A 53,576-nucleotide genomic window follows, 5' to 3' on the forward strand; every position below is an offset into this window, starting at 1 on the left:
GCGTGAGGCCAACACCAGCCAGCAGGCGCTGGCCCTGTGCCGCGCCGAGGGCATCGCCCTCGGTGACGTCGTCTGCGCACGCGCGCTGGCCTTTGCCCGGCGCATCGTGCCCCTGGAAGTGACGCTGGAAGTCTTCGCCATCGACCGTCAGGGCAATCTGGTGGGCGAGGCGCTGGAGGGGCGATGAAACGGGTCCTCCTGCTGGGCGGTATTGGCGAGGCGCTGGCCATTGCGCGCCGTCTTGGGCCTCGGCACCTGTACAGCCTCGCCGGCCTCGGCAAGGTGCCGGACGACCTCGCCTGTGAGGTGCGGGTGGGTGGTTACGGCGGCGCCGAAGGCCTGGCGGACTTCATCCGCGAACGTGGTTTCGACCTGCTGCTCGACGCTACCCATCCCTACGCCGCGCAGATCAGTGCCAATGCCGCCCGCGCCGCACAACTGGCTGGCGTGCCCTGCTGGGCGCTGCGTCGCCCCGGTTGGCAGGCGGGCGCCGCTGACGACTGGCGCGAGGTGGCCGGCTGGTCGGCACTGATCTCGGTGCTGGAGGATTTTCGCCGCCCGCTTTTCACGATGGGCCGCGAGCCGCTGGAGCACCTTGAGGAAATTCCTGAGCATCAACACTGGACCGTGCGTTGCCTGCAAAGCCTGCCCGGCAACGCGCGCGCCGAAGTGCTCGGCGCGCGGGGGCCGTTCACCCTCGAGGGCGAGCGTGAGTTGTTCACCCGTCTTGGCACCGACGTACTGGTCAGCAAGAACAGTGGCAGCCAGGCCACCGAACCGAAGCTGCAGGTCGCCCGCGAGCGCGGTGTGCCGGTGCTGATCCTGGCGCGGCCGGAACTGCCGGAAGTGGACCGGCAGTTCGGCAGTGTCGAGGCGCTCTGGCTGGCGCTGGAGCCCCTCGCAGCCGATTGACGGAACGTCCTGCGCTGCGGGCGTTCACAGCTTCGTAGCGATTCGCGGGCAAGCTCGCGGTTGCGTCAAGACCGCGCTTCTCCGCCGCCCCGCCAGCCTCTATGCTGGGCCCCGGTTTTCACAGGGAGTGACACCATGCTGCGAATCCTCGGCCGCGCCTCATCGATCAACGTGCGCAAGGTGCTCTGGACCTGCGCCGAACTGAACCTGCCCTATGAACGCGAAGACTGGGGCACGGGCTTCCGCTCCACCGCCTCGGCGGAGTTCATCGCACTCAACCCCAACGCCATGGTGCCGGTTCTGGTCGACGGCGACTTCGTGCTCTGGGAATCCAACGCCATCTGCAGCTACCTCGCTACCCAGTACCCGCTCGACGAGTTGCTGCCGACCCGGCCGCGCGAGCGAGCCCTGGTGGAACAGTGGATGGGCTGGCAGGCCACCGAGCTGAACAACGCCTGGCGCTATGTGTTCATGGCTCGGGTGCGCAACAGTCCGAGCCATACCGACGAATCCTCCATCGCCCTGAGCGAGGCGCAGTGGAACCACGGCATGGTCCTGCTGGACCGCCAGTTGGCGCATACGGGAGCATTCGTCACCGGCGCCTGTTTCAGCCTCGCCGATGTCGTGCTCGGCCTGTCGGTGAACCGCTGGTACCTGACGCCCATGCAGCGCCCCGATCTACCCGCGGTGGCGGCCTACTACGAGCGATTGAGCGAGCGGCCGGGGTTCCTGTTGCATGGGCGCAATGGCGAGCCTTGAGCGAGTTGCGGCACTACTTGGCCCAGGGGCTGTTCTTCATTCGCGCGAAGTTCTTCCTGGCGCTCCACAGCACAACCACAGGTTCGCCGGCACGATTGGTCTCCGTGGCAGTGAGAAGCCCGTACTGTGTTTTCCAGACCACCAGGTTGTTGCCCGACGGGTCCAGGCCGAAATCGCCGAACCTGGATTCGGGCAGGCGCCTGGCGTTTTCCTGCCACCTGCCCAAGTAGTCTCGAAGAGGCTCGAATGAACTGGGCGGAAACAGAAAGCGCACATGGTTCAGGCGCTCCTTCTTGAAGAAGAACACCACCTGGCTGGCAGGTATTTCGGCGAAGGCCGAGCTGATCGGCGCCAGGCAAAGATAGTCGTCGTTACGAATGCGCTCCCGTGGTCCGAGATCGCCGTAGCATTTCAGGCGATAGCCCTGGCTCGTGTAGTGATTGATGATTTCGCTCTGGCTTTGCGAGGAAATCTGCCCGGGCGTTTCCATGAAGCCGGGGGCATCGGTCGGGACTACCACGGGCGCCAGAATCTGTGCGTCGGCTGTCGAAGCCTGGTGGCGGTCATACGCGAAGTAGGCGAGGGCCGTGGCCAGGCCTGCCAGCAGTAGTGCACGTGTCTGCATGAAGAGTTCTTTCCTTGAACGTGAGCGTGACCGATCCTTCGGCGGCCCACTTTATCCAGATCGGCTCACAGGTGACAGTGGCGCGCTTATCGATCTATGCCGGGTACCTCGGCGACTCTGCGGTATTCCGCTCCCAGCTCTTGTGCGAGTCCGTGTGCCCGCCCCAGCCGCACGGCTCCACCCTCGATATCCACCAGCACTGTCGGGCAGTTCAGCGGCTGCAGCGCCGGCCAGTCGCGCAGGCGGCCGTCAGTCAGCACCAGCAGGCGCTGACTCTCGCCCGGCTTCTGTCGCTGGCGCTGGTCCAGCCATTCGCTCGCTTGCTGCAGCGCCTCGATCAGCGGGGTGCCGCCGCCGGCACCGAGTTGCTCCAGCCATTCCTGCAATTGACTCGAAGCCTTCTGGCCCTGCCACAACCAGCGCGGTTGTGCGCCCGTGGCATGCAGCACGGCGAGGCGAGCGCGTTGCCGGTAGGCCTGTTCGAAGGTGTCGGCGAGCAGGCCCTTGGCCTGGGCGAGGGCGCCGTGGCGGCGGGTGCTGGCGGAGGCGTCGACTATCACCAGCCAGAGTTCGCCGGGCTGGCGGCTGCGGGCGCGCAGCACCAGGTCGGCGCGGCGTTGCGGGCGGCCGTTGCGCAGGCTGGCGGGCCAGTCGATGCGGGCGTGCGCGCCGGTGTGGCGGGCGCCGCTGCGGCCACCGGCGAGCTGGCCGGGTCGGGGGTTGGCATCCGCGCCTGGGGCCGGGCGCGGGCGGATGCTCAGGGCTTTTTTGGCCAGCCCGTCAGTTGCCGGCGTTCGCCCATGGCGACGCTCTGCGCGGGCAGCTCGCCCCATTGGCCTTCGCCGCTGGAGGCGTTGGATGGTGCCTGCGGTTGGCTCGAAGGTGACTGCGGTGGAGTGCTTGATTGCGGCGGCGCGTGGCGGCGGCGATGGGCGAGGGCGAAGTGCTCGACTGCATCGATGTCCTGCGCCTCGATGGCGCTGGCGCCGCGCCAGGCGGCGTGAGCGCGAGCCGCGCGCAGCCACACGAGGTCAGCACGCAAACCGTCGACGTCAGCGGCGTGGCAGCGCTCGGCGATGGTCTCCAGCGCGGCATCGTCCAGGGGAATCGCGGCCAACTGCTGGCGCGCGTCGCCGCAGCGTTGTTGCAGAGCCTGCTGCGCATCCAGCCAATGCGAGAGGAACGCTTGTGGGTCGGCGTCAAAGGCCAGCCGGCGGCGGACGATCTCGGCCCGCTCGCTCGGTGCGGGCGTTCCTTCCAGCTGCACCTTGAGGCCGAAGCGGTCCAGCAGTTGCGGGCGCAGCTCGCCTTCCTCGGGGTTCATCGTGCCGATCAGCACGAAGCGCGCCGGGTGGCTGTGGGACAGGCCGTCGCGTTCGATCAGGTTGACCCCGCTGGCGGCGACGTCGAGCAGCAGGTCGACGAGGTGGTCGGGCAGCAGGTTCACTTCATCCACATAAAGCACGCCGCCGTGGGCATGGGCCAGCACGCCGGGGGAGAACTGCGCGCGGCCTTGGCCGAGCGCCGCATCCAGGTCGAGGGTGCCGACGATGCGTTCCTCGCTGGCGCCCAGCGGCAGGGTGACGAAGCGCCCGCCGTCCAGCAGGTCGGCGACGCCGCGCGCCAGGGTGGACTTGGCCATGCCGCGCGGCCCTTCGATCAGCACGCCGCCGATGGCCGGGTCGATGGCTGCCAGGCACAGGGCCAGCTTCAGCTCATCGGCGCCGACGACGGCTGCCAGTGGGAAATGGGGAAGGGCGCTCATGGGGATTTCCTGCAGATTTCGTCCGTGCATGGTAGCGAACCGGGTGTAGGAGGTGCGACCAATGTCCATCGGAACGATAGATTCAAGTCATTGATCGGCGCTGCGCGATGCAGTACCTTGGCTCCACTTCCACGGAGAACATCATGCCGTCCAGCCTGTCCATCCAGTCCCTTGCCCGCCTCGGTGCCATCGGCTCCGCAGTTGCTCGCGCGCAGGTTCTGGCTGCTGCTGCCGGCTATTTCTTCTATGGGTATTGGTTTAGCCAAAGGCGCGCCTGATACCCCACAGGCGCCCTAGCAAGCAGGGTCGCCAACCAGACAGATTCATGAAACCCCGGTCGGCAACCCGACCGGGGTTTTTGTTTTTCAAAGCCCACAAGGCCCAACGCATTGAAACGAGCGCAAACGCTCAGACAGAGGATCGAGACATGACCGCCTACACCACCGATTACCGCTATTACCGCAACTCCGACTGGCGATTTAGCAGCGCGCTGCGTGCCACCCAACGAGCCTTGCCACGAACACTTAGATAGAGCGCCGAGCGCGGAAAGACCTCCGCGCCGGCCAAGGATGCCAGTCAGATGAACGCTTCCACCTCCACCCTGATCCGCCCCGAACACGCAGCACGCGCCGAAGTCCTCGACCTGCCGCTGCCCTCCGCCCGCCGCCGCGAACACCCGCTGCCGAGCCCCGCCGAACTGCGCCAGCGCCTGCCGCTGTCCGCCGCCATGGCCCACCGTGTCCGCGAAGGTCGCGATGCCATCCGCGCTGTCCTCGATGGCCGCGACCCGCGCCTGCTGGTCGTCATCGGCCCCTGTTCGCTGCACGACCCCATCTCCGCCCTCGAATACGCCGACCACCTCGCCGAACTGGCGCCGCAGGTCAGCGACCAGCTGCTGCTGGTGATGCGCGCGTACGTCGAGAAGCCGCGCACCACCATCGGCTGGAAAGGCCTGGTTTACGACCCGCAGCTGGACGGTACTGGTGACATGGCTGGCGGCCTGGAACTGTCGCGACGGCTGATGCTGGGCATGCTCGAGCGCGGTCTGCCGATCGCCACCGAACTGCTGCAACCCCTGGTGGCCGGCTACTTCGACGACCTGCTGGGCTGGGCCGCCATCGGTGCGCGCACCAGCGAATCCCAGGTGCATCGCGAGATGGTCAGCGGCCTCGACCTGCCGGTGGGCTTCAAGAACGGCACCGACGGCAGCATCGGCATCGCCACCGATGCCATGCGCTCGGCGGCACATCCGCACCAGCACTTCGGCATCGATGCGCTGGGGCGTCCGTCGCTGGTGCAGACCCAGGGCAACCCGGACACCCATCTGGTGCTGCGCGGCGGCCATGCCGGGCCGAACTTCGATGCCGCCAGCGTGCAGCAGATTCGCCAGGGGCTGGAAAAGCTCGGTCTCGAGCCGAGCATCATGGTCGACTGCAGCCACGCCAACAGCGGCAAGGACCCGCTGCGCCAGCCGGCCGTGCTGGACAGCGTGCTCGACCAGCGTCTGGCTGGTGACGTTTCGCTGCGTGGGGTGATGCTGGAGAGTCACCTGTTCGACGGCTGCCAGCCGCTGTCCGGCGAGCTGCGCTACGGTGTCTCGATCACCGACGGCTGCCTGGGCTGGAGCGGCACCGAGGCGCTGTTGCTGAATGCGGCGGAGCGGCTGCGTCGGGCCTGATCGCTTCGGGCGCGTTTGTGAACTTTCTCTTCTGAAAAGGCGAAATTTCCTCGGGCGGTGCCGGCTAATTTTACTGCCGGTCCCGCCGAGATTCGGCGGCTGAATCGTCCTTTCTGCTCCCGCTGCGGAGCGAGGTAACGCCGATGTACATGTTCCTGCCGTTTCTGATCGCGCTCTGCGCAGCCGTCAGTACTTTCATGGGGAAGGCTGGGGTCAGCTACGCGCTCTGGCTGGTTCTGCTACTGGTCACGCTGGGGTGGTTCGATCACCACGTCACCGACCCGCTGACGCTGTCGTTCTGAGGGCCCGCCATGAACTCACCCATCTTCCAGGCGGAAAGCCGCCTGCCGCTGTGGCTGAATGTCCTGGCCCTCTATGCGATTTGCGCCACGTTACTGGTCGCCTTCTATTACCAGTTGTGGAAAATCGAGCTGCCTTGTCCGCTTTGCCTGTTGCAGCGGGGCGGAATGCTGCTGATCGGCTTCGGCTTCCTGTTCAACGTCCGTTTCGGCATCCGCAACCGTCATTACGCCATGGCGCTGCTGGGGGCAATCACGGCAGGGGCCGTGGGCATGCGCCAGGTCTTTCTGCACATCACTCCCGGGGATGCCGGCTACGGCTCACCCTTCCTCGGCCTGCACTTTTACACCTGGACGGTGGTGGCCTCGCTGCTGGTGATTGTCGCCGTCGCCCTGATGATGACGCTGAAAGAGGGGGCCAGTCGGGAGGCGCCGCACTTCTCTCTGCTGGGCAAGGTGGGCGCGCTGCTGTTCACCGCGCTGATCGCGGCCAATCTTGTGTCCACCGTGCTGGAATGCGGCGGCGGGCAATGCGATGACAATCCCACGTTCTATCAACTGCTGCGCTGAACGACGTGCGGAAGTCCTGTAGGAGCGCCCGATGGGCGCGATTCGCGGGCATGGCCCGCTCCTGCAGGAGCCGTGCGGCTCACTGCTCCTCGCTGTCCACCAGCAGGTTCTCCAGCGTCTCGCGGTACTCCCCCGGCTCTTCCCACAACCCGCGCTGCTGCGCTTCCACCAGACGTTCGGCGATGTCGCGCAGGGCCTCGGGGTTGTGCTGGCGGATGAATTCGCGGGTGCCGTCGTCCAGCAGGTAGGCGTCGGCCAGCAGGCGGTACTGGTGGTCGTCCACCAGCTCGCTGGTGGCGTCGAAGGCGAACAGGTAGTCCACTGTCGCCGCCAGTTCGAAGGCGCCCTTGTAGCCGTGGCGTTTCATGCCGGCGATCCATTTCGGGTTCACCGCGCGGGCGCGCACCACACGGCCGAGTTCTTCCTTCAGGGTGCGGATGCGCGGGTTGTCCGGCTGGCTGTGGTCGCCGTGGTAGCTGGCCAGCGACTGGCCCTGGATGACCTCGGCGGCGGCGAGCATGCCGCCCTGGAACTGGTAGTAGTCGTTGGAATCGAGGATGTCGTGCTCGCGGTTGTCCTGGTTGTGCAGCACCGCCTGCAGGCCGGACAGGCGCTGGGCGAAACGCTCGCGCGCCGGGGTGCCGTCGTCACTGGCACCGTAGGCGTAGCCGCCCCAGTTCAGGTAGGCCTCGGCGAGGTCGGCGCGGCTGTCCCACTGGCGCGATTCGATCACGCCCTGCACGCCGGCACCGTAGGCGCCGGGCTGGGCGCCGAAGATGCGCCAGCCGGCCTGGCGACGGGCGTCATCACGCTCCAGTCCCTCGGATTGCAAGCTTGCCTGATCGGCCCGCACACGAGCGGCCAGCGGGTTCAGATCGTCCGGCTCGTCCAGCGCGGCGACGGCCTGCACGGCGGCGTCGAACAGGCGGATCAGGTTGGCGAAGGCATCGCGGAAGAAGCCCGAAACGCGCAGCGTCACGTCGACCCGCGGGCGGTCGAGCAGGGTGATCGGCAGGATCTCGAAATCCTCCACGCGCTGGCTGCCGGCCTGCCACACCGGGCGCACGCCGAGCAGTGCCAGCGCCTGGGCGATGTCGTCGCCGCCGGTGCGCATGGTCGCCGTGCCCCACACCGACAGGCCGAGCTGGCGCAGGTGGTCGCCATGGTCCTGCAGGTGGCGTTCGAGCAGGCGGCTGGCGGACTGGAAGCCAAGGCGGAAGGCGGTGGGCGTGGGCAGGTTGCGCACGTCCACGGTGAAGAAGTTGCGCCCGGTCGGCAGCACATCGACCCGCCCGCGACTGGGCGCGCCGCTGGGGCCGGGCGGGACGAAGCGACCGTCGAGACCGGCGAGCAGGTGGCCGATCTCGCTGGCGCCGCAGGCGTCCAGGGTCGGTGCGATCTGCTGGTGAAGTTGCGCGAGGACCGCCGCGCTGGCGCTTCCCGGCGCGCTGGTCGTGCCGTCGATCAGGCGCAGGGCGAACAGCTCCAGGCGCTCGCGGGTGTCGCCGTTGCTGCGCCAGGGCTCGTCGCTCACGCCGAGCAACGCGTCCGGGCGCGGGCCTTCCCAGGCTTCGGCGAAGGCTTCGTCCAGCGGGTCGCGTCCCAGTTGCAGGTCTTCGCTCAGCGCGCGCAGCAGGCTGGCATTGCCGCCGCGTCCATCACCGCGCGGGATGCGCACCAGCGACAGCAGCGTATCGCGGCGCAACTCGCCCACGGGCGATTCGCCGAACACATGCAGACCATCGCGAATCTGCGATTCCTTGAGGTCGCACAGGTAGGCATCCAGCTGCGGCAGCCAGTTTTCCGCATCGTCGCTCAGCTGCAGGCCCAGCTCGCGGTCCAGCGCGGTTTCGCGCACCAGCGTGAGGATGTCACCGCGCAGCTCGGTGGCGCGGCGCGGGTCGAGCAGGGAAGCGTCGTAGTACTCGTCGGCCAGGCGTTCGAGGTCGCGCAGCGGGCCGTAGTTTTCCGCGCGGGTCAGCGGCGGCATCAGGTGGTCGATGATCACCGCCTGGGCGCGGCGCTTGGCCTGCGCGCCTTCGCCGGGGTCGTTGACGATGAATGGGTAGAGGTTCGGCAGCGCGCCGAGGATCGCGTCCGGCCAGCATTCCTCGGAGAGTCCGACACCCTTGCCCGGCAGCCATTCGAGGTTGCCGTGCTTGCCGACGTGGACCACCGCGTCGGCGCCGAACACCTCGCGCAGCCAGAAGTAGAAGGCGAGGTAGCCGTGGGGCGGCACCAGCGACGGATCGTGGTAGATCGCCGCGGCGTCGAGCTGGTAGCCGCGTGCCGGCTGGATGCCGACGAAGCCGAGGCCGAAGCGCAGGCCGGCGACCATCAGGCGGCCGCTGCGGAACATCGGGTCCTGCTGTGGTTCGCCCCAGCGTTCGCGCACGGCTTGCTGGTTGGCTTCGGGCAGGCGTGCGAAGCAGGCGAGGTAGTCGTCCAGCGCCAGGCTCTGCGCGCAGGGGCGCAGGTCGAGGCTGTCGAGGTCATTGCTGACGCCGCCGAGCAACTGCTGGATCAGCGCGGTGCCAGAATCGGGCAGACCGGCGACCGGATAACCCTGGGCCTCCAGCGCGCGCAGGATGTTCAGCGCGGCAGCCGGCGTGTCGAGGCCGACCCCATTGCCGATGCGTCCGTCGCGGGTCGGGTAATTGGCCAGGATCAGCGCCACGCGCTTGTCGGCGTTGGCCTTGCGCGCCAGCAGCATCCAGCGCCGCGCCAGTTCGGCGACGAAGTCCATGCCAGGCAGGTGCGGCAGGTAGCAGACCACGTCGCTCTGGCTGCGCTCGCTGCGCCAGGCCAGGCCCTTGAAGCTGATCGGCCGGGTGATGATGCGACCGTCCAGCTCCGGCAGCGCGATGTGCATGGCCAGGTCACGCGGGCCGAGCCCCTGCGGGTTGGCGCGCCAGAGGTCGAGGTTGTCCAGCGAGCAGATGGCTTGCAGTACCGGCACGTCGCGGCGGAATGGCCGGTCCTGCGGAGCCTCCGGGTTCGACTGGGCGAAGCCGGTGGTGTTGATGATCAGCTCGGTGTCAGCGCTGTCCAGCAGGCTTTCCACCGCGTCCAGGCAGGCGGCTTCCTTGAGGCTGGCCACGGCGATGGGCAGCGGGTTGATGCCCTGGGCCTGCAGGCGTTCGCAGAAGGTGTCGATGAAGCCGGTGTTCGCCGCCTGCAGGTGGGTGCGATAGAACAGCAGCGCGGCGACCGGGTACTCAGGGTTCCAGTCCGCCTGCCAGCGGGCGAGGTCGCAACTGCCTACTTGCGGGTGATAGACCGCCACGCGCGGCAGCGTGCGGGGTTCGCTCCAGGCGTAGTCGCGTTGCAGGTGACGGCTGGCCAGGCAGGCGAAGAACTGCCGGGCATTGTCCATGCCGCCCTGGCGCAGGTACTGCCAGAGGCGCTCGGCATCCTGCGGCGGGACGCTGCACAGGGCGGCGAGTTCGGGGTCGGGTTTGTCGTCGCCGGGCACGGCGATCAGCGTGGCGCCGCGCTCGGCCAGCGCCGCCAGTTGCTCCATGCCGTAGCGCCAGTAGCCAACGCCGCCGTGCACCGAGATCAGGATGACCCTGGCGTGCTGCAGCACCTCGTCGACGTAGAGGTCCACCGAGGCGTGGTTCTGCAGTTGCATGGGGTTGGCCAGGCGCAGGCTCGGATAGTCTTCCGGCAGCTCTCGGGCGGCCTCGGCGAGCAGCGCCAGGTGCGAATCGCCGCTGCAGAGGATCACCAGCTCGGCGGGCGTCTGGGCCAGGTGGGCAATGCCGTCGTCGGGGACGAAACCGCCGGGTTGGGTGCGCAGCAGGTGCATGGATCGGGCCTTGTCGCTCGGTGGTAACACCCTCTCCCCAGCCCTCTCCCTGAAGGGAGAGGGGGTAGTTCGGCGTTTGCGGGTAGCGTTGTGTTACGCCAGGGCGGTACGCAGCTCGTTGGCGATGGTGGCCTGGTCCAGTTCCTGGCCGATCACCACGAGGCGGGTGCCACGGGTTTCGTCACTGCGCCAGGCGCGGTCGAAGTGCTTGTCGAAGCGCTTGCCGACGCCCTGCACCAGCAGGCGCATGGGCTTGCCGGGGATGGCGACGAAGCCCTTGATGCGCAGCACGGCGTGGCGCTCGACCAGCGCGTTCAGCGCATCAAGCAGGGCACGCTCTTCCACTTCCGGCAGGTCGACGTGGAAGGAGTCGAACTCGTCGTGGTCATGATCTTCATGGCCTTCGTGGTCATGGTGGGTCGGGCGGCTGTCGATGTGCAGCTCGGCTTCGGCGTTCAGCCCCAGCAGCACCGAGAGCGGCAGCTGGCCGGAGTTGGCTTCGACGATCTTCACTGCCGGCGGCAGCTCCTCGGCAACTTCGGCGCGCACGCGGGCCAGCGCCTCGGCGTCGAGCAGGTCGGCCTTGTTCAGTACCACCAGATCGGCGCTGGCCAGCTGGTCTTCGAAGAGTTCGTGCAGCGGCGATTCGTGGTCCAGGTTCGGGTCCTGCTTGCGCTGCTCGTCTACCTGCTTGGGGTAAGCGGCGAAGGTGCCGGCGGCCACTGCCGGGCTGTCGACCACGGTGATCACCGCATCCACGGTGCAGGCGTTGCGGATTTCCGGCCACTGGAAGGCCTGCACCAGCGGCTTGGGCAGGGCCAGGCCCGAGGTCTCGATGAGGATCTGGTCGAGGTCGCCACGGCGCGCCACCAGTTCGCGCATCACCGGGAAGAACTCTTCCTGCACGGTGCAGCACAGGCAGCCGTTGGCCAGTTCGAAGACGCGGCCGACCGCTTCTTCTTCGCTGCAACCGATGGAGCACTGCTTGAGGATTTCGCCGTCGATGCCCAGCTCGCCGAATTCGTTGACGATCACCGCGATGCGGCGGCCGGAGGCGTTATCGAGCATGTGGCGGAGCAGGGTGGTCTTACCGGCACCGAGGAAGCCGGTGACGATGGTGACGGGGAGTTTGGCCAGGGTTTTCATGCGCGCCTCGCAAGCGAAATTGGGAGGGCGGATGAAGGGCGCGCGCGCGGGTTCGCCGCGCAACGAAGGTCGCCACCGGATCACCCCGCCCGGTTGTCTGTTGATAACGAACCAGTTCTGGATCTCGCGAGCTGGAGCCAGGCAAGGCGGAGGGTCGCTGGGGACGCGGAGTTGACTGTAGTCAATGAGCAGTCCACGGCGATCCTCCAACGCAGCATGGCCGACGCGCAGCAGATCGAAAACCCGTCACGAGGCAGGTCTCCTGGCTCACAGCCCTTTGTTATCCCTTCGCCTTCCCGCCCGAATCGGCAGTGGCGCGTGAAGAGACAGGCTGTTCACAGTTGCGGGGGCAGCCGTGGCGCATCCGAAGATTTCCACGTTCCCTCTTAGCTCCGGCCAGTGCCGGAGAACCTCGAAGGGAGGAAGGCTACGCAGCGTGGCCGGGCCGGTCAATCGCCGAGGATCGGTTGCTGCGCAGTTGACGCTGCGGGACTGCCGTGGTCAGCTAGCGCGGTTTCAGGTGTCTCGCGCCGACGCGCGCGAGGTGAAACGGGAAGCCGGTGCGTCCGCAAGGACCAGTCCGGCGCTGCCCCCGCAACGGTAAGCGCATCGAGGGTCGTCAGTAGCCACTGTGCCAAGGCATGGGAAGGCTGACCCATCCGGCGAGAGTCTCTCGCTGGCGTCGCAAGCCCGGAGACCGGCCTGGAATCCTCACATTTTGGCAACCCGCGGTGGGCGGGCGCAGGCCGTGGCGCGACCGATCCGGCGCGTTCGAATGCGTTCAACCTCTGCGTTCTCACTCTTTTCAGAGGGAACGTTCATGTCCAGCAGTATCCTGACGCAACAGGCGTCGAGCACTTCCATCCCCCTTTCCAAGCGCATCAGCCTGGCCGTCGGCGCCAGCCTGCTCGGTGCGCTGCTGGTGTATTTCGCCGGTTTCTCGCATCTGGAAGCGGTACACAACGCCGCGCACGACACTCGCCATAGCGCGGGCTTCCCCTGCCATTGATGCGGTTCTGATTTCAATCGGCTGCGCGTCGGCCAGGCTGCGTTGGAGTATCGCCGTGGACTGCTCATTGACTGCAGTCAACTCCGCGTCCCCGGCGATCCTCCGCCTTGCCTGGCTCTAGCTCGCTCGATTCGAGAGTCCGAAAAGGAAAGGAAAAAATGATCAAACGTATCGCCCAGACCGCCGGTTTCGCCGGTCTGATCGCCGCGCTGGTGCTGACCGTAGTCCAGCTGCTGTGGGTATCCCCGCTGATCCTCAAGGCGGAAACCTATGAGAAATCCGAGCCGGCCGCCGCGCTGGTCGAGGAGCACGCCCACGAGCATGCCGACGGTGCTGCTGCGGGCCACCACCACGACGCGGAGGCCTGGGAGCCGGAAGACGGCTGGCAGCGCATTCTCTCCACCACCGGCGGCAATCTGGTGGTCGCGGTGGGCTTCGCCCTGATGCTGGCCGGCCTGTTCACCCTGCGCGCGCCGGGCAAAACCTCCGAAGGCCTGCTCTGGGGCCTGGCCGGCTTTGCCGTGTTCACCCTCGCACCGTCCCTCGGCCTGCCGCCGGAAGTCCCCGGCACCGCCGCCGCCGACCTGAGCCTGCGGCAGACCTGGTGGATCGGCACGGCCGCCGCCACCGCCGCCGGCCTCGCGCTCCTGGTGTTCGGTCGCCACTGGGCGCTGCGCATCGTCGGCCTGGCGTTGCTGGTGGTGCCGCACGTGATCGGCGCGCCGCAACCGGAAGTGCATTCCAGCCTCGCGCCGGAAAGCCTGGCCCATGAGTTCATCCTCGCCTCGCTGGTCACCAACGCAGTGTTCTGGCTGGCGCTCGGCCTGGTCGCCGCCTGCCTGTTCCGTCGCTTCGCGCCGTCGGCCTGATTCACGCGCTATGCTCGACCCCGCAGCCGGCCTGGCCGACTGCGGGGTTTTTATTTTGATCTGCAAGGAGAGCGACCATGACGCTGGTTGCCGGCCTCGGTTGCCGCCGGGGCTGCCCGCTCGACGAACTGCGTGCGCTGCTGCGAGAAACATTGGCCGAAGCGGGGCTCGACGAGTCGAACCTCACCGCGCTGGCCAGCGCCACGCTGAAGGCCGACGAGGAAGGGCTGACTGCCCTGGCTGCCGCACTTGACCTGCCGCTGGCGCTGTTCACGCCGCAACAGCTCGCGGCCTGCGAGAAGCGCCTGGGCGACCCTTCCGAAACCGTGCGCGCGGCCACCGGCAGTGTGAGCGTGGCCGAAGCGGCGGCATTGCTGCAGGCCGAGGCGCAAGGTGGTGCGCCGGCACGCCTGCTGGTGGGCAAGCGCCGCAGCGAGCAGGCCACCTGTGCGCTGGCCTTCATCCCCGTCGAATCCGCACAGGAGCAGCCATGACGGTCTACTTCATCGGCGCCGGCCCCGGCGATCCCGAACTCATCACGGTCAAGGGCCAGCGGCTGATCCGCACCTGTCCGGTAATCCTCTACGCAGGCTCCCTGGTGCCGCCGGCCGTGCTGGAAGGGCACAGCGCCGAGCGCGTGGTGAATACCGCCGAACTGAACCTGGAGGAGATCGTCGAGCTGCTGGCGCAGGCCCACGCGGAGGGCAAGGACGTCGCGCGGGTGCACTCCGGCGATCCCTCTCTGTACGGCGCCATCGGCGAGCAGATTCGTCACCTGCGCGAACGGGGCATCGCCTACGAGATCGTCCCCGGCGTCACCGCGACTTCCGCCTGCGCGGCGATTCTCGGTTGCGAGCTGACCCTGCCGGACATTTCCCAGACGCTGATCCTCACCCGCTACGCGAGCAGGACGCGCATGCCCGAGGGCGAGTCGCTGGCGGAACTGGCGCAGCACCGCGCGACCCTGGCCATTCACCTGGGCGTCGGTCAGCTGGCGAATATCGTCGCCGAGCTGCTGCCGCACTACGGTGCGGACTGCCCCATTGCAGTGATCCATCGCGCCAGCTGGCCGGACCAGGACCAGGTCACCGGCACCCTCGGCGACATCCTGCCCAAGGCGGCGGCCAAGGGCTTCCGGCGCACGGCGCTGATCCTGGTGGGCAAGGTGCTGGGGGCGGAGGGGTTTGCCGATTCGTCGCTGTACAGTGCGGGGCATGCGCATCTGTATCGCGGGGGCGCCTTGTAGGCGCGAGCTTGCTCGCGAGCAGGGATTCCCGGAGGCGCCAGGGCTGGGCGGTTCGCGCGCGATAACGATGGCGTCCCCCTCGCTCCTGCGGAAGAGCGGATAGGCACGAGGTTCAGGCCAGCCACTGATCCCCGCGCGGCAGCATCCCGCGCCGCAGGTACCAGCGAACCCACAGATGCACGCCGAGCGCGGCACTCACTGTGAGCAGGATCATCAGGCCTTCCGCTTCCATGGCAGCTTCCCTCGTCCGGGTTTCCTGCCTGACAGGGTAGGCCTGCGACAAAGCGCCGCACAGGTACAGATCGTTTCCGAATGTGCGGATCAGTCCGGCTGCCGCTCTACAGCGAGTGAATGATCCGCCCGAGGGTTTCCATGGCCTGTTCGCTGGCCGTGGTCCACGGGTGGCCATAGTTCAGGCGCAGGCAGTGGCCGAAGCGCCGCGTCGCCGAGAAGATCGGCCCCGGCGCGAGGCTGATGCCCTGAGCATGGGCGAGCTGGAACAGCTTGAGCGCGTCGATGTGCTCGGGCAGCTCCAGCCACAGGAAGTAGCCGCCGCTGGGCCGGGTGACACGGGTGGCGGCGGGGAAGTGCCGGGCCACGGCGGCGAGCATCGCATGCTGCTGGCTTTCCAGCGCATGGCGCAGCTTGCGCAGGTGGCGGTCGTAGCCGCCGTGCTGCAGGTAGTCGGCGATGGCTGCCTGGGCCGGCACCGAGGCCGACAGGCTGGTCATCAGCTTGAGCCGCTCGATCTGCTCGGCGTAGCGCCCGCCGGCGACCCAGCCGACCCGGTAGCCCGGCGCGAGGCTCTTGGAGAAGGAGCTGCAGTGCATCACCAGCCCTTCGCTGTCGAAGGCCTTCACCGGCTTGGGCGCCTGGGCGGCGAAGTACAGCTCGGCGTAGACGTCGTCCTCGATGAGCGGCACCTGGTGCTGGGCCAGCAGTGCGGCGAGGGCGCGCTTCTTGTCCTCGGCCATGCTGGCGCCCAGCGGGTTCTGGAAGTTGCTCATGAACCAGCAGGCCTTGATCGGCAGGCGCGCCAGGCTGTCGGCGAGCACGTCCAGATCGATGCCTTCGCGCGGGTGCACGGGGATTTCCACGGCCTTGAGTTTCAGGCGCTCGAGCACCTGCAGGCTGGCATAGAAGGCCGGCGCCTCGATGGCGACCAGGTCGCCCGGCTGGGTGACCACCTGCAGGCACAGGTTCAGCGCTTCCAGCGCGCCGTTGGTGACCACCAGCTCCTCCACCGGCAGCGGCATGCCACCGACCATGTAGCGCAGGGCAATCTGCCGGCGCAGCGCATGGCTGCCGGGGGCGAGGTCGGCGACCACCGAGCGCGGGTCCATGTCGCGCACGGCGTGGGCCATGGAGCGCGCCAGACGCGGCAGGGGGAACAGTTCCGGCGCCGGGAAGGCCGAGCCGAAGGGCACGGTGTCCGGGTCCTTGATCGAGCTGAGTACCGAGAACACCAGTTCGCTGACGTCCACCTCGGTGGTCTGCGCGTCGTGGCGGGCGATTTCCGGCTCGGCCAGGGCGCGCTGCACGTGTTCGCGGACGAAGTAGCCGGAGCGCGCGCGGGCGACGATCAGCCCGCGATCCTCCAGCAGGTAATAGGCCTGGAACACGGTGGATGCGCTGACCCCGTAGGTGCGGCTGGCGTGGCGCACCGAGGGGACTTTCTGGCCGGGGGCGAGCACGCCGCTGCGGATCAGGCCGGCGATCTCGTCGGCGAATTTCTCGTAGCGCTTCATCTTGTCCTGCACGGCGGCCTGAGGGGCGGAAGAATCCGCCCACTCTAGGCGCTGCGCCGAGGTCACGCCAAGCTCCCGAGCCATGCTCAGCGCCTCGGCGAGACGAAGGTGCTGGCGGCGTCGATGGACTCGTTGCCATCGCTGACCTTGAAGTGCAGCGGCACCGAGCCACCGGTGCTGCTCTGCGCCAGGCTTGCCACCGAGACGGCGAAGTCGCGGATCTCGCCCGGCTGCAGCATCAGTTCCGGCACGCCCTGCAGGCGGTAGCCGGCGCTATCGGCAAGGCTCAGCTGGTAATGCTGCGGCTGCTGGGTCTTGTTGATCAGCTTGAGGTTGTAGATGTTCTCGATCTCGCCGACGGCGTTCTCGCGGAACAGGCCGCGGTCGCGGGCCACGTCGAGGTTGATCAGTGGCCGTGCTTCCAGCGCCCAGACAAACGCGCCGATCATCACCAGCAGCACCGCCGCGTAGCCGATCAGGCGTGGGCGCAGCAGGTGGGTCTTGCCGCCTTCCAGCGCGCTTTCCGAGGTGTAGCGCACCAGGCCGCGGTCGTAGCCCATCTTGTCCATCACCGAGTCGCAGGCGTCGATGCAGGCGGCGCAGCCGATGCAGGCGATCTGCAGGCCGTCGCGGATATCGATGCCGGTGGGGCAGACCTGCACACACTGGAAGCAGTCGATGCAGTCGCCCAGGCCCAGGGCCTTGGGGTCGGCGTCCTTCTTGCGCGCACCACGGGACTCACCGCGCGCCGCGTCGTAGGAAATGATCAGGGTGTCCTTGTCGAACATCACGCTCTGGAAGCGCGAGTACGGGCACATGTGGATGCACACCTGCTCGCGCAGCCAGCCAGCGTTGGCGTAGGTGGCGGCGGCGAAGAAGGCGACCCAGAAGGTGCTTTCCAGGTCGAGCCTGAAGGTGAACAGGTCCGCCACCAGCGGCCGCACCGGCGTGAAGTAGCCGATGAAGGTGATCGCCGTAACCAGGCTGATCAGCAACCAGAGCCCGTGCTTGGCGCCCTTGCGCAGGACTTTCTCGGTACTCACCGGGCCCTGGTCGCGCTTGATGCGCTGGTTGCGGTCGCCTTCGGTGACCTGCTCCGCCCACATGAAGACCCACGTCCACACGCTCTGCGGGCAGGTGTAGCCGCACCAGACGCGGCCGGCGAACACCGTGATGAAGAACAGGCCGAAGGCGGCGATGATCAGGATCGCCGAGAGCAGGATGAAATCCTGCGGCCAGAAGGTCGCGCCGAAGATGTAGAACTTGCGCTCGGGCAGGTCCCAGAGCACCGCCTGGCGGCCGTTCCACTGCAGCCACAAGGTGCCGAAGAACAGCAGGAACAGCAGGCCGCCGCCGAGGCGCCGCAGGTCGTGGAAACGCCCGGCGAAGCGCTTGGTGTAGACCGTCGGGGTTACCGCCGACAGCGGTTTGGGCGGCGGGGTGAAACGTTGCGGTGCGTCGATCTCGATGACCTTCGCTTGGATTCTTTCGCTCATTGTCGTGGCCCATCAGGCAGAAGAGGCGCCGCGACTGTACGAATCGGTCTGCACCCGAAACAGATTCAGGTTCGCCGGAAAAAACCATATCAGATGGCGGAAAACGCTCCGCCCCGCGCTGCTGGCGGCCTGGCGTGCTGCGCGATGGGGCGGCTGATCGGGCCTGTTGCGGCAACCGGTCGCAGGCCCGCCGGGGCAGGCGCCGGGCGCATCTGATCCGGTTTTTCCCGCGCGATCTGCCGCTGTTTTGCACAGCAGGCGCCGGCCACTATTCGGTCAACCGCAAAGTAGCGCGCTCGACGACAGAAGCAGGCCGCTACGCAACGTCCTGAAGGTGGCCTGGCGATGTACCGATACGATGATTACGACCGCGCCCTGGTGCGCGAACGGGTGGCGCAGTTCCGCGACCAGGTGCAGCGGCGCCTGAGCGATGAGCTGAGCGAAGAGGAATTCCTGCCGCTGCGCCTGCAGAACGGCCTGTACCTGCAGAAGCACGCCTACATGCTGCGGGTGGCGATTCCCTACGGCACCCTGTCCAGCGAGCAGATGCGCACCCTGGCCTGGATCGCCCGCGAGCACGACCGCGGCTACGGCCACTTCACCACGCGGCAGAACATCCAGTTCAACTGGGTCGAGCTGGCGCGGGTGCCGGACATCCTCGAGCGCCTGGCGGATGTCGAGATGCACGCCATCCAGACCTCCGGCAACTGCGTGCGCAACATCACCACCGAGGCCTTCGCCGGTGTCGCCGCCGACGAACTCCTCGACCCGCGCCCGCTGGCGGAAATCCTCCGCCAGTGGTCGACGGTGAACCCCGAATTCCTGTTCCTGCCGCGCAAGTTCAAGATCGCCCTCTGCGCCGCCGAGGAAGACCGCGCGGCGGTGATGATGCACGACATCGGCCTCTACCTGCGCCGCGCCGAGGACGGCGAGCTGCGCCTTAAGGTGCTGGTGGGCGGCGGGCTGGGGCGCACGCCGATGCTGGGCCAGGTGATCCGCGACGACCTGCCCTGGTGGCACCTGTTGTCCTATGTCGAGGCGATCCTGCGTGTGTACAACCGGCACGGCCGGCGCGACAACAAGTACAAGGCACGGATCAAGATCCTGGTGAAGGCGCTGGGCATCGAGGCGTTTTCCCGCGAGGTGGAGGATGAGTGGCAGCATCTGCGCGATGGCGAGGCGCAGCTGACTCTCGATGAGTACCAGCGGGTTGCCGCGGCGTTCGATCCGCCTGTTTATGTAGCGGCCGACGAGCTGGCCTATGGCAGCGCGTTGGCCGCCGACGCGGCGTTCGCGCGCTGGGTTTCGCGCAATGTGCGCCCGCACCGCGTGCCCGGCTATGCCAGCGTGGTGCTGTCCACCAAACCGGGCGCCGAGGCGCCGCCGGGGGACGCGACCGCCGAGCAGATGGAGCAGGTGGCCGACTGGGCCGAGCGCTTCGGCTTCGGCGAGATCCGTGTCGCCCACGAACAGAACCTGGTGCTGCCGGACGTGCGCAAGTCCGACCTCCACGCACTCTGGTTGGAAGCCTGCGTGGCTGGCCTGGGCACGCCGAACCAGGGCCTGCTGACCGACATCATCGCCTGCCCCGGCGGCGATTTCTGTGCGCTGGCCAACGCCAAGTCGATCCCCATCGCCCAGGGCATCCAGCAGCGCTTCGAGGACCTCGACTACCTGCATGACCTGGGCGACCTCAGTCTGAACATCTCCGGCTGCATGAACGCCTGCGGCCATCACCACATCGGCAACATTGGCATCCTCGGTGTCGATAAGAACGGCAGCGAGTGGTACCAGATCACCCTCGGCGGCGCGCAGGGTGTGAAGAGCGCGCTGGGCAAGGTGATCGGCCCGTCGTTCAGCGCCGCCGAGGTGCCGGACGTGATCGAGGCGCTGGTGCACACCTATGTGGAGCAGCGCGGTGCCGGGGAGCGCTTCGTCGAAACGGTCGAGCGCATCGGCCTGGAGCCTTTCAAGGCGCGGGTCTACCGCCAGGCGGAGGTGCCGGCATGAGGAACCTGATTCATCTGCGGGACGGGGTGGCGGAAATGGCGCCGGGCGACCCCTGGGAATTGCTGCGCGAAGTGCCGGAGGTATTGCCCGGTGGGCGACTGATCCTGCCGTTGAAGCACTGGCTGGCGCTGGAGTCCGGGACGGGGTTCGGCGTCTGGCTGGCGCCGGAGGAGGATCCCGAGGACCTCATCTGGCGCCTGAAGGAACCGGCACTGATCGCCATCGACTTCCCCAGTTTCCGCGACGGTCGCGGTTACAGCCTGGCCTACCTGTTGCGCAGCCGCCTGGGCTGGCGCGGGGAGTTGCGCGCGGTGGGCGACGTGCTGCGTGACCAGTTGGCGCATATGCGCCAGTGCGGTTTCGATGCCTTTGCCGTGCGCGAGGACAAGTCCGTGGAAGACGCCCTGAAGGGCCTGGCGGGCCTGAGCGTGCTCTATGGCCGCTCGGTGATCGAGCCGCGTCCGCTGTTTCGTCGCCGCTCCTAGACAGGAGTCGCCGCGTGCGGCGAAGGCTGCAGCGGGTCGGCCAAGCTTGACGCTGTGCCGGGGCACAGGAAAAATGCGGGCATCATCCCCGGCGCCTTGCGCGCTGGCGGTAACCCACGGATTCGAGTGACCCCCAGAATATGCGCATGCGCCTGATGCTGTTGGGTGGCGGTAATGCCCTTGGACAGGCGCTGATCCGCCTTGGCGCCGAGGAGGACATCGGCTTCCTCGCCCCCCGGCCGCCCGAGCAGGGCTGGGATGCTTCCAGCCTCACCGTCCTGCTGGACGAGACCCGCCCCGACGCGGTGATCAACCTCGCCTACTACTACGACTGGTTCCAGGCCGAGGCCGTCGACGCCGCTCGCCTGGCCAGCCAGGAGCGCGCGGTGGAGCGTCTGTCCGAACTCTGCCAGCACCACGAGATCCTGCTGATCCAGCCGTCCAGCTACCGCGTGTTCGATGGCGCCCGCGCCACCGCCTACAGCGAGAAGGACGAGCCGCTGCCCCTGGGCCCGCGTGGCCAGGCGCTGTGGCGTATGGAACAGTGGGTGCGGGCGACCTGCCCGCGGCATGTGCTGCTGCGTTTCGGCTGGCTGCTGGATGACAGCGCCGACGGCGTGCTCGGCCGCTTCCTCGAGCGTGCCGAGAAGGAGCAGGTGCTGTTCCTCGCCGACGACCGGCGCGGCAACCCGACCCCGGTGGATGACGCCGCGCGGGTGATCCTCTCCGTGCTCAAGCAACTCGACTGCCAGGCACCGCTGTGGGGCACCTACCACTACGGCGGCCTGGAGGCCACGACCACCCTGTCCCTGGGCCAGGTGGTTCTCGGCGAGGCCCGCGCCTTCCATACCCTGGCTGTCCAGGAACCGAGCCCGCAGGCCCACGCCGCGCGCCCGGATGCCGGCGACGAACCGCAGCACGCGGTGCTCGCCTGCAAGAAAATCCTCCATACCTTCGGTATCAAGCCGCGCGCCTGGCGCGCCGGCCTGCCCGCCTTGCTGGATCGCTATTACCGCCATGTCTGATCGTCTTTCCCCCTCCGCGCAGCCCATCCTCATCACCGGCGGCGCGGGGTTCATCGGTTCCCATCTGGCTGACGCGCTGCTGGCGCAGGGCTTCGCCGTGCGCGTGCTGGACGACCTGTCCACCGGCCGGCGCGAGAACCTCGACAGCCGCGTCGACCTGCTAGTCGGCAACGTCGCCGATGAAGCCGCCCTGCGTGGTGCGCTGAGCGGCTGCCAGGGCGTCGTGCACCTGGCGGCCATCGCCTCGGTGCAGGCTTCGGTGGAAGACCCGGTGGGCACCCACCGCGCCAACTTCATCGGCACCCTGAACCTCTGCGAGGCCATGCGCCAGGAAGGCATCCGCCGGGTGCTGTTCGCTTCCAGCGCGGCGGTCTACGGGCAGAACGGCGAAGGCTCCGCCATCGACGAGGACGTGGTGAAGGCGCCGCTGACGCCCTATGCCGCGGACAAGCTGGCCAGCGAGTACTACCTGGACTTCTACCGTCGCGAACACGGCCTGGAGCCGGCGATCTTCCGCTTCTTCAATGTCTATGGCCCGCGCCAGGACCCGTCCTCGCCCTATTCCGGGGTGATCAGCATCTTCGCCCGGCGCGCCGAGCAGGGCCTGCCGATCACCGTGTTCGGCGACGGCGAGCAGACCCGTGATTTCATCTACGTCGGTGACCTGGTGAAGCTGCTTGTGACCGCGCTGCTGGCCGATGACGTGGCCGAGTCGGCGATCAACGTCGGCCTCGACCAGTCCACCAGCCTCAACCAGTTGCTGGCCGAGATCGGTAAGCTCACCGGCGGCCTGCCGGAGATTACCTACCTGCCGGCGCGCCACGGCGATATCCGCCATTCCCGCGCGGACAACCGCCGCCTGCTGCAGCGCTACAGCCTGGACGCACCCACGCCGCTGGCCGATGGCCTGGCCCAGTTGATCACCACCAGGGTTTGTTGACGGCCAGGTAGAAGATGCCGGCCAGCGAGCCTAGTGCCAGAGCGCTGAGCAGCGCCTTGACGGGCTTCGTCGCGCTGCGCAGGGCGAAGGCCGCCAGCACGATGTAGAGCACCAGCAGACCGAGCTTAACCTGCAGCCAGACCGGCAGCGGCCAGGGCATCGCCAGGTGCACCAGGCCCAGGGCGCTCAGCAGCAGCAGGGTGTCGATCAGATGGGGTAGCCCGCGCTGCCAGCCGGTTGGACGCTTGCCCCACCAGCTCAGGCCCAGGCGCAGGAGGAAAAGCAGGGTGCTGATGATCGCAAGGCTGACGTGCAGTGCTTTGAGTTCGAGGTACATACCGGTTCCCTGAAAGTGAAAAAGGCGCCCTTGGGCGCCTTTTTCATGTTTGCTCCGTCAGAAACGGTAGCCGAAACCGACCATGTAAACCCAGGGGTCGACGTCAACATCGACCTTGGTTTTCTGTACGCCCAGCGCGGACGGGCCGTCTACGCTCGCCTTGGTGTCGATGTCCATGTACCAGACAGCGGCGTTGACGAAGGCGTGCTCGTTGAGCATGTAGTCCATGCCCAGCTCGGCGGCCAGGCCCCAGGAGTCCTGCAGCTTCAGGTTGCTGAAGCCCTGGTCCTTGCGGTTGCTGGCCAGGTCTTCGTCGAAGAAGGTGGTGTAGTTGATGCCCAGGCCGCCGTACGGCTGGAAGGCAGAGTTGGTACCACCCATGGGGTAGTACTGCAGCAGCACGGTCGGCGGCAGCTGCTTGATGTCGGCCAGCTTGCCGTCCAGGCCGGTCAGGCCGGTGGCCTTGTTCAGGCCCTTGACGTCGACCTGGTGGTTGAACGGGGTGGCGGCGACCAGCTCGATGCCGATCTTGTCGGTGAGCAGGTAGGCGAAGGTCAGGCCCAGCTGGGTGTCGCTGTCGACAGTGGCCTTGGTGCCGCTGACCTTGGTGCCGTCGAGCTTGACGTTGGAGCTGCTGTCATCGGGCGCCACGGTGGCGAAACCACCACGTACCAGGAAGTCGCCGGCCTGGTGGCCGCGAATGTCGGCGGCCTGGGCTGCGACCGGCGCTGCGACGGCAAGTGAGAGAAGCGAAGTGGTGAGCCAGGACTTACGCATGATGAGCTCCAATATCTCTTTGGTATAAGTGTTGGTGCCCAGAATAGTAGACAGCGCTAAAAGCGCACTTTTGACCTGGCTCAATAAAGACCACAAGCTTTGTAGGAATCGAGGGTGCGGCAAAGCGCCGCGCCCTGTCACTGGCCGGTGTATTCGTAGGGTTCGATGCTGCTGGCCTGCATCTGGTAGCCGGCCTCGGCGAGGTCGCTTTCCATCGCCTTCACGCTCATCCTGCCGATGATCCAGAAGGGCTGATAAAGCTCGTCGACTTTTACGCCCTTGCCGCCTCGAACATAGACGATCTGGTTGGACGGCGGCGCCGGCACGTGGATGCAGGCTCCGTAGTAGGGCACCAGCAGGAAGTCGCGAACGGTCTGGCCGTCTTCCTCCACTTCCAGCGGCACGATGTAGCCGGGCATCTTCACTTCCTGGCCGTCCAGCTGCTGTACCACGGGAGCGTTGGGTATCTGCTGCTTCACCGCCGGTCCACTCTCCGAATTGAGTACATCGGAGAGCTTGGACATATCGTGCAGCGGCACTGGCGGCGGGGGCGGCGGTGCGCCCTCGGGGATCAGCTCCGGCCAGCTCAGCTCACGCGGCGCCGCCCAGACGGCGGCGCTGGTGAGCATCAGCAGGAGAAACAGCAGGCGACGCATGGGGCTTTCCTTCAGGGGGCTGGCTCGCAGGGGGCTGAATCAGAGGCGGATCGACAGGCCATCGGCCAGCGATTGCCGGTAGGCACGCCACGCCGGTACACAACCGATCAGCAGCGCCGCCAGGAGTATGCCGCCCAGCAGTGACCATTCATAGGCGCTGGGCAGCGCCAATGGCAGGAAGATGCCGTAGTTCGCCTGGACGTACGCCTGGCTGCCGGCGATGCCGGCGTAGAGCAGCCCGATGCCCAGTGCCACGCCCGCCAGCGCCAGAGCGAAGGCTTCCGCCACCAGCAGGCTGAATATGTGCCAGGGCCGCGCGCCCACCGAGCGCAGGATGGCCATCTCGCGGCGGCGTTCGTTGAGGCTGGTGAGGATGGCGGTGAGCATGCCGATCAGGCCAGTCAGCACCACGAACAGCGAGACCACGAACAGCGCCTTCTCCGCCGTGCCCATCAGCCCCCACAGCTCCTGCAGCGCCACGCCCGGGAGGATCGCCATCAACGGTTCGCCGTCGTATTCGTTGATCTGCCGCTGCAGAGTGAACGTTGCCACCTTGCTCTTGAGGCCCAGCAGGAAGGCGGTGATCGCCTTGGGCTGCAGGTCCATGCCGCGCGCCTGGTCTTCGCTGACGCGGTCGGCGCCGCGTGCCGGGACGCCGTTCTTCCAGTCGACGTGCAGCGCCTCCATGCCTTGCAGGGAGATGTGCAGGGTGCGGTCCACCGGCGTACCGGTGCGCTTGAGGATGCCGACCACGGTGAACGGCTTGTCGTCGTGCTGCACCAGGCTGATGGTGCTGACGCCGTGGGCCAGGACGATCTTGTCGCCCAGCTTGTAATGCAGGGCCTGCGCGACTTCCGCGCCGAGCACCACGTCGAACAGGTCCTGGCCGAACGGTTTGCCCTCTGCCAGCTCCAGCGTCTGCCTGCGGCCGAAACGGTAGTGCTCGAAGTAGCCGGTGTCGGTGCCCATGACGCGATAGCCGCGGTGCGAATCGCCCAGGGAGATCGGGATGGCCCACTTCACCAGCGGGCTGTGGGTCACCGTCTCGTAGCTTTCCCAGCGGATGTTGTTGGTGGCATTGCCGATGCGGAATACCGAGTAGAGCAGCAGGTTCACCGAGCCGGAGCGGGCGCCGACGATCAGGTCGGTGCCGGAGATGGTGCTGGCGAAGCTGGCCTTGGCCTCTGTGCGTACGCGCTCCACCGCCAGCAGCAGGCAGGCGGAGAGGGCGATGGCGAAGATGGTCAGCAGTGCGGTGAAGCGGCGGTTGGACAGGCTGGCGAGCGCCAGGCGCAACAGGTACATGCTCAGATTCCCGGAGCGCGGGCGGCGCGGTTGAGGTCGGTCAGCGACAGGCTGCGATCGAACAGGGTCGCCAGGCTCTGGTCGTGGCTGACGAACAGCAGGCTGGCGCCGGCCTCGCGGCATTCGGCGAACAGCAATTGGAGGAAGGCTTCGCGGGCGTCGGCGTCCAGCGCCGAGGTCGGTTCGTCGGCGATCACCAGTTCCGGCTGGCCGATCAGCGCGCGGGCGGCGGCGACGCGCTGCTGCTGGCCGATCGACAGGCTGTCGGCGCGGCGTTCGATCAGCGCCGCATCGCCCAGGCCCAGATGTTTGAGCAGCGCCTCGGCGGCCTTGGCCACGCTGCCGTGGCGCAGGGTCGCGCGCTCGGCGCGGCTGTGGGAGAAGTGGCAGGGCAGCTCGACGTTTTCCCGCACCGAAAGGAACGGCAGCAGGTTGAACTGCTGGAAGATGTAGCCGGTGTGATCGACGCGAAAATGATCGCGGCGCGAAGGCTTCATCTGCGCGATGTCTTCGCCGAGCAGCTTCACGCTGCCGCGCTGGGGGCGCTGCACGCCGCCGAGCAGGCCGAGCAGGGTGGTCTTGCCGCTGCCGGACGGGCCCTTGAGGAACAGGGTCTCGCCACGGGCCAGGGTGAAGGCGGGGATGTCCAGCAGCTCCGCCTGGCCGGGCCAGGCGAAGCCGAGGTTGTCGAGTTCGAGCAGTGCGGTCATTTCAGAGCGTCGTGATCAGAAGTTCAGGGTCGGGTTGGCGGCGGTCAATTCTGCACCTTGCTGGCCGCTCGGGCCGATCAGTTGTACCTGAATCTTCTGGGTCGCCGGGAAGCGTTTGAACAGCGGCGCGAAATCGAGGGTGGCGAGATCCTGCGGCTGGGCGCAGGTCAGCTGGTAGTGGGCGTCGATGTCGGCGTGCTGGTGACCTTCGTGTTCGTCGTGGTCGCCATCTGCATGTTCGTGGTCATGATCGTGGTCTTCCGCCTTGGGCGCATCGCCGAACAGCGGGCTGGAAAGCTCCACCGACTGCACGCTGCATTTTGCCGAGACGGGCAGGGCGAGCAGTTGCAGCGGCTGCTTGAGCTGGGCCTGCACGGCGGCAACCGTGGCCTTGTCGGCGTCGCTGGTGGCGGTGTGCTCGAAGCCGACGAAGTTCATCGCCGGGCTGTCCATCTCCAGTTCCAGGGTCTTGCCGTCGAGGGCGACGTTGAGCTGGGCGACGCCATGCTCGTGCTTGCCGAGGCTGCCGTGTTCATGTTCGTCGTGGGCCTGGGCGGCGAGGGGCAGCAGGGCGACAGCGAGGAGCAGGGGGCGCATGGGAAACTCCGGTCTGTTGAATGATTTTGTTACGTTATAACAGATTAATTATTAACGCCAGCTTAGCGTTCATTTGGCGCGACGCCTGCACCGTGGGAGCATGCGCGAAAGGCCGCGAGGAGAAGGGCGATGCTGAGAATCAAGGGCACCATCGGCGACTGGCCGGTGGACCTCACCGTGGAGATGGACGACGCCGACTGGGCGCGGCTGGCGCAGAACCTGCCGGCTGCCGCTGTGGCGCCGGTGGCCGCTGCCGTGCCGGCGCCCGCAGCGGGCGCGCCAGTGGATCAGCTGTGGCTGGCCGCGCAGGACCTGCTGCGCCGCAGTGGCAGCAGCGAGGGACCGCAACTGCTGGATGAGCTGGCGGCGCTGGCGGGGAGTTCAGGGGCGGCGAAGGGGCTGCTGGTGCGCCTGCGGCACAGTCCGAAGGTGAAGATCGAGGTGCACGAGGGTGTGCAGGTCTTCAACTGGATCGAGGAGTAGAAGCCTTCGCGGCCTGCTCTGGTAGGGCGAGTAACGCGCCAGCGTTATCCGCCGCGAATTTGATGGCGGATAACCTGTTCCAGGTTATCCGCCCTACGGTTCGGGAGGCCTCTGCGCTGGGGGAAAGCGCTGGCACGGACCGAGCCCATGCCGCCATGAAAAAGGGCGCCTCGCGGCGCCCTGTTTATCAGTACAACACGTTCGCCAGCTTGCGCCGGTAGGCGATCACCAGCGGATGGTCGTTGCCCAGCAGGTCGAACACCTGGACCAGCGTCTTGCGCGGCAGGTCCTCGCCGTAGCTGCGGTTGCGCACGAACAGCTTGAGCAGGGCGTCCAGCGCCGCCTCGTACTGCTGGCGGGCCAGTTGCTGGACGGCCAGTTGGTACGTGGCTTCGTCGTCGTTGGCGTCGGCGGCCAGGCGGGTCTTCAGTGTGGCGGCGTCGGGCAGGTCGGCAGCCTGGCGCAGGAAGGTCAGCTGGGCCTTGGCGGCGGCCAGCGCTTGCTTGTGCTCGTCGCTCTTCACTGCGTCGAGCACGGTCTCGGCTTCACCCAGCTCGCCGCGCTCGGCGAGGCAACGGGCGTAGAGGATCAGCGCGGCGGCGTTGGTGTTGTCTTCGCCCAACAGCACCTTGAGTTGTGCCTCGGCTTCGGCAAAGCGGCCTTCGTTGAAGGCGTTCTGCGCCAGTTCCAGTGGATTGTCGGCGGCCGGAGCGGGTGGCTGTACGTGCTGCTCGAGCATCTGGCGGATCGCCGATTCGGGCTGCGCGCCGGCGAAGCCATCCACCGGCTGGCCGTCCTTGAACAGCACCACGGTGGGCAGGCTGCGGATGCCGAAGCGCATCACGATGTCCTGCTCGACGTCGCAGTTGACCTTGGCCAGCAGCAACTCGCCCTGGTAGGACTCGGTGATCTGCGCCAGCAGCGGCATCAGCGCCTTGCACGGGGCGCACCAGTCGGCCCAGAAGTCCACCAGGACCGGCTTGTGGAAGGAGTTCTCGATGACGACCTGATCGAAGTTGGCGATGCTGGCGTCGAAGATGTAAGGCGTATCGCTCATGGGGAATCTCGAATCGAGTGGGGCGATGAAGGTGGTTGCCACTATAAGTGGGGGCGCTGCCTGACGGAAACAACCCACACGCTGGCGCCGGCATTCCCTGTAGGAGCGCCCCATGGGCGCGATCGCGGGCATGGCCCGCTCCTACAATGGCGCACCCGTCGCGCATTGAGCGTAGGACTGTATCCGAGATGGTTTGCCCCGCCGCGCCGGCGCTACCCGCGGCGCGCGTGATAGAGGCTGACGTGGCGGAATTCGGCCGGCTCGGCCAGGTCCGGCCAGGTGCAGCCGTCGAGAATACCCAGGCGCTGGTACAGCGGATGGCTGAAGTCGCGGACCCGCGAGTCGGCGACCAGGGCCTCGCGGCCACGGCTGAGGAATTCGTCCAGCAGCGGCAGGTTGGCGCGGTCGTAGAGTACGTCGGCGACGATGATCAGGTCGTAGCGGTCTTCCTCCTGGAAGAAGTCCGCCGAATAGCTCAGCTCCACACCGTTCAGCTCGGCGTTGGCGCGGCAGGCGTCCAGCGCCAGTGGGTCGAGGTCGCAGGCCACCACTTCGGCGGCACCGGCCTTGGCCGCGGCGATGGCGGCGATGCCTGAGCCTGCGCCGAAATCCAGTACGCGCTTGCCGCGCACCCACTCGGGTTTCTCGGCCAGCCAGTGCGCCAGCACCAGGCCGCTGGCCCAGCAGAAGCACCAGTAGGGCGGTTCTTCGAGGATGCGCCGGGTTTCGTCGGGGCTGAACTCGCGGTCCATGTTCTGCGCGTCGATCAGCCAGAGGCGGATGTCGGTGCCCGGCAAGGTTTCGGCGGACAGGCGCGCGTCGCCGAGCAGTTCACCGAGGGCTGTCTGCAGGGAAAGCGGTGGCGTCACGGCGCGCGCTCCAGGCGCAGCTCGCCGAGGGCGCGGGTTTCCGGCTGGGTGATGCGCACCGGCGGCAGGCGCCAGGCCAGCTGGCCGGACTGCGAGACGCGGCCATGCAGTTCGACGCGGGCGCCGGCCGGGAAGGATTCCGGGTTGAACACCACGCGGAACGGCAGGGCCTGGCCGGTGGCAATCATCTTCTCGCTGGAGAGCAACTGCTGCGGGCGGTCGCGCTGGTCGATCACCAGCAGCGCCAGTTCCACTTCGCTGCCGGCTGGCAGGAAGCCCTGGGAGCTGCTGAGCTGGCCGCTGAGGGCGCGCATGTTGGCCGGCACGGGCTCGTCCAGCGGGGAAGTCGATTTCTTCGTGACGGCGACTGGCTGGGTGACCGGTGCAGGCTTCTCGCTGGCGCAGGCGGCCAGCAGGACGGTAAGGGACAGGCAGAGCAGGCGGGCGAACATGGCGGGCTCCATCGCAACAGATTCCAGGCGGGCGCCTATATAGCCTAATGCCTGCGGCGTGTCTCGTGGGAGCGGGGTTTCTTCGGCCAGTCGATGCGCTACCATGAGCCTCTTACCTTTCCTGACTGCCCAAGACTCGCCATGCACTGTCCTTTCTGCGGCGCCCACGACACCAAAGTCATCGATTCGCGCCTGGTCGCCGAGGGCGACCAGGTCCGCCGGCGCCGTGAGTGCCTGAACTGCGGCGAGCGTTTCACCACCTTCGAGACCGCCGAGCTGGTCATGCCGCGCCTGATCAAGCAGGACGGCAGCCGCCAGCCCTTCGACGAGGACAAGCTGCGCGCCGGGATGCAGCGTGCGCTGGAGAAGCGTCCGGTGAGCATCGAGCGGCTCGAGGAGGCGATGGCGCACATCAAGCACAAGCTGCGCGCCACCGGCGAGCGCGAGATCAAGTCGCGGGTGCTGGGCGAGCTGGTGATGGCCGAACTGCAGAAGCTCGATGAGGTCGCCTATATCCGCTTCGCCTCGGTGTACCGCCGCTTCCAGGACCTCAACGAGTTCCGCGAGGAAATCGAGCGCCTGGCTCGCGAGCCGTCGAAGGAATGAGCGGCATGGATGAGTTCTGGATGGCCCGCGCCATCGAGCTGGCGCGCAAGGGCTGGTACACGACCCATCCCAACCCGCGCGTCGGCTGTGTCATCGTCCGCGATGGCGAGGTAGTCGGTGAAGGCTGGCACGTGCGCGCCGGCGAGCCCCACGCGGAAGTCCACGCCCTGCGCCAGGCCGGCGACAAGGCCCGTGGCGCCACCGCCTACGTCACCCTGGAGCCCTGCAGCCACTTCGGCCGCACGCCGCCGTGCGCCGATGCGCTGATCGGCGCCGGACTCGCTCGCGTAGTCGCGGCCATGCAGGACCCGAACCCGCAGGTCGCCGGCAGCGGCATGAAGCGCATTGCCGAAGCGGGCATCGAAGTGCGCTCCGGCGTGCTGGAAAACGAAGCCCGCGCGCTGAACCAGGGCTTCCTCAAGCGCATGGAAACCGGCTTGCCGTTCGTCCGCGTGAAGCTGGCGATGAGCCTGGACGGCCGCACCGCCATGGCCAGTGGCGAGAGCCAGTGGATCACCGGCCCAGCCGCGCGCCGCGCCGTGCAGCGCCTGCGCGCGCAAGCCAGCGTGGTGCTGTCTGGTGCCGATACGGTGCTGACCGATGACGCCCGCCTCACCGTGCGCCCGGACGAGCTGGGCCTGGACGCCGAACAGGCTGAATTGGCCTCCCGGCGCCAGCCGCTGCGCGTGCTGATCGACGGCCGCCTGCGCGTGCCGCTGACCGCCACCTTCTTCCAGGCCGGCCCGGCGCTGGTAGTGAGCACCCAGGACGATCCGAACTACGCCGTGGTCGGCCACGAACTGCTGAACCTCGCCGGCCTCGACGGCCAGGTCGACCTGATGGCGCTGCTGGCCGAACTCGGCCGCCGTGGCGTCAACGAGGTGCTGGTGGAAGCCGGTCCGCGCCTGGCTGGAGCCTTCGCCCGCCTCGGGCTGGTGGACGAGTACAGCATCTTCATGGCGCCCAAGCTGCTCGGCTCCTCCGCGCGCCCGCTGCTGGAGCTGCCGCTGGAGCGCATGAGTGAATCCCGCGAGCTGAAGATCGTCGACATCCGCGCAGTGGGAGACGACTGGCTGGTCACGGCCAGACCGCTGTGATGGCGCGCCGGCGCCACTGACTTGGGCTTGCCGCCGGGCGCGGAGCGATCAATAGGAAGCTTCCGACTTGCGCCGGCCTGTGGTAAAACGCCACACGCGGTCGACGCTGTAACGACCGCGATTGACGTTCTCAGGGCGGGGTGCAAGTCCCCACCGGCGGTAATGGCGCGCAATGCGTCTAGCCCGCGAGCGCCTGTCCAGACCGGTTCGCCGGATGGCCAGGGTCAGCAGACCCGGTGTGATTCCGGGGCCGACGGTAATAGTCCGGATGAAGAGAGAACGGGATGAGCCATCGGGGCGTGCCTGCGCGCGTCCGTGAAATCCCTTCGATCGATACGCCCTGTTTTTTAACCAAAACAGGAGTTCGCCACATGCATCATCTTTCCCAGTTGGCTACGCGGCCTTGCCGGCCAGCGGCCTTTGCCGTGCGGGAGGCCTCATGTTCACCGGCATAATCGAATCCATCGGCACCATCGCATCCATCACCCCGAAAGGCGGTGACGTGCGCCTGTACGTGAAGACCGGCAAGCTCGACCTCGCCGACGTCAAGCTCGGCGACAGCATCGCGGTCAACGGCATCTGCCTGACGGCGGTGGAACTGCCCGGCGACGGCTTCTGGGCCGACGTCAGCCGCGAGACCCTCGCGCGCACCGCCTTCGCGCAGCTCAAGATCGGCAGCCGGGTGAACCTGGAAAAAGCCCTGACGCCGACCACCCGCCTGGGCGGCCACCTGGTCAGCGGCCACGTCGACGGCGTCGGCGAGATCGTCAAGCGCGAGGAAAACGCCCGCGCCATCCAGTTCACCGTGCGCGCACCGCGTGAGCTGGCCAAGTACATCGCGCTCAAGGGCTCGATCACCGTGGACGGCACCAGCCTGACGGTGAACGCGGTCAACGGCGCCGAGTTCGAGCTGACCATCGTCCCGCACACCGTGCAGGAGACGATCATGGCGGACTACCGCGGTGGTCGCCTGGTCAACCTCGAAGTCGACCTTTTGGCGCGCTACCTGGAGCGCCTGCTGCTCGGCGACAAGGCGGCGGACCCCGCCGCCGGCGCTGGCGGCATCACCGAAGCATTCCTGGCCGAAAACGGCTTCATGAAACACTGATAAGGCTCTTCCCCGTATGGCACTCAACAGCATTGAAGAACTGCTCGACGACATGCGTCAGGGCAAGATGGTCATCCTCATGGATGACGAGGACCGCGAGAACGAAGGCGACCTGATCATCGCCTCCGAGTGTGTCCGCACCGAAGACATCAACTTCATGGCCCGCTTCGCCCGTGGCCTGATCTGCATGCCGATGACCCGCGAGCGCTGCGAGCGCCTGGGCATCCCGCTGATGGTGCAGCGCAACGGTTCCGGCTTCGGCACCAAGTTCACCGTCTCCATCGAGGCCGCTGAAGGCGTCACCACCGGCATCTCCGCCGCTGACCGCGCCCGCACCGTGCAGGCCGCCGCCGCGAAGAACGCGGTTGCCGCCGACATCGTCAGCCCCGGGCACATCTTCCCGCTGATGTCGCAGCCCGGCGGCGTACTGGCTCGCGCCGGTCACACCGAAGCGGCCTGCGACCTGGCGCGCATGGCCGGTTTCGAGCCGTCCGGCGTGATCTGCGAGATCATGAACGACGACGGCACCATGGCCCGTCGCCCGGAACTGGAAGAGTTCGCCCAGCAGCACGGCATCAAGATCGGCACCATCGCCGACCTGATCCACTACCGCCTGATCCACGAGCGCACCGTCGAGCGCCTCGCCGAGCAGCCGCTGGATACCGAACTGGGCCAGTTCAAGCTGATCACCTACCGCGATTCCGTGGAAGGCGACGTGCACCTGGCGCTGACCCTGGGCAACGTCTGCCCGGAAGAGCCGACCCTGGTGCGTGTGCATAACCCCGACCCGCTGCGCGACCTGCTGATGGTCAACCAGGCGGGCCGCTGGAGCCTGCGCGCGGCCATGGCCAAGGTGGCCGAGGCCGGCACCGGCGTGGTCCTGCTGCTGGGTCACCAGGTCGGCGGCGACGATCTGCTGGCGCATGTCCGCGAGATCACCAATACCCCGGCGCCCGTGCAGAAGCCGACCACCACCTACAGCACCGTGGGTGCCGGTTCGCAGATCCTGCGCGACCTGGGCGTTCGCAAGATGCGCCTGATGTCGGCACCGATGCGCTTCAACGCGATATCCGGTTTCGACCTGGAAGTTGTAGAATACCTGCCCGCTGAATGAACCTCGCCGCCGTGCCCTGGCACGGCGGTGCCGTTCTTCTACCCTATTTGCGGAGCGCCACAGTGACGCTCCGGCTCTTTAACAGTGAGACTTGCCCATGACCCTGAAGACCATCGAAGGTACCTTCATCGCCCCCAAAGGCCGCTTCGCCCTGGTGGTTGGCCGCTTCAACAGCTTCGTGGTGGAAAGCCTGGTGGAAGGCGCTATCGACGCGCTGGTGCGCCACGGCGTCGCCCAGAGCGAAATCACCGTGATCCGTGCTCCGGGCGCCTTCGAAATCCCGCTGGTAGCGCAGAAAGTCGCCCAGCGCGGCGAGTTCGACGCCATCATCGCCCTCGGCGCGGTGATCCGTGGCGGCACCCCGCACTTCGAATACGTTGCTGGTGAGTGCACCAAGGGTCTGGCGCAGGTTTCCCTGCAGTTCGGCGTGCCGGTCGCCTTCGGCGTGCTGACGGTCGACTCCATCGAACAAGCCATCGAGCGCTCCGGCACCAAGGCCGGCAACAAAGGCGCCGAAGCTGCCCTGTCCGCCCTGGAAATGGTGAGCCTGCTGTCGCAGCTGGAGGCCAAGTGAGCACCCAGGACGGCAACAACGCCCCGGCAAAGCCCGCCAAGCCGAACAAGATCGCCATGCGTCGCAAGGCCCGCAGCCTCGCGGTGCAGGCCCTGTACTCCTGGCAGATGGCTGGTCAGCCGCTCAACGAGATCGAGGCGACCTTCCGTACCGACAACGATTTCAGTGATGTCGACGGTGCCTACTTCCACGAGATCCTGCACGGCGTACCGCGCCTGAAGACCGATCTGGACGAGGCGTTCACTCCCTGCCTGGACCGTGCGCTGGAAGAGATCGACCCGGTGGAGCTGGCCATCCTGCGCCTGGCCACCTACGAGCTGCGCAATCGCCTGGACGTGCCGTACAAGGTCGTCATCAACGAAGGTATCGAGCTGGCCAAGACCTTCGGCGCCACCGACGGACACAAGTTCGTCAACGGCGTGCTGGACAAGCTCGCTCCGCGCCTGCGCGCCGCCGAACTGCGTGGCGCCAAGCGCTGAGGCATGGGTGAGTTCGAGCTGATCCGTCGCTACTTCGCCTCGGCCGCCTGTGCGGCCGGCGGCGAGGCAGTGGCATTGGGGATCGGTGACGACTGCGCGCTCCTCGCGCCCAAGGCCGGCGAACAGCTGGCGATCTCCACCGACACCCTGGTCGTCGGCGTGCATTTTCCCGCCGTCTGCGATCCCTTCCTGCTTGGCCAGCGTGCCCTGGCGGTGTCCGCCAGCGACCTGGCGGCCATGGGCGCCGCGCCCATCGGCTTCACCCTTGCCCTGACCCTGCCCGAGGCCGACCCGGCCTGGCTGGAAGGTTTCGCCCGTGGCCTGAACCAGAAGGCGCAGGAATGCGCGCTGGTGCTGATCGGCGGCGACACCACCCGTGGCCCGCTGGCGATGACCGTCACCGTATTCGGCGGGGTGCCCGCCGGGCAGGCGCTGACCCGCGCCGGTGCGCGGCCGGGCGACCTGCTCTGCGTCGGTGGCCCGCTCGGGGAAGCGGGCGGGGCGTTGCCGCTGGTGCTGGGCGAGATGACCGCCGAACCGTCCGTCGCCGAGCCGCTGCTGGCGCGCTACTGGTCTCCGCAGCCGCAGCTGGACTTCGGCCAGGCGCTGCGCGGCAAGGCCACCGCGGCGCTGGATATTTCCGACGGGCTGCTCGCCGACTGCGGACACATCGCCCGCGCCTCTGGCGTGGCGCTCATCGTCGAAGCCGACAAGCTGCCGGAAAGCCCGGCGCTGGAAACCCTGCTGGGCGCCGAGCGCGCGCAGCAGCTCAAGCTGGGCGCCGGTGACGACTACGTGCTCGCCTTCACCCTGCCTGCCGAGCATCTGCCTGCACTTTCGGCGAACTGGCCGGCCCTGCGCGTGGTCGGTAGGGTGGAAGCCGGTTCGGGCGTACGCGTGCTCGATGGCGCTGGTGCCGACATCACGCCGCATCAGGGCGGCTACCTGCATTTCATGGAGTGACCGTGACAGAACACCCCAACCAGGCCCCGGCCCAACCCGTACCCCATTCGGTATGGAGCAATCCCTGGCACTTCCTGGCCTTCGGCTTCGGCTCGGGCACCCTGCCCAAGGCGCCGGGCACCTGGGGTTCGCTGGTTGCGCTACCCTTCATACCACTCTGGCAGATGCTGCCGGACTGGGGTTACTGGCTGATGCTGGGCGTCACCATGCTGTTCGGCTTCTGGCTGTGCGGCAAGGTTGCCGACGACCTGCGCGTGCACGATCACGAAGGCATCGTCTGGGACGAGATGGTCGGCATGTGGATCACCCTCTGGCTGGTGCCGGAAGGCTGGTGGTGGCTGCTGGTCGGGTTCGTGGTGTTCCGCATCGTCGACATTTCCAAGCCCTGGCCGATCAGCTGGATCGACCGCAACGTCCATGGCGGCGTCGGCATCATGCTCGACGATGTGCTGGCCGGCGTTTTTGCCTGGCTGGTGATGCAAGGCCTGACATGGGGTTGGGCCCACTGGCTGATCTGAGGAAGATCGATGCGCCGACTGCTGTGCCTGCTCCTCTGCCTGTGCTGGCTGCCGGCGACTTCCCTGACGTCGGCCCTGGCCTCTGACAAGGCCGCCGAAGCGCCTGCCGGGCTGCCCGCGGAAGTCCGGGTGGTCAGCGAAGTCTGGGTCAACTACAGCCAGGCAGACGGGCGTGGCCTGGCCTGGGATCTGCTGCGGGCCATCTACGAACCCGAAGGTGTGCGCCTGAGCCTGCGCAGCGAGCCCTACGTGCGCTCGGTCGGGCTGGTGCAGCGCGGCGAGGCGGACGCCTGGGTCGGCTCCTACCGCAACGAAATCGATCACATCATCTATCCGCACTGGCCCTATGACGTCGATCCGATCGGCGCACTGGGCCTGAAGACTTCTCCCCAGCCGACCCTGGCCACGCTCGACCGCTACCGCCTGGCGTGGATGCGCGGCTATGCGTTCGACCGCTACCTGGACCACCTCAAGCAGCGCAACGAGCTGCAACGGCGCAGCTCGGCCCTGCCAATGCTCGACGGCCACCGCATCGACTACTTCATCGACGCGCGGCCCGAGCTGGAAGAGATGATCGAGGCCAGGGGCGTTGATGCCAGCGAGTACCACATCACCGATATCGGCACCATTGCGCTGTATCTTGGCTTCGCCAACAACGACCGTGGGCGGGCATTGGCGAAACTCTATGATTCACGCATGCAGGTGCTTTACCGCAGCGGCGAGCTGGAACGCATCTTCGCCCGCTGGCACTGGCCCTACGCCCCGCTGAAACCGCTGCTGCCGCCCAAGGAGTGATCGCCATGCGCCTGTCCGCCCTGATCTGCCTGTCTCTCTGCTCCTTCGCTGCCGTGGCGGCGCCTCAGGTGCAGGTGGTGGGGCTGTTCCCCGGTGCCGCGGTGCTCAGCATCGATGGCCAGCGCAAGCTGGTGAAGGTCGGCCAGACCGGCCCGGAAGGCGTGCAGGTGGTCAGTGCCGACAGCCACAAGGCGGTGCTGCGCGTGGGCGGCGTCGAGCAGACCTATGAGTTGAGTCGCGAGTACAACACGGCCGGCTATGCCACGCCGGCCGCGCACGCCGAGACCAGCATCGCCCGCGGAACCGGCGGCCATTACTGGGTGGCCGGCACGATCAACAACCAGAATGCGCAGTTCCTGGTGGACACCGGCGCGACCTCGATCGCCATGAACGAAGGTCAGGCCCGGCGCCTGGGGCTGGATTACCGCGCCGGCGGTACGCCGATGATGGCCTCCACCGCCAGCGGCACGGCCAAGGGCTGGCGGGTGACGCTCAATAGCGTGAAGCTCGGCGGCGTCGAGGTGCTGGGGGTCGAGGCGGTGGTGCTCGAAGGCGACTTCCCCACCGAAATCCTGCTGGGCATGAGCTACCTCAACCGCGTCGGCTGGCGCGAAGACCAGGGCATGATGTACATCCAGGCCAAGCACTGAGCCCGTAGTCTGCAGTCCCCGTGACTTCTATCAAAAGCATCGATGCTTATCTTGCAGAATTCGCAATGACGGTGCGGCCGGCGCAGCTGTTACAATCCCGGTCCTCCTTCCTTAGATAAATCTTTCAGGAGTTTCCGGTGTCTGTCGTTTTCGTCGCCGCCTCCAAGCTGCCCACCCCCTTCGGCGAATTCACCATGCATGGCTTCCTCGACGAGGAAACCGGCAAGGAACACGTCGCCCTGACCATGGGCAAGCTCGACGACGGCCAGCCGGCGCTGGGGCGTCTGCATTCCGAGTGCCTCACCGGCGATGCGCTGTTCAGCCTGCGTTGCGACTGCGGTTTCCAGCTCGAGGGCGCGCTGTCGGCCATCGCCAAGGAAGGTCGCGGCGTCCTGCTGTACCTGCGCCAGGAAGGCCGTGGCATCGGCCTGCTCAACAAGATCCGCGCCTACGCCCTGCAGGACGAAGGTGCCGATACCGTGGAAGCCAACCTGGCCCTGGGCTTCGGCGCCGACCAGCGTGACTACGCCATGTGCCTGCCGATGCTCAAGCACCTGGGCGTCTGCTCGCTGCGGCTGATGACCAACAACCCGCGCAAGGTGAAGGCGCTGGAAGGCTATGGCCTGACCGTTGCCGAGCGCGTGCCGCTGCAGAAGGGCCTGAACCCGCACAACAAGCGTTACCTGCAGACCAAGGCAGGCAAGCTGGGCCACATGCTGGGCAACATGCATCAGGGCGAAGCCGAGGCCGAGGCATCCGCTTCGTGAATCGCGCCGCTGCCCGGCGCCGGCTGAATCTGCTCTGGTGGTTGCTGCTGGCGCTCGCGCTGGCGCCGCAGCACCTGATGCTGGCGCTGGTGGGCGAAGCGCCTGGGCCGGAGTCGCTGGCCACGCCGGTGTTCGTCGTCGGCCTGCTGTCGATGTTCCTCACCCTGCCGCTGTTCCGCCGCTACAAGCATGCGCTGATTGCCACCGGCAAGGCCCGTGACGGCGCGGATGAACCTGCTGCCTGGCAGGCGCTGGGCACCGCGCAGCGCCGTGGCGCGCTGGTCGGCAGCCTGCCGGCCTGGATCGGCGCCCTGGCGGTGCTGGTCGACCTGCATGGCGTGCCCGTCCTGCTGCTGGGCTTCGCCAGCCTGGTCATCCTCTGGCTGTACCGCCTGCCGCGCCAACTGGCCTGATGCGCCGTTTCCTCTGCCTGCTCCTGCTGCTTGCCGGCCTGCCGGTCGTGGCGGCGGAGCGGGTAGTGAGCCTCGCGCCTTCCCTCACCGACATGGTCCTCGAGCTGGGCGCCGCCGACCGGCTGGTTGGCCTGCTCGATGGCGGGCCGCGCGCGGAATCCCTGAAAGACCTGCCGTCCGTCGGCCGCTACGGCCAGGTCAACCTCGAACAGATTCTTGCCCTGCAGCCTGACCTGCTTCTGGTCTGGCCTGGCGCCGTGCCCGAGGCGCAGCTGCAACGCCTGACGTCCGTGGGCATCCCGGTCTATGTGGCCGATCCGCACCGTCTGGAGGATATCGCCCGGCAGTTCCACGAGCTGGGCGAGCGACTGGGGAGGGCGGAAAAGGGCCGTGAACTGGCGGAAACCTTCGATTCGGGCATGGCGCAGCTGCGGGCGCAGTACCGCCGCGAGCAGCCGCTCAAGGTGTTCTATCAGGTGTGGGATCGCCCGCTCTATACCGTCGGTGGCCAGCAGATCATCAGCGAGGCGCTGGAGGTTTGCGGGGGCCGCAACCTGTTCGCCGATCTGGACCTGCCCGCGCCGCAGGTTGGCTTGGAAGCGGTATTGGCGCGCGATCCCCAGGTGATCCTGGCGGCCAGCGACGACCAGCTGCGCAGCTGGACCGGCATGCAGCAACTCAGCGCCACGCGGCTCAAGCAGCTCTGGGTGGTGCCGGATCGCAACCTGGAGAAACCGAGCTTCGCGATGCTCGACGCGACCGAGAAGCTCTGTCGGTTGCTGGCCGGGGCCAAGGCCAACGACTGAGCGGCCGGGGTTCGCGAGCAAGCTCGCTACGAAAAGCCACACCAGTGCGCCCGGCCGACTGTAGCGAGCTTGCTCGTGAACAGCCGTGCACAGGTAGTTCCCCTGACGCCACCCTCGTAGGGCGGATAACGCCTAAGGCGTTATCCGCCGCGGCGGCGGATAACCCGTTCCGGGTTATGCGCCCTACGAGGTGGTGGCTCAGAACCCTTCCAGCACGATCTTGCCCTTGGCCGTGTTGCTTTCCAGCAGCGCGTGGGCGCGGCGCAGGTTGGCGGCGTCGATCCTGCCGAAGTGCTCGCCCAGGGTGGTCTTCAGCACGCCGCTGTCGATCAGCCCGGCCACTCGCTGCAGCAGCTTGTGCTGCTCGATCATGTCGTCGGTCTGGAACATCGAGCGGGTGTACATGAACTCCCAGTGCAGCGACAGGCTCTTCTGCTTGAGCAGGCGCACGTCGAGGTTCAGCGGGTCGTCGATCAGCGCCAGGCGGCCCTGCGGGCGCAGGCTGGCGACGATCTCGGCGAGGTGTTCCTCGGTCTGGTTGAGGCTGGCCACGTGGGTGACTTCGCCGACGCCGATGCGCTTGAGTTCTTCGCTCAGCGGCTTGCGGTGATCAATCACGTGGTGCGCGCCGAGGTTGCGCACCCATTCCTGGGTTTCCGGACGCGAAGCGGTGCCGATCACGGTCATGCCGGTGAGCTGGCGCGCCAGCTGGGTGAGGATCGAGCCGACACCGCCGGCGGCGCCGACGATCAGCAGGCTCTGTCCGGCGCTGGCCTTGCCTTCGGCTACCTGCAGGCGGTCGAACAGCAGTTCCCAGGCGGTGATGGTGGTAAGCGGCAGGGCGGCTGCGTGGGCGAAATCCAGGCTCTGCGGCATCGGGCCGACGATACGCTCGTCCACCAGCTGCAGCTCGGCGTTGCTGCCGGGGCGGGTCAGGTCGCCGGCGTACCAGACCTTGTCGCCCGGCTTGAACAGGCTGACCTCGCTGCCCACCGCGCGAACCACGCCGGCGGCGTCCCAGCCCAGCACCTTGTACTGGCCTTCGGCGGGCTGGGCGCGCTGGCGCACCTTGGTGTCCACCGGGTTGACGGAGATGGCGCGTACTTCCACCAGCAGGTCGCGCGGGCCGGGCGTGGGCTCGGGCAGCTGGATGTCGAGCAGGGAATTGGCGTCGTTGCTGGGCAGGCTCTGGGTGTAGCCGATGGCTTTCATGGGAATTCCTATGCGTTCGAAGCGATCAGTCGATGCGGTTCATCAGGCGGATATCGAGTTCCGCCAGATCGGGTTCGGCGGCCTTCACGAAGGCCTGGAAGTGCGGGCTGGCTTCGTGCTCGGCCAGGGCTTCCTCATCGCGCCACTGCTCGATCATGTAGATCAGCTCGGCGTCCTTGATGTCGCGGTGCAGGTCGTACTGCAGGCAGCCGGCCTCGGCGCGGGACGGCGCGAGCATGCCGTGCAGGCGCTCCTGCAGGCTGTCGGCGCGGCCGGGCTTGGCGCGAATGATGGCGATCAGGGTCAGGCTCATCCGGGTATCTCCAGTGGGGCGGGGAAGGTGAGGGCATGCTGCTCTCTTTCGTTGGGAAGAAAAACCGCGTAAGTAGAGAGTCTCTTTCAAAGGATTTTTGAAAATGCTGCGTTTCGACGACCTGCAGATCTTCGTCCGCACCGCCGAGCGCGGCAGCCTTTCCGCCGCCGCCCGCGAGCTGGAACTGTCGCCGGCGGTGGCCAGCGCAGCGCTCAAGCGCCTGGAAAGCGAGCTGGATGTGCGCCTGTTCGCCCGCTCCACTCGCAGTTTGCGCCTGACCGCCGAGGGCGAGCTGTACCTGGCTCACGCCCGTGCCGCGCTGCAAAGCCTGGACGACGGCCGCCAGCTGCTGGCCGGCGGCAAGAGCGAGATTGCCGGCAACTTCCAGGTCTCGGCGCCGTCGGACTTCGGCCGCAACGTGCTGCTGCCCTGGCTCGACGAATTCCAGGCGCTGCACCCGAGGATGAACCTGCGCCTGCTGATCAGCGACCGCCAGGCCGATCTCTACCGGCAGCCGGTGGACGTGGCTTTTCGTCTCGGCCAGCCGGGTGATTCGAACCTGGTAGCGCTGCCGCTGGCCCCGGACAACCGCCGCGTGCTCTGTGCCGCTCCCGAGTATTTCGCACGCCACGGCAAGCCGACGCACCCGGACGAGCTGCACCGGCACAATTGCCTGCTCTACATGCTCGGCGGGCGCGCCCATGAGCGCTGGAGCTTCAGCGACAGCCGCAAGCAGCATGTGGTGGCGGTGCGCGGCGACCGCCTTTGCGACGATGCCGATGTGGTGCGGCGCTGGGCCGTGGCGGGGCAGGGGCTGGTGTACAAGTCCTGGCTGGACGTCGCGGCCGACGTACGCGCCGGTCGGCTGGAAGTGGCGCTGGCGGACTACCTGGGCGAGGCCACGCCGATGAACCTGTTCTGCACCCACCGCGCCCAGCTCAGCCGGGCGGTGACCCAGCTGCGCGAGTTCGTCCAGTTGCGCTGCGCCGAACTGATGCGCGAGCGCCCCTGGACCTGACGCGGGATCAGAGCGGCGTGTAGCGGTGGATCGCCGCGGACAGGCCCCAGGCGCTGGCCACCGCCAGCAGTACCATGGCGGTCGGCAGCAGGCTCCACCAGATGCGCGGCGCCAGGGCCGGCAGCTCGCTGCGGCGCTGGCTTATCCACAGGCTGGCGGCGCATACCGAGGCGCCGAGCAGGGCGCCAGCGATGATGTCGCTGGGCCAGTGGGCGCCCAGGTACACGCGCGACAGCGCGATGCTGGCGGCGGGGATCACCGCCAGCAGCATCCAGGTCAGGCGCACGCGCGGGGATTTCTCCCGGCTGGCCAGCACGCCGAGCACCAGGAAGAAGGCGAAGGACGCCGAGCTGTGCCCGCTGGGCATGCTGAAGGCGGACAGCGGGTCGGCGATCACTTCCGGGCGCGCGCGGCTGAACAGGTGCTTGAGGGTGGTGTTGAGCAGGGCGGTGCCGACCATGGTGCCGGCGGCGAAGAACGCATGGCGCCACAGTCGCAGCGCGGCCAGCAGAACAGCCAGCAGCGCGCCGGCGATGAACTGGGTGCGGAAGTCGCCGACGCGGGTGACGGCCACCATCACATCGTCCAGCCAGGCGTGGCGGTGCTCCTGCACCAGCGCCATCAGGCCCTTGTCCAGGGCGTCGAGGTGCGGCCAGCCGATCAGCATAGCGATCAGCAGCGCGAAGCAGCCGACAGCGCCGATCAGCGCAGCCTTGCGCTCCTTGCGCAGCTCGGCGTGGATGATCAGTGCCAGCACCGCGGCGACGCAGGCGGCGACCACCCCGGCCTCCGGCCAGAAGCCCTCGGGCAGCGGCAGACGCATGGCCGCGCCGGTGGCCCAGCCGGGCACCAGGTAGGCGATCGACCAGCCGGCGGCGGCCAGGATGGAGACGGCCAGGAAGCGGCCGAAAGGCATGTCGAGCATGCCGGCGATCATCGGCAGGAACGGCCGCAGCGCACCGATGAAGCGGCCCACCAGCAGGCTGGCGACGCCGTAGCGGTGGAAGAAGCCTTCGGCGGCGGCCATCCATTCCGGATGGTGGCGCAGCACCGGCAGGCGGCGGATGTCCTGGTGGAAGTGGCGGCCGATCCAGTAGGACGACAAATCGCCCAGCAAGCCGCCGAAGAACGCCAGCGCCAGGGTTTCCCCCAGGCCGAGGGCGCCGCTGCCGGCCAGCACGGCGATGGCGAAGAGCATCACCACGCCGGGCAGGATGATGCCGATGACGGCGGCGCATTCGAGGAAGGCGACCAGGAACAGGACCAGGGCGAGCCATTGCGGATGGGTGGCCATCCAGGTGTTGAAGGCGGCGAGATCGATCATCGGAAGGTGGCGTCCTGGGTTCCGAGCAGGTGGTAGTCGTGGCCTTCGACCTGTCCGCGACGCAAAGGGTTGCGCGTGCAGAAGCTGGCGAAGGCGGCGTCGACGAAGCGGTATTGCAGGTGTTCGTCGCGGCCGTGGGGAATGCCCAGGCGCGCGGCCTGGATGGCTAGCGAGGGCTGCTCGCCAAGGTCATCGACGAACAGGCGCTGCGGGTCGAACCGCCGGGCGTCCCAGTCCGGCACCTTCAGGCCCATCGAGCGGCAGAGCAGGGTCTGGCCGGAGCACAGCTTGCCCAGCGGGCGTTCGCTGCCGTCGGCGGCGGGATTGAGTTGGCGCATGCAGGCCAGGGCGGCGTCTCCGGAGATGCGATCGATCCAAGGGTGGCCGGACTTGATCAGTACCGCATTGCCCGCACCGCCGGCACTGAAGTTCAGCGAGTCGCCGCCGCGCGCGTAATACATGTAGATGTGCCCGCCATCGAGGAACAGCGCCTTGCGCTTCTCGGTGTAGCCCAGCGAGGCGTGGCTGCCTTTTTCGGCCAGGTAGTAGGCCTCGGTCTCAATGATCCGCGCCGACAGCCAGAGCTCGCCGACCCGGTGGCGGATCACCTTGCCCAGCAGCTCGCGGGCGACGGTGAGGGCGTCGCGGTTGAAGAAGGCATCCGGCAGCGGGTTCGCATCGGGCCAGGGCAAACTTAGGTTGGGTTCGGCGGGCATCGGATTGTCGCGGTTCTCGGGCCGGTCTTAGGCTGGGGAATCATAACAACAAGATTCTTAAGCATGGCTGAACGGATCCGGGCCGACAGCGCCCACATCACCCCCAGCGCGCACTACACCGGTTACGTCTGGTATCGCCACCAACTGGCCGATCCGGCCTTCGCCACGGCGTTCGGCCGCTGGGTGCATGGCTGCGTGGCGCCGATCAACTGGGGGGCGCGGATCGGCTTCGGGCTGAATATCGAAGACTTCCTGTTACAACGTCACCTGCTGATCGATGCCCGGCTGACCCAGGCGATCGAATTGCGTGGTGTGACCCAGGTGGTGGAGATCGCCTGTGGGCTTTCGCCCCGTGGTCGGCGCTTCCGCGAGCGCTATCCCCAGCTGACTTATATTGAAGCCGACCTGCCGCCGATGGCGGCGCGCAAGTCTGCGCTGCTGCAGGAACAGGGCTGGCTGGACGGCAAGCATCGCGTGCGGGCCGTGGATATCCTCGCCGAACAGGGCGAGCAAAGCCTGGCTGCGCTGTTCTCCGAGCTGGACCGCGACCGCCCGGTGGCGGTGATTACCGAGGGGCTGGTGAACTACTTTCAGCGCCCGGTGATCGAGGGCTTCTGGCGCCGTCTGGCGGCCGCCCTGCGGGTGTTCCCGGAAGCGACCTACCTGACCGAACTGTACCCCGACCTGCGCGAACACCCGCGCTACCGGCAGATACGCTGGGGCGTCGGGTTGATCGGCCGGCTGACCCGTGGCGGCTATCCGCTGCATTACCGCAGTGCCGGCGAGATCGAGCAGGCGTTCAGCGGCTGCGGGTTCGGTCGGGTGGCTGTGCTCGATCCGCAGGTGGATGGCGCGGGGCTGGGGTTGCCCAAGGGGCGGATGCCGAGCCTGGTGCGGGTGATCGAAGCACGGGTGTAGGGCGTACGACCTCTGGTGGTCATACGCCGTCGCGTCTCAAGCCGCGCACGCGCCCTGCTGCATCGGCACCACCATTGCCGCCAGCGCCGCGCTGGCCTGCGGGTCGCCGTGGGCGAAGATGAAGGCCAACCCATCGCCGCAGTAGCGCAGCGGCAGGATATCCAGTTCCGGCAGGCCCGCGGCGGCCAGCTTCCAGCCGCGCGCCGGGCGATCTGCCGGCAGCTCGACGCGGACCAGTCCGCCGAAATACCCCAGCTCCGCCAGCTCGCAGCGCCATTCGCCACCTTCGCCGTTGCGCAGCACGGCGCGGGTGTCGGCTGGCGCCAGGCGCGGTTCGAAGCGGCGTTCCAGGTGCAGCAGCTGCTGGCGCTGGAAGCGTGTGCTACCGGCGGCGCTGCGCGGCAGTGCTTCACCGCGCAGGAACGGGTTGTACAGCCGCGCGCAGGCATCGCGGCGCTCGAACTGGGCCAGGTGGTCGGCGTTGTGGATCAGCGCGAACTCGGCGTCCGCGCAGGCGTGGGCAAATTCGGCATGCTCCCAGGGCTGGGTGAAGTGGTCGTACTCGCCGGCCAGCACCAGGGTCGGGCACTGCGGGTGGCGGTCGAAGCCGCCGAAGGCCAGCAGGCGCTGGCTGTTCTGCCGGTAGCGTTCGATCTCCGCCGGGGTCAGGCGCTGCAGTTGGCGCAGCAGGGCCTTGCGGAATACCGGGGAAACGCCCGTATCGGCCAGGCGCAGCGGGTTGATCAGCCCGGTCAGCACGCCGTGGGCGAAAGGCGTCTGCTCGCCCAGTTCCAGGCGCGCCAGGGCCTCCACCAGCAGCGCGCGGGCGCCGGGACGGCCGAAGGCGGTGATGCCGGCCAGCAGCAGGCGGCCGCAGCGCGCCGGGTGGCGGGCGGCGAACAGCGCGGCCAGCGCCGAGCCGTAGGACAGCCCGATGGGCATCAGCGGCGGCAGCTGCAGGGTTTGCGCAAAGGCGGCGATCAGGTCGGCCAGGTCCTCCAGGCTCAGCTCTGGCGCCAGTTGCAGGTTGCCGCCCTGGCTGGGCAGGTCGAGCAGGATCACCGGGTGCCCGGCGAGCAGCTCCGAGACCTCGCTGGCGAAGGAGCGGAAGCTCTGGAACGCGCCGCCCAGCAGCAGGACCGGCGGGCGGGTGTCATCCTCCCGTGAAGAGAAGGCCTGGTAGTGCAGTTGCCAACCGTCCAGTTCCAGCACCGCCGGGGCGGTGGTCAGGGACTGGGCGCTGTAATCGGTGCGATAGCGCATGGCAGTTCTCCGGCGGTGGACCGCCTCTTGTTGTTCTTCCCTGGCGTGCCTCCCTGGCAATGCGAACGCTGCGGGGGCAATGAGCCATGCTTGCAAAGTAACCAGCCGATACGAATTTGTTTACCCAACCTTCGGGCGGCAGGGAGAGGCGGGGAGTGTCGGATGTAACCGGCGGGCGGGGGATGACGGGCGCTGGCGTTACGCGAAGCGCGTCGCTGACCGGCCGGCTGCTGTGGCTGGCCGCTGAGGGCGCGCTCCCGCTATACTTGCGCATTTCCCTCACGCAGACGCGTTAGATCATGACCGAGTCCGTTCTCGACTATATGAGCCGCCTGGGCCGCGCCGCCCGTGAAGCGTCGCGCGTTGTCGCGCGCGCCACGACCGCGCAGAAGAACCAAGCCCTGCTGGCCGCAGCCGATGCCCTGGACGCCGCCCGCGCCCAGCTGACCGAAGCCAACGAACAGGATCTGGCCAATGGCCGTGCCAACGGTCTGGAGCCCGCCATGCTCGACCGCCTGGCCCTGACGCCGGCGCGCATCGACGACATGATCGAAGGCCTGCGCCAGGTCGCTTCGCTGCCGGACCCGATCGGTGAGATCCGCGACATGCGCTACGTGCCGTCCGGCATCCAGCTGGGCAAGATGCGCGTGCCCCTGGGCGTGGTGGGGATCATCTACGAATCCCGTCCGAACGTGACCATCGACGCCGCGAGCCTGTGCCTGAAGTCCGGCAACGCGACCATCCTGCGCGGTGGCTCCGAGGCGATCCACTCCAACCAGGCGATCGCTGCGTGCATCCAGACCGGCCTGGCCGCCGCCGGCCTGCCGGCCAGCGCCGTGCAGGTGGTGGAAACCACAGACCGCGCCGCTGTCGGCGCGCTGATCACCATGCCCGAGTACGTCGACGTCATCGTTCCGCGCGGCGGCAAGGGCCTGATCGAGCGCATCAGCCGTGACGCCAAGGTCCCGGTGATCAAGCACCTGGACGGCATCTGCCACGTCTACATCGACGTCGCCGCAAACCTGGACAAGGCAATCCGCGTCGCCGACAACTCGAAGACCCAGCGCTACGCGCCGTGCAACACCATGGAGACGCTGCTGGTTCACGCCGGCATTGCCGACCGCGTGCTGCCGCCGCTGGCCGCCATCTACCGTGACAAGGGCGTGGAACTGCGCGGCGATGCCGCCACCCGCGCGCTGCTGGGCGCCGACGTACTGGAAGCCACCGAGGAAGACTGGCGCACCGAGTACAACGCGCCGATCCTGTCGATCCGTATTGTCGACGGCCTTGACGCGGCCATCGAGCACATCAACACCTACGGCTCGCAGCACACCGATGCGATCATCACCGAGAACTTCACCGACGCCCGCCGCTTCCTCACCGAAGTGGACTCGGCCTCGGTCATGGTCAACGCCTCGACCCGCTTCGCCGATGGCTTCGAATACGGCCTGGGCGCGGAGATCGGCATTTCCACCGACAAGCTGCACGCCCGCGGCCCGGTCGGCCTGGAAGGCCTGACCAGCGAGAAATACGTGGTGTTCGGCGACGGACACGTGCGGACCTGATGAACAAGGCGCGTTCCCGTCGGGTCGGTCTGTTCGGTGGCACCTTCGACCCGGTGCACATCGGTCACCTGCGCAGTGCGCTGGAGATGGCCGAGCAGTTCGAGTTCGACGAGTTGCGCCTGATCCCCAACTTCCGCCCGCCGCACCGCGACACCCCCCAGGTGAAACCGGAGCAGCGGCTGGCGATGGTCGAGCTGGCAGTAGCCGGCGTGATCCCGCTGGTGGTCGATGACCGCGAGCTGAAGCGTGACAAACCCTCCTACACCATCGACACCCTGGAGTCGCTGCGTGGGGAGCTGGATGAGCAGGACCAGTTGTTCCTGCTGGTCGGCTGGGACGCATTTTGCGGCCTGCCGACCTGGCATCGCTGGGAAGAGTTGCTGGAGCACTGTCATATCGTCGTGCTGCAGCGCCCGGATGCCGACAGCGAGCCGCCGGAAGACCTGCGCGACCTGCTGGCGGCGCGCAGTGTTGCCGACCCGAAGGCGATGACCGGCCCCGCCGGGCAGATCACCTTCGTCTGGCAGACGCCGCTGGCAGTATCCGCCACCCAGATCCGCCAACTCCTGTCGCAGGGGCGCTCGGTGCGCTACCTGGTGCCGGATGCGGTATTGAACTATATCGAGGCGCACGGCCTGTACCAGGCGTCTCACTGATCAAGCTAGAGAGTCATACATGCAAACCGAACAACTGGTCGAACTGACCATCGCCGCCCTGGAAGATCTCAAGGCGCAGGACATCACCGTCATCGACGTGCGCGAGAAGACCAGCATCACCGACGTCATGGTCATCGCCACCGGCGCCTCCAGCCGTCAGGTCAAGTCGCTGGCCGACAACGTCCTGGAAAAGGTCAAGGAACAGGGCGTGCGCCCGATCGGCAGCGAAGGCCAGGAAGGCGGCGAGTGGGTCCTGATCGACCTCGCCAATGTCGTGGTCCACGTCATGCAGCCGGCCACCCGCCAGTTCTATGACCTGGAACGCCTGTGGCAGGGCGCCGAGCAGAGCCGCGCCTCGCACAGCGCCGAGTAAGCCTGCCGTGCGTCTGCGTCTGATCGCGGTCGGCTCGCGCATGCCGCGCTGGGTGGAAGAGGGCTGGGCGGAGTACGTCAAGCGCCTGCCCTCGGAGCTGTCCCTGGAACTGGTGGAAATCCCGCTCAACACGCGCGGCAAGAATGCCGACGTGGCGCGGCTGATCCGCCAGGAAGGCGAGGCCATGCTGAGCAAGGTCCAGCCGGGGGAACGCATCGTCACCCTGGAAGTCGAAGGCAAGCCCTGGAGCACCCCCCAGCTGGCGCAGGAGCTCGACCGCTGGCGCCTGGACGCGCGCACCGTCAACCTCATGGTCGGTGGGCCGGAAGGCCTGGCGCCGGAGGTCTGCGCGCGCAGCGAGCAGCGCTGGTCGCTGTCTCCGCTGACCCTGCCGCACCCGCTGGTGCGGATCCTGGTCGGCGAGCAGATCTACCGCGCCTGGACGGTTCTGTCCGGGCACCCCTACCACAAGTAGTCGTAGCCGTTTTCGATGCCGCAGCCGATACAGCTCAAGGACCACGAGAAGGACGCCCGTCTGGTCCGCGCCCGCGTCATCGTCGGCGGGGTGGCGATCTTCCTGCTCGCCCTGGTGCTGGTGGCGCGCATGTATCACCTGCAGGTGACGCAGTACGACTACCACTCGACGCTGTCGGAGAACAACCGCGTCCACGTGCAGCCGATTCCGCCCAATCGCGGGCTGATCTTCGACCGCAACGGGGTGATCATCGCCGACAACCGCCCCAGCTTCAGCCTGACCATCACCCGCGAGCGCACCGAGAACCTGCAGGAGACGCTCAAGACCCTGGTGGAGATCCTCGGCCTCACCGAGGAAGACAAGGCCATCTTCGAGAAGCGCATGAAACAGGGGCGCCGGCCGTTCGAGCCGGTGCCGATCATGTTCGAGCTGTCCGAGGAGCAGATCGCCCGCATCGCGGTGAACCAGTACCGCCTCAATGGCGTCGACGTGGCTGCGCAGTTCGTCCGCCATTACCCGCTGGGCGAGCACTTCGCCCACTCGGTCGGCTATGTCGGGCGGATCAACGAGGCGGAACTGAAGAAGCTCGACCCGGTGGCCTATTCGGGCACCCACCACATCGGCAAGACCGGCGTGGAAAAATTCTACGAGGACGCGCTGCACGGCACGGTTGGCTACGAGGAAGTCGAGACCAACGCCCGCGGCCGCGTCCTGCGCGTGCTCAAGCGCACCGAGCCAGTCTCCGGCCGTGACATCGTGCTGAGCATCGACAGCAAGCTGCAGGCTGCCGCGGAAACCGCACTGGCCGGCCGGCGCGGCGCCATCGTGGCGATCCAGCCGTCCACCGGCGAAGTGCTGGCCATGGTCAGCCAGCCCGCCTACGACCCCAACCTGTTCGTCACCGGCATCAGCTTCAAGGACTATGCGGCCCTGCGCGATTCCGAGGACCGCCCGTTGTACAACCGCGTGCTGCGCGGCCTGTACCCGCCGGGCTCGACGGTAAAACCGGCGGTGGCCATCGCCGGCCTCGATGCAGGCGTCGTGACGCCCTCCAGCCGAGTGTTCGACCCCGGCTATTACCAACTGCCGAACTACGACCACAAGTACCGCAACTGGAACCGCATGGGCGACGGCTGGGTGACCCTGGAGACCGCGATCATGCGCTCCAACGACACCTACTTCTACGACCTCGCGCATAAGCTGGGGATCGACCGCCTGCACGACTACATGAGCGAATTCGGCTTCGGCCAACGGGTCGCCCTGGACATGTACGGCGAAGCGGAAGGCCTGATGCCGTCGCGCCAATGGAAGCGCGCGCTGCGCCGACAGGCCTGGTTCCCCGGTGAAACCCTGATTCTCGGCATCGGCCAGGGCTACATGCAGGCCACGCCGCTGCAGTTGGCGCAGATGACCGCGCTGCTGGCCAACAAGGGCAAATGGATTCGACCGCACCTGGCCAAGACCATCGACGGCAAGCCGCCGGTCGACGAGGACCCGATGCCGGATATCAAGCTCAAGGACCCGAACAACTGGAACCTGGTGGACTACGGCATGCAGCAGGTAGTCCATGGGGCTCGCGGCACCGCGCACAAGGTTGGCGCCACGTCCGTCTACCGCATTGCCGGCAAGTCCGGTACCGCGCAGGTCGTCGCGATCAAGCAGGGCGAGAAATACAACCGCTCCAAACTGCTCGAGCGCCACCGCGACCACGCCTTGTTCGTCGGCTTCGCGCCGGCAGACAACCCGCAGATCGCCGTGGCCGTGATGGTGGAGAACGGCGAGTCCGGCTCCGGCGTTGCCGCCCCCGTGCTCAAGGCCGTGACCGACGCCTGGTTGCTCGACGAGACCGGCAAGCTCAAGGCCGAATACGCACCGCAGGCCACGGCGGAGGCGCCCAAACCATGACCATGAACGGAAATTTCGACCGCACGCTGTCCAGCGAAGACGTGATGAAGCGGCGCTCCAGCCTGCTGCAGCGCCTGCACATCGACGGCCTGCTGCTCCTGCTGCTGGTGACCCTCGGCTCGGTCGGCCTGTTCGTCCTCTATTCCGCCAGCGGCAAGAGCTGGGACCTGCTGATCAAGCAGGCCTCGTCGTTCGGCCTGGGCCTGGGCGCGATGTTCGTGCTGGCGCAGATCGAGCCGCGCTTCCTCGCCCGCTGGGTGCCGCTGGGCTACCTGATCGGCGTGGCGCTGCTGGTGGTGGTGGACGTGATGGGCCACAACGCCATGGGTGCGACCCGCTGGATCAACATTCCCGGGGTGATCCGCTTCCAGCCGGCGGAATTCATGAAGCTGCTGATGCCCATGACGATCGCCTGGTACCTGTCCAAGCGCTCGTTGCCGCCGGGCTTCAAGCACAGCGTGGTGGGCCTGGCGCTGATCGTCGTGCCCTTCGTGCTGATCCTCAAGCAGCCGGACCTGGGCACCGCCATGCTGGTGCTGGCGTCCGGCTCCTTCGTGCTGTTCGTCGGCGGGCTGCGCTGGCGCTGGATCATCATGGCCGTATCGGCCGCGGTGCCGGTCGCCGTGGGCATGTGGTACTTCGTCATGCACGACTACCAGAAGCAGCGCGTACTGACTTTCCTCGACCCGGAAAGCGATCCGCTGGGTACCGGCTGGAACATCATCCAGTCAAAAGCGGCCATCGGTTCCGGCGGCGTCTTCGGCAAGGGCTGGCTGCTGGGCACGCAGTCCCATCTGGATTTTTTGCCCGAAAGCCACACGGACTTTATCATTGCCGTGCTCGGCGAAGAGTTCGGCCTGGTCGGCGTATGCCTTCTGCTGGTGCTGTACCTGCTGGTGATCTACCGGGGGCTGGTGATCACGGCGCAGGCGCAGACGCTGTTCGGCAAGCTGCTGGCCGGCAGTATCACCATGACCTTCTTCGTGTATGTGTTCGTCAACATTGGTATGGTCAGCGGATTGTTGCCAGTGGTGGGGGTACCGCTGCCCTTTATCAGTTACGGCGGAACTTCGCTGGTGACCCTGATGTCAGGGTTCGGCGTTTTGATGTCGATTCACACCCACCGGAAGTGGATCGCCCAGGTTTGATGACAAGAGTGAAGAAAGGAATGCAAGTACTGCGCGCCTGGGCTGCCAGGGGGGTGCATTGGGTCGGAATCGCGGGGGCGATCGGCATGTCCGGCGCCGCTGGCGCGGGCGATTACGATGGTTCGCCCCGGGTCGCCGAGTTCGTCAGCGAGATGACCCGTGACTACGGCTTCGCCGGCGAGCAGCTCATGGGTCTCTTCCACGACGTGGAACGCAAGCAGTCCATCCTCGACGCCATCTCCCGCCCCGCCGAGCGGGTGAAGACCTGGAAGGAATACCGGCCGATCTTCGTCACCGACGCGCGCATCAACCGCGGGGTGGACTTCTGGAACCAGAATGCCGAGGCCCTGGCCCGCGCCGAGCAGGAATACGGCGTGCCGGCCCAGTACATCGTCTCCATCATTGGCGTGGAGACCTTCTTCGGCCGCAATACCGGCAACTTCAAGGTGATGGACGCGCTGTCCACCCTGGGCTTCGACTACCCGCCGCGCGCCGACTTCTTCCGCAAGGAGCTCAAGCAGTTCCTGCTGCTGGCCCGCGAACAGCAGGTCGACCCGCTCAGCCTCACCGGCTCCTATGCCGGCGCCATGGGCCTGCCGCAGTTCATGCCGAGCAGCTTCCGCGCCTACGCCGTGGACTTCGACGGAGACGGCCACATCAATATCTGGAGCGACCCCACCGATGCCATCGGCAGCGTCGCCAACTACTTCAAGCAGCACGGCTGGCACACCGGCGAGCCGGTGGTGTCGCAGGCGGAAATCGGCACCTCGACCGCCGAAGACGCGCTCACCCAGGGCCTGGAACCGCAGATGAACCTCGGTCAGCTACGCTCTCAGGGCTGGCGAACCCATGACGTGATCCGCGACGACCTGATGGTGACCGCCATGCGCCTGGAAGGCGCGCAGGGCACCGAGTACTGGGTCGGGCTGCCGAACTTCTACGTGATCACCCGTTACAACCGCAGCGCCATGTATGCCATGGCGGTCCATCAGCTGGCCGGCGAGATCGCCAAGGCACGAGGTGTCCATTGAGCAAGCGAATCGCAAGTCCCGGCCTCTGGTCGCTGGCCGCCTGCGTTGGCCTGAGCACCGTGTTCCTCGCCAGCTGTACCGGCAACCGCGCGCCCCAGCAGCAGCCGGTGGCCAGCAGCGGCATTTCCGGCCC

General features: G+C 67.3%; 60 protein-coding genes and 3 riboswitches (2 of these 63 running past the window's edge). Of the genes, 39 read left to right on the forward strand and 21 right to left on the reverse strand.

Annotation, left to right across the window (positions count from 1 at the left end; translation table 11 throughout):
• The 3 genes from IB255_RS20860 to IB255_RS20870 form a co-directional block, all read left to right on the forward strand.
• On the forward strand, positions 1-187 hold the end of the coding sequence (locus IB255_RS20860; protein ID WP_081517095.1) for a cobalt-precorrin-5B (C(1))-methyltransferase. The gene continues 911 nt to the left of window position 1, outside the view; 187 of the gene's 1,098 nt are visible here — the last part of the coding sequence; its start codon lies beyond the left edge, outside the window; the stop codon is at positions 185-187.
• Positions 184-912, forward strand: a complete 729-nt coding sequence (locus IB255_RS20865) for a cobalt-precorrin-6A reductase (RefSeq protein WP_081517096.1) — start codon at positions 184-186, stop codon at positions 910-912. Before IB255_RS20860 ends, IB255_RS20865 begins: the two co-directional genes overlap by 4 nt.
• A 135-nt stretch (positions 913-1,047) precedes the next feature.
• The gene (locus IB255_RS20870; RefSeq protein WP_081517097.1) at positions 1,048-1,671 is read left to right on the forward strand and encodes a glutathione S-transferase family protein; all 624 of its coding nucleotides are present in this window, start codon (positions 1,048-1,050) and stop codon (positions 1,669-1,671) included.
• Between the two features lie 13 nt (positions 1,672-1,684).
• On the opposite strand, the gene IB255_RS20875 is transcribed toward IB255_RS20870, so the two are convergent.
• From IB255_RS20875 to IB255_RS20885, 3 genes are all read right to left on the reverse strand, one after another.
• Positions 1,685-2,296, reverse strand: coding sequence for a hypothetical protein (locus IB255_RS20875; protein ID WP_081517098.1), 612 nt, complete (start codon positions 2,294-2,296; stop codon positions 1,685-1,687).
• Positions 2,297-2,382: 86 nt separating this feature from the next.
• A complete protein-coding gene (locus IB255_RS20880) occupies positions 2,383-3,129 on the reverse strand; it encodes a vWA domain-containing protein (protein ID WP_139791514.1) in 747 nt (248 codons plus the stop codon).
• Positions 3,054-4,061 carry an ATP-binding protein gene (locus IB255_RS20885; RefSeq protein WP_081517099.1) on the reverse strand — a complete coding sequence of 336 codons (1,008 nt, stop codon included), beginning with the start codon at positions 4,059-4,061 and terminating at the stop codon, positions 3,054-3,056. Before IB255_RS20885 ends, IB255_RS20880 begins: the two co-directional genes overlap by 76 nt.
• A gap of 143 nt (positions 4,062-4,204) precedes the next feature.
• Here IB255_RS20885 and IB255_RS30955 point away from each other — a divergent pair, with 143 nt between their 5' ends.
• The 4 genes from IB255_RS30955 to IB255_RS20900 all read left to right on the forward strand — a co-directional run bounded on the left by IB255_RS30955 (position 4,205) and on the right by IB255_RS20900 (position 6,608).
• Positions 4,205-4,339, forward strand: a complete 135-nt coding sequence (locus IB255_RS30955; protein WP_263866027.1) for a hypothetical protein — start codon at positions 4,205-4,207, stop codon at positions 4,337-4,339.
• A gap of 302 nt (positions 4,340-4,641) precedes the next feature.
• Positions 4,642-5,739: a 3-deoxy-7-phosphoheptulonate synthase gene (locus IB255_RS20890; protein ID WP_081517100.1), complete on the forward strand. Its 1,098-nt coding sequence runs from the start codon at positions 4,642-4,644 to the stop codon at positions 5,737-5,739.
• Between the two features lie 143 nt (positions 5,740-5,882).
• On the forward strand, positions 5,883-6,041 hold the full coding sequence (locus IB255_RS20895; protein ID WP_167523254.1) for a DUF5993 family protein: 159 nt from the start codon (positions 5,883-5,885) through the stop codon (positions 6,039-6,041).
• Positions 6,042-6,050: 9 nt separating this feature from the next.
• Positions 6,051-6,608: a disulfide bond formation protein B gene (locus IB255_RS20900; protein WP_081517101.1), complete on the forward strand. Its 558-nt coding sequence runs from the start codon at positions 6,051-6,053 to the stop codon at positions 6,606-6,608.
• Between the two features lie 79 nt (positions 6,609-6,687).
• Here IB255_RS20900 and cobN read toward each other — a convergent pair whose 3' ends face one another.
• Together cobN and cobW are read right to left on the reverse strand one after the other, a co-directional pair.
• On the reverse strand, positions 6,688-10,419 hold the full coding sequence (gene cobN, locus IB255_RS20905) for a cobaltochelatase subunit CobN (RefSeq protein ID WP_081517102.1): 3,732 nt from the start codon (positions 10,417-10,419) through the stop codon (positions 6,688-6,690).
• A 93-nt stretch (positions 10,420-10,512) separates the two neighbouring features.
• Positions 10,513-11,565 carry a cobalamin biosynthesis protein CobW gene (cobW, locus tag IB255_RS20910; protein WP_081517103.1) on the reverse strand — a complete coding sequence of 351 codons (1,053 nt, stop codon included), beginning with the start codon at positions 11,563-11,565 and terminating at the stop codon, positions 10,513-10,515.
• 234 nt (positions 11,566-11,799) lie between these two features.
• Positions 11,800-11,995, reverse strand: a riboswitch (cobalamin riboswitch).
• A gap of 71 nt (positions 11,996-12,066) precedes the next feature.
• A riboswitch (cobalamin riboswitch) is annotated at positions 12,067-12,286 on the forward strand.
• 99 nt (positions 12,287-12,385) lie between these two features.
• Between cobW and IB255_RS20915 the strand changes: the two genes are divergently transcribed.
• From IB255_RS20915 to cobM, 4 genes are all read left to right on the forward strand, one after another.
• Positions 12,386-12,574: a CbtB domain-containing protein gene (locus IB255_RS20915; protein ID WP_015475371.1), complete on the forward strand. Its 189-nt coding sequence runs from the start codon at positions 12,386-12,388 to the stop codon at positions 12,572-12,574.
• 158 nt (positions 12,575-12,732) lie between these two features.
• Positions 12,733-13,443: a CbtA family protein gene (locus tag IB255_RS20920; RefSeq protein ID WP_081517104.1), complete on the forward strand. Its 711-nt coding sequence runs from the start codon at positions 12,733-12,735 to the stop codon at positions 13,441-13,443.
• 77 nt (positions 13,444-13,520) lie between these two features.
• The gene (locus IB255_RS20925; RefSeq protein WP_081517105.1) at positions 13,521-13,937 is read left to right on the forward strand and encodes a cobalamin biosynthesis protein; all 417 of its coding nucleotides are present in this window, start codon (positions 13,521-13,523) and stop codon (positions 13,935-13,937) included.
• Positions 13,934-14,689: a precorrin-4 C(11)-methyltransferase gene (gene cobM, locus IB255_RS20930; RefSeq protein ID WP_081517106.1), complete on the forward strand. Its 756-nt coding sequence runs from the start codon at positions 13,934-13,936 to the stop codon at positions 14,687-14,689. Before IB255_RS20925 ends, cobM begins: the two co-directional genes overlap by 4 nt.
• Before the next feature lie 338 nt (positions 14,690-15,027).
• Here cobM and mapR read toward each other — a convergent pair whose 3' ends face one another.
• Both mapR and ccoG read right to left on the reverse strand, forming a co-directional pair.
• Positions 15,028-16,437, reverse strand: a complete 1,410-nt coding sequence (gene mapR, locus IB255_RS20935) for a GntR family transcriptional regulator MpaR (RefSeq protein WP_081518143.1) — start codon at positions 16,435-16,437, stop codon at positions 15,028-15,030.
• An 86-nt stretch (positions 16,438-16,523) separates the two neighbouring features.
• On the reverse strand, positions 16,524-17,933 hold the full coding sequence (gene ccoG, locus IB255_RS20940; RefSeq protein WP_192210814.1) for a cytochrome c oxidase accessory protein CcoG: 1,410 nt from the start codon (positions 17,931-17,933) through the stop codon (positions 16,524-16,526).
• Between the two features lie 345 nt (positions 17,934-18,278).
• On the opposite strand from ccoG, the gene IB255_RS20945 reads away from it, so the two are divergent.
• From IB255_RS20945 to IB255_RS20960, 4 genes are all read left to right on the forward strand, one after another.
• A complete protein-coding gene (locus tag IB255_RS20945; RefSeq protein ID WP_081517108.1) occupies positions 18,279-19,943 on the forward strand; it encodes a nitrite/sulfite reductase in 1,665 nt (554 codons plus the stop codon).
• Positions 19,940-20,428 (forward strand): DUF934 domain-containing protein, encoded by a 489-nt coding sequence (locus IB255_RS20950; protein ID WP_081517109.1) that lies wholly within the window; start codon positions 19,940-19,942, stop codon positions 20,426-20,428. The genes IB255_RS20945 and IB255_RS20950 overlap by 4 nt, the downstream gene beginning before the upstream one ends.
• A gap of 140 nt (positions 20,429-20,568) precedes the next feature.
• Complete coding sequence (locus tag IB255_RS20955; RefSeq protein ID WP_081517110.1) at positions 20,569-21,453, forward strand: sugar nucleotide-binding protein; 885 nt, start codon at positions 20,569-20,571, stop codon at positions 21,451-21,453.
• On the forward strand, positions 21,446-22,393 hold the full coding sequence (locus IB255_RS20960; protein WP_081517111.1) for an NAD-dependent epimerase/dehydratase family protein: 948 nt from the start codon (positions 21,446-21,448) through the stop codon (positions 22,391-22,393). The genes IB255_RS20955 and IB255_RS20960 overlap by 8 nt, the downstream gene beginning before the upstream one ends.
• On the opposite strand, the gene IB255_RS20965 is transcribed toward IB255_RS20960, so the two are convergent.
• The 6 genes from IB255_RS20965 to IB255_RS20990 all read right to left on the reverse strand — a co-directional run bounded on the left by IB255_RS20965 (position 22,374) and on the right by IB255_RS20990 (position 26,775).
• Complete coding sequence (locus IB255_RS20965; RefSeq protein ID WP_081517112.1) at positions 22,374-22,730, reverse strand: SirB2 family protein; 357 nt, start codon at positions 22,728-22,730, stop codon at positions 22,374-22,376. The genes IB255_RS20960 and IB255_RS20965 overlap by 20 nt on opposite strands.
• 57 nt (positions 22,731-22,787) lie before the next feature.
• Positions 22,788-23,507, reverse strand: coding sequence for an OmpW/AlkL family protein (locus IB255_RS20970; RefSeq protein ID WP_081517113.1), 720 nt, complete (start codon positions 23,505-23,507; stop codon positions 22,788-22,790).
• Positions 23,508-23,644: 137 nt separating this feature from the next.
• The gene (locus tag IB255_RS20975; RefSeq protein ID WP_081517114.1) at positions 23,645-24,163 is read right to left on the reverse strand and encodes a DUF3299 domain-containing protein; all 519 of its coding nucleotides are present in this window, start codon (positions 24,161-24,163) and stop codon (positions 23,645-23,647) included.
• Positions 24,164-24,202: 39 nt separating this feature from the next.
• Positions 24,203-25,468, reverse strand: a complete 1,266-nt coding sequence (locus IB255_RS20980) for an ABC transporter permease (RefSeq protein ID WP_081517115.1) — start codon at positions 25,466-25,468, stop codon at positions 24,203-24,205.
• A 2-nt stretch (positions 25,469-25,470) separates the two neighbouring features.
• Complete coding sequence (locus tag IB255_RS20985) at positions 25,471-26,178, reverse strand: ABC transporter ATP-binding protein (RefSeq protein ID WP_081517116.1); 708 nt, start codon at positions 26,176-26,178, stop codon at positions 25,471-25,473.
• Positions 26,179-26,193: 15 nt separating this feature from the next.
• Complete coding sequence (locus IB255_RS20990; protein ID WP_081517117.1) at positions 26,194-26,775, reverse strand: DUF2796 domain-containing protein; 582 nt, start codon at positions 26,773-26,775, stop codon at positions 26,194-26,196.
• Between the two features lie 129 nt (positions 26,776-26,904).
• On the opposite strand from IB255_RS20990, the gene IB255_RS20995 reads away from it, so the two are divergent.
• Positions 26,905-27,258 (forward strand): hypothetical protein, encoded by a 354-nt coding sequence (locus IB255_RS20995; protein ID WP_081517118.1) that lies wholly within the window; start codon positions 26,905-26,907, stop codon positions 27,256-27,258.
• 187 nt (positions 27,259-27,445) lie between these two features.
• On the opposite strand, the gene trxA is transcribed toward IB255_RS20995, so the two are convergent.
• From trxA to IB255_RS21010, 3 genes are all read right to left on the reverse strand, one after another.
• Complete coding sequence (trxA, locus tag IB255_RS21000; protein ID WP_081517119.1) at positions 27,446-28,315, reverse strand: thioredoxin; 870 nt, start codon at positions 28,313-28,315, stop codon at positions 27,446-27,448.
• 212 nt (positions 28,316-28,527) lie between these two features.
• Positions 28,528-29,184, reverse strand: a complete 657-nt coding sequence (locus IB255_RS21005; protein WP_081517120.1) for a class I SAM-dependent methyltransferase — start codon at positions 29,182-29,184, stop codon at positions 28,528-28,530.
• Positions 29,181-29,648 carry a YbaY family lipoprotein gene (locus IB255_RS21010; protein WP_081517121.1) on the reverse strand — a complete coding sequence of 156 codons (468 nt, stop codon included), beginning with the start codon at positions 29,646-29,648 and terminating at the stop codon, positions 29,181-29,183. The genes IB255_RS21005 and IB255_RS21010 overlap by 4 nt, the downstream gene beginning before the upstream one ends.
• A gap of 129 nt (positions 29,649-29,777) precedes the next feature.
• Here IB255_RS21010 and nrdR point away from each other — a divergent pair, with 129 nt between their 5' ends.
• The 13 genes from nrdR to IB255_RS21075 all read left to right on the forward strand — a co-directional run bounded on the left by nrdR (position 29,778) and on the right by IB255_RS21075 (position 39,526).
• Positions 29,778-30,242 carry a transcriptional regulator NrdR gene (nrdR, locus tag IB255_RS21015; protein WP_045215192.1) on the forward strand — a complete coding sequence of 155 codons (465 nt, stop codon included), beginning with the start codon at positions 29,778-29,780 and terminating at the stop codon, positions 30,240-30,242.
• Positions 30,239-31,339, forward strand: a complete 1,101-nt coding sequence (ribD, locus tag IB255_RS21020) for a bifunctional diaminohydroxyphosphoribosylaminopyrimidine deaminase/5-amino-6-(5-phosphoribosylamino)uracil reductase RibD (RefSeq protein ID WP_081517122.1) — start codon at positions 30,239-30,241, stop codon at positions 31,337-31,339. The genes nrdR and ribD overlap by 4 nt, the downstream gene beginning before the upstream one ends.
• A 122-nt stretch (positions 31,340-31,461) precedes the next feature.
• Positions 31,462-31,624: riboswitch (FMN riboswitch) on the forward strand.
• A gap of 154 nt (positions 31,625-31,778) precedes the next feature.
• Positions 31,779-32,447, forward strand: coding sequence for a riboflavin synthase (locus IB255_RS21025; protein WP_081517123.1), 669 nt, complete (start codon positions 31,779-31,781; stop codon positions 32,445-32,447).
• A gap of 16 nt (positions 32,448-32,463) precedes the next feature.
• Complete coding sequence (gene ribBA, locus IB255_RS21030) at positions 32,464-33,561, forward strand: bifunctional 3,4-dihydroxy-2-butanone-4-phosphate synthase/GTP cyclohydrolase II (protein ID WP_081517124.1); 1,098 nt, start codon at positions 32,464-32,466, stop codon at positions 33,559-33,561.
• Positions 33,562-33,658: 97 nt separating this feature from the next.
• Entirely contained in the window at positions 33,659-34,135 is a 477-nt protein-coding gene (gene ribE / locus IB255_RS21035; protein ID WP_081517125.1) for a 6,7-dimethyl-8-ribityllumazine synthase, read from the forward strand.
• A complete protein-coding gene (nusB, locus tag IB255_RS21040; RefSeq protein ID WP_081517126.1) occupies positions 34,132-34,614 on the forward strand; it encodes a transcription antitermination factor NusB in 483 nt (160 codons plus the stop codon). The genes ribE and nusB overlap by 4 nt, the downstream gene beginning before the upstream one ends.
• A gap of 3 nt (positions 34,615-34,617) precedes the next feature.
• Positions 34,618-35,577 (forward strand): thiamine-phosphate kinase, encoded by a 960-nt coding sequence (gene thiL, locus IB255_RS21045; RefSeq protein ID WP_081517127.1) that lies wholly within the window; start codon positions 34,618-34,620, stop codon positions 35,575-35,577.
• A 2-nt stretch (positions 35,578-35,579) separates the two neighbouring features.
• Positions 35,580-36,095: a phosphatidylglycerophosphatase A gene (locus tag IB255_RS21050; RefSeq protein WP_081517128.1), complete on the forward strand. Its 516-nt coding sequence runs from the start codon at positions 35,580-35,582 to the stop codon at positions 36,093-36,095.
• Positions 36,096-36,104: 9 nt separating this feature from the next.
• Positions 36,105-36,890 (forward strand): substrate-binding periplasmic protein, encoded by a 786-nt coding sequence (locus tag IB255_RS21055; protein ID WP_081517129.1) that lies wholly within the window; start codon positions 36,105-36,107, stop codon positions 36,888-36,890.
• Positions 36,891-36,895: 5 nt separating this feature from the next.
• Positions 36,896-37,540, forward strand: a complete 645-nt coding sequence (locus IB255_RS21060; protein ID WP_081517130.1) for a TIGR02281 family clan AA aspartic protease — start codon at positions 36,896-36,898, stop codon at positions 37,538-37,540.
• 137 nt (positions 37,541-37,677) lie between these two features.
• The gene (ribA, locus tag IB255_RS21065; RefSeq protein WP_081517131.1) at positions 37,678-38,307 is read left to right on the forward strand and encodes a GTP cyclohydrolase II; all 630 of its coding nucleotides are present in this window, start codon (positions 37,678-37,680) and stop codon (positions 38,305-38,307) included.
• On the forward strand, positions 38,304-38,720 hold the full coding sequence (locus IB255_RS21070) for an MFS transporter (RefSeq protein ID WP_081517132.1): 417 nt from the start codon (positions 38,304-38,306) through the stop codon (positions 38,718-38,720). Before ribA ends, IB255_RS21070 begins: the two co-directional genes overlap by 4 nt.
• Entirely contained in the window at positions 38,720-39,526 is an 807-nt protein-coding gene (locus IB255_RS21075; protein WP_081517133.1) for a cobalamin-binding protein, read from the forward strand. Before IB255_RS21070 ends, IB255_RS21075 begins: the two co-directional genes overlap by 1 nt.
• Before the next feature lie 198 nt (positions 39,527-39,724).
• Here the strand turns inward: IB255_RS21075 and IB255_RS21080 are convergent, their stop codons facing one another.
• Complete coding sequence (locus tag IB255_RS21080; protein WP_081517134.1) at positions 39,725-40,738, reverse strand: zinc-binding alcohol dehydrogenase family protein; 1,014 nt, start codon at positions 40,736-40,738, stop codon at positions 39,725-39,727.
• Positions 40,739-40,763: 25 nt separating this feature from the next.
• Entirely contained in the window at positions 40,764-41,051 is a 288-nt protein-coding gene (locus IB255_RS21085; RefSeq protein ID WP_017521835.1) for a putative quinol monooxygenase, read from the reverse strand.
• 103 nt (positions 41,052-41,154) lie between these two features.
• On the opposite strand from IB255_RS21085, the gene IB255_RS21090 reads away from it, so the two are divergent.
• Positions 41,155-42,069: a LysR family transcriptional regulator gene (locus IB255_RS21090; RefSeq protein ID WP_081517135.1), complete on the forward strand. Its 915-nt coding sequence runs from the start codon at positions 41,155-41,157 to the stop codon at positions 42,067-42,069.
• A gap of 7 nt (positions 42,070-42,076) precedes the next feature.
• Here IB255_RS21090 and IB255_RS21095 read toward each other — a convergent pair whose 3' ends face one another.
• Both IB255_RS21095 and IB255_RS21100 read right to left on the reverse strand, forming a co-directional pair.
• Positions 42,077-43,393, reverse strand: coding sequence for a bifunctional DedA family/phosphatase PAP2 family protein (locus IB255_RS21095; protein WP_151189296.1), 1,317 nt, complete (start codon positions 43,391-43,393; stop codon positions 42,077-42,079).
• Positions 43,390-44,109 (reverse strand): DNA-3-methyladenine glycosylase, encoded by a 720-nt coding sequence (locus IB255_RS21100; protein WP_081517137.1) that lies wholly within the window; start codon positions 44,107-44,109, stop codon positions 43,390-43,392. Before IB255_RS21100 ends, IB255_RS21095 begins: the two co-directional genes overlap by 4 nt.
• 63 nt (positions 44,110-44,172) lie before the next feature.
• On the opposite strand from IB255_RS21100, the gene IB255_RS21105 reads away from it, so the two are divergent.
• Positions 44,173-45,027, forward strand: a complete 855-nt coding sequence (locus IB255_RS21105) for a class I SAM-dependent methyltransferase (RefSeq protein ID WP_081517138.1) — start codon at positions 44,173-44,175, stop codon at positions 45,025-45,027.
• A gap of 36 nt (positions 45,028-45,063) precedes the next feature.
• Here the strand turns inward: IB255_RS21105 and IB255_RS21110 are convergent, their stop codons facing one another.
• On the reverse strand, positions 45,064-46,290 hold the full coding sequence (locus IB255_RS21110) for an alpha/beta fold hydrolase (protein ID WP_081517139.1): 1,227 nt from the start codon (positions 46,288-46,290) through the stop codon (positions 45,064-45,066).
• A gap of 299 nt (positions 46,291-46,589) precedes the next feature.
• Between IB255_RS21110 and IB255_RS21115 the strand changes: the two genes are divergently transcribed.
• The 8 genes in view from IB255_RS21115 to IB255_RS21150 are tightly spaced (at most 44 nt apart) and all read left to right on the forward strand, a layout consistent with a single transcriptional unit that may run on beyond the window.
• Positions 46,590-47,855, forward strand: a complete 1,266-nt coding sequence (locus IB255_RS21115) for a glutamate-5-semialdehyde dehydrogenase (protein ID WP_081517140.1) — start codon at positions 46,590-46,592, stop codon at positions 47,853-47,855.
• Positions 47,855-48,511 (forward strand): nicotinate-nucleotide adenylyltransferase, encoded by a 657-nt coding sequence (gene nadD / locus IB255_RS21120; protein ID WP_081517141.1) that lies wholly within the window; start codon positions 47,855-47,857, stop codon positions 48,509-48,511. The genes IB255_RS21115 and nadD overlap by 1 nt, the downstream gene beginning before the upstream one ends.
• A 19-nt stretch (positions 48,512-48,530) precedes the next feature.
• Positions 48,531-48,884 (forward strand): ribosome silencing factor, encoded by a 354-nt coding sequence (gene rsfS, locus IB255_RS21125; protein WP_024763994.1) that lies wholly within the window; start codon positions 48,531-48,533, stop codon positions 48,882-48,884.
• 7 nt (positions 48,885-48,891) lie between these two features.
• Positions 48,892-49,359 (forward strand): 23S rRNA (pseudouridine(1915)-N(3))-methyltransferase RlmH, encoded by a 468-nt coding sequence (rlmH, locus tag IB255_RS21130; RefSeq protein WP_015475414.1) that lies wholly within the window; start codon positions 48,892-48,894, stop codon positions 49,357-49,359.
• A 15-nt stretch (positions 49,360-49,374) separates the two neighbouring features.
• A complete protein-coding gene (gene mrdA, locus IB255_RS21135) occupies positions 49,375-51,264 on the forward strand; it encodes a penicillin-binding protein 2 (RefSeq protein WP_081517142.1) in 1,890 nt (629 codons plus the stop codon).
• A 44-nt stretch (positions 51,265-51,308) separates the two neighbouring features.
• Entirely contained in the window at positions 51,309-52,412 is a 1,104-nt protein-coding gene (gene rodA / locus IB255_RS21140) for a rod shape-determining protein RodA (RefSeq protein ID WP_138216950.1), read from the forward strand.
• A gap of 8 nt (positions 52,413-52,420) precedes the next feature.
• On the forward strand, positions 52,421-53,443 hold the full coding sequence (mltB, locus tag IB255_RS21145; RefSeq protein WP_139791515.1) for a lytic murein transglycosylase B: 1,023 nt from the start codon (positions 52,421-52,423) through the stop codon (positions 53,441-53,443).
• Positions 53,440-53,576: the start of a septal ring lytic transglycosylase RlpA family protein gene (locus tag IB255_RS21150; protein ID WP_139791516.1), read on the forward strand. It continues 886 nt past the right edge of the window; 137 of the gene's 1,023 nt are visible here — the first part of the coding sequence; its start codon is at positions 53,440-53,442; the stop codon falls past the right edge of the window. Before mltB ends, IB255_RS21150 begins: the two co-directional genes overlap by 4 nt.

Origin of the sequence: Pseudomonas sp. PDM22 (genome assembly GCF_014851965.1) — a bacterium.
Lineage (GTDB): Bacteria > Pseudomonadota > Gammaproteobacteria > Pseudomonadales > Pseudomonadaceae > Pseudomonas.

Excerpts from the sequence above, each read along its gene's own strand:
- IB255_RS20865 (WP_081517096.1), top strand. The coding sequence starts at position 184 with ATGAAACGGGTCCTCCTGCTGGGCGGTATTGGCGAGGCGCTGGCCATT.
- IB255_RS20870 (WP_081517097.1), top strand. The coding sequence starts at position 1,048 with ATGCTGCGAATCCTCGGCCGCGCCTCATCGATCAACGTGCGCAAGGTG.
- IB255_RS20875 (WP_081517098.1), bottom strand. The coding sequence starts at position 2,296 with ATGCAGACACGTGCACTACTGCTGGCAGGCCTGGCCACGGCCCTCGCC.
- IB255_RS20880 (WP_139791514.1), bottom strand. The coding sequence starts at position 3,129 with ATGGGGCGAGCTGCCCGCGCAGAGCGTCGCCATGGGCGAACGCCGGCA.
- IB255_RS20885 (WP_081517099.1), bottom strand. The coding sequence starts at position 4,061 with ATGAGCGCCCTTCCCCATTTCCCACTGGCAGCCGTCGTCGGCGCCGAT.
- IB255_RS30955 (WP_263866027.1), top strand. The coding sequence starts at position 4,205 with ATGCCGTCCAGCCTGTCCATCCAGTCCCTTGCCCGCCTCGGTGCCATC.
- IB255_RS20890 (WP_081517100.1), top strand. The coding sequence starts at position 4,642 with ATGAACGCTTCCACCTCCACCCTGATCCGCCCCGAACACGCAGCACGC.
- IB255_RS20895 (WP_167523254.1), top strand. The coding sequence starts at position 5,883 with ATGTACATGTTCCTGCCGTTTCTGATCGCGCTCTGCGCAGCCGTCAGT.
- IB255_RS20900 (WP_081517101.1), top strand. The coding sequence starts at position 6,051 with ATGAACTCACCCATCTTCCAGGCGGAAAGCCGCCTGCCGCTGTGGCTG.
- cobN (WP_081517102.1), bottom strand. The coding sequence starts at position 10,419 with ATGCACCTGCTGCGCACCCAACCCGGCGGTTTCGTCCCCGACGACGGC.
- cobW (WP_081517103.1), bottom strand. The coding sequence starts at position 11,565 with ATGAAAACCCTGGCCAAACTCCCCGTCACCATCGTCACCGGCTTCCTC.
- IB255_RS20915 (WP_015475371.1), top strand. The coding sequence starts at position 12,386 with ATGTCCAGCAGTATCCTGACGCAACAGGCGTCGAGCACTTCCATCCCC.
- IB255_RS20920 (WP_081517104.1), top strand. The coding sequence starts at position 12,733 with ATGATCAAACGTATCGCCCAGACCGCCGGTTTCGCCGGTCTGATCGCC.
- IB255_RS20925 (WP_081517105.1), top strand. The coding sequence starts at position 13,521 with ATGACGCTGGTTGCCGGCCTCGGTTGCCGCCGGGGCTGCCCGCTCGAC.
- cobM (WP_081517106.1), top strand. The coding sequence starts at position 13,934 with ATGACGGTCTACTTCATCGGCGCCGGCCCCGGCGATCCCGAACTCATC.
- mapR (WP_081518143.1), bottom strand. The coding sequence starts at position 16,437 with ATGAAGCGCTACGAGAAATTCGCCGACGAGATCGCCGGCCTGATCCGC.
- ccoG (WP_192210814.1), bottom strand. The coding sequence starts at position 17,933 with ATGAGCGAAAGAATCCAAGCGAAGGTCATCGAGATCGACGCACCGCAA.
- IB255_RS20945 (WP_081517108.1), top strand. The coding sequence starts at position 18,279 with ATGTACCGATACGATGATTACGACCGCGCCCTGGTGCGCGAACGGGTG.
- IB255_RS20950 (WP_081517109.1), top strand. The coding sequence starts at position 19,940 with ATGAGGAACCTGATTCATCTGCGGGACGGGGTGGCGGAAATGGCGCCG.
- IB255_RS20955 (WP_081517110.1), top strand. The coding sequence starts at position 20,569 with ATGCGCATGCGCCTGATGCTGTTGGGTGGCGGTAATGCCCTTGGACAG.
- IB255_RS20960 (WP_081517111.1), top strand. The coding sequence starts at position 21,446 with ATGTCTGATCGTCTTTCCCCCTCCGCGCAGCCCATCCTCATCACCGGC.
- IB255_RS20965 (WP_081517112.1), bottom strand. The coding sequence starts at position 22,730 with ATGTACCTCGAACTCAAAGCACTGCACGTCAGCCTTGCGATCATCAGC.
- IB255_RS20970 (WP_081517113.1), bottom strand. The coding sequence starts at position 23,507 with ATGCGTAAGTCCTGGCTCACCACTTCGCTTCTCTCACTTGCCGTCGCA.
- IB255_RS20975 (WP_081517114.1), bottom strand. The coding sequence starts at position 24,163 with ATGCGTCGCCTGCTGTTTCTCCTGCTGATGCTCACCAGCGCCGCCGTC.
- IB255_RS20980 (WP_081517115.1), bottom strand. The coding sequence starts at position 25,468 with ATGTACCTGTTGCGCCTGGCGCTCGCCAGCCTGTCCAACCGCCGCTTC.
- IB255_RS20985 (WP_081517116.1), bottom strand. The coding sequence starts at position 26,178 with ATGACCGCACTGCTCGAACTCGACAACCTCGGCTTCGCCTGGCCCGGC.
- IB255_RS20990 (WP_081517117.1), bottom strand. The coding sequence starts at position 26,775 with ATGCGCCCCCTGCTCCTCGCTGTCGCCCTGCTGCCCCTCGCCGCCCAG.
- IB255_RS20995 (WP_081517118.1), top strand. The coding sequence starts at position 26,905 with ATGCTGAGAATCAAGGGCACCATCGGCGACTGGCCGGTGGACCTCACC.
- trxA (WP_081517119.1), bottom strand. The coding sequence starts at position 28,315 with ATGAGCGATACGCCTTACATCTTCGACGCCAGCATCGCCAACTTCGAT.
- IB255_RS21010 (WP_081517121.1), bottom strand. The coding sequence starts at position 29,648 with ATGGAGCCCGCCATGTTCGCCCGCCTGCTCTGCCTGTCCCTTACCGTC.
- nrdR (WP_045215192.1), top strand. The coding sequence starts at position 29,778 with ATGCACTGTCCTTTCTGCGGCGCCCACGACACCAAAGTCATCGATTCG.
- ribD (WP_081517122.1), top strand. The coding sequence starts at position 30,239 with ATGAGCGGCATGGATGAGTTCTGGATGGCCCGCGCCATCGAGCTGGCG.
- IB255_RS21025 (WP_081517123.1), top strand. The coding sequence starts at position 31,779 with ATGTTCACCGGCATAATCGAATCCATCGGCACCATCGCATCCATCACC.
- ribBA (WP_081517124.1), top strand. The coding sequence starts at position 32,464 with ATGGCACTCAACAGCATTGAAGAACTGCTCGACGACATGCGTCAGGGC.
- ribE (WP_081517125.1), top strand. The coding sequence starts at position 33,659 with ATGACCCTGAAGACCATCGAAGGTACCTTCATCGCCCCCAAAGGCCGC.
- thiL (WP_081517127.1), top strand. The coding sequence starts at position 34,618 with ATGGGTGAGTTCGAGCTGATCCGTCGCTACTTCGCCTCGGCCGCCTGT.
- IB255_RS21055 (WP_081517129.1), top strand. The coding sequence starts at position 36,105 with ATGCGCCGACTGCTGTGCCTGCTCCTCTGCCTGTGCTGGCTGCCGGCG.
- IB255_RS21060 (WP_081517130.1), top strand. The coding sequence starts at position 36,896 with ATGCGCCTGTCCGCCCTGATCTGCCTGTCTCTCTGCTCCTTCGCTGCC.
- IB255_RS21075 (WP_081517133.1), top strand. The coding sequence starts at position 38,720 with ATGCGCCGTTTCCTCTGCCTGCTCCTGCTGCTTGCCGGCCTGCCGGTC.
- IB255_RS21080 (WP_081517134.1), bottom strand. The coding sequence starts at position 40,738 with ATGAAAGCCATCGGCTACACCCAGAGCCTGCCCAGCAACGACGCCAAT.
- IB255_RS21085 (WP_017521835.1), bottom strand. The coding sequence starts at position 41,051 with ATGAGCCTGACCCTGATCGCCATCATTCGCGCCAAGCCCGGCCGCGCC.
- IB255_RS21090 (WP_081517135.1), top strand. The coding sequence starts at position 41,155 with ATGCTGCGTTTCGACGACCTGCAGATCTTCGTCCGCACCGCCGAGCGC.
- IB255_RS21095 (WP_151189296.1), bottom strand. The coding sequence starts at position 43,393 with ATGATCGATCTCGCCGCCTTCAACACCTGGATGGCCACCCATCCGCAA.
- IB255_RS21100 (WP_081517137.1), bottom strand. The coding sequence starts at position 44,109 with ATGCCCGCCGAACCCAACCTAAGTTTGCCCTGGCCCGATGCGAACCCG.
- IB255_RS21105 (WP_081517138.1), top strand. The coding sequence starts at position 44,173 with ATGGCTGAACGGATCCGGGCCGACAGCGCCCACATCACCCCCAGCGCG.
- IB255_RS21110 (WP_081517139.1), bottom strand. The coding sequence starts at position 46,290 with ATGCGCTATCGCACCGATTACAGCGCCCAGTCCCTGACCACCGCCCCG.
- IB255_RS21115 (WP_081517140.1), top strand. The coding sequence starts at position 46,590 with ATGACCGAGTCCGTTCTCGACTATATGAGCCGCCTGGGCCGCGCCGCC.
- nadD (WP_081517141.1), top strand. The coding sequence starts at position 47,855 with ATGAACAAGGCGCGTTCCCGTCGGGTCGGTCTGTTCGGTGGCACCTTC.
- rsfS (WP_024763994.1), top strand. The coding sequence starts at position 48,531 with ATGCAAACCGAACAACTGGTCGAACTGACCATCGCCGCCCTGGAAGAT.
- mrdA (WP_081517142.1), top strand. The coding sequence starts at position 49,375 with ATGCCGCAGCCGATACAGCTCAAGGACCACGAGAAGGACGCCCGTCTG.
- rodA (WP_138216950.1), top strand. The coding sequence starts at position 51,309 with ATGAAGCGGCGCTCCAGCCTGCTGCAGCGCCTGCACATCGACGGCCTG.